Annotated in this window: 55 protein-coding genes and 1 pseudogene (2 of these 56 cut by a window edge); 28 read left to right on the top strand and 28 right to left on the bottom strand. The window is 72.8% G+C overall.

Going from position 1 to position 54481, the window contains the following annotated elements:
- Nucleotides 1-63, bottom strand: partial view of a response regulator transcription factor gene (locus AB0N90_RS03225; RefSeq protein WP_365192576.1) — the beginning only. The gene continues 702 nt to the left of window position 1, outside the view; 63 of the gene's 765 nt are visible here — the first part of the coding sequence; it begins with the start codon at nt 61-63; the stop codon falls past the left edge of the window.
- A 113-nt stretch (nt 64-176) separates the two neighbouring features.
- On the opposite strand from AB0N90_RS03225, the gene AB0N90_RS03220 reads away from it, so the two are divergent.
- Genes AB0N90_RS03220 through AB0N90_RS03210 form a run of 3 tightly spaced genes read left to right on the top strand, consistent with a single transcriptional unit; the run spans nt 177 to nt 2232 of the window.
- Nucleotides 177-869 (top strand): glycosyltransferase family 2 protein, encoded by a 693-nt coding sequence (locus AB0N90_RS03220; protein WP_365192574.1) that lies wholly within the window; start codon nt 177-179, stop codon nt 867-869.
- Entirely contained in the window at nt 866-1483 is a 618-nt protein-coding gene (locus tag AB0N90_RS03215; RefSeq protein WP_365192573.1) for a DUF2064 domain-containing protein, read from the top strand. The genes AB0N90_RS03220 and AB0N90_RS03215 overlap by 4 nt, the downstream gene beginning before the upstream one ends.
- Nucleotides 1480-2232: a class I SAM-dependent methyltransferase gene (locus AB0N90_RS03210; RefSeq protein WP_365192572.1), complete on the top strand. Its 753-nt coding sequence runs from the start codon at nt 1480-1482 to the stop codon at nt 2230-2232. The genes AB0N90_RS03215 and AB0N90_RS03210 overlap by 4 nt, the downstream gene beginning before the upstream one ends.
- A 322-nt stretch (nt 2233-2554) precedes the next feature.
- On the opposite strand, the gene AB0N90_RS03205 is transcribed toward AB0N90_RS03210, so the two are convergent.
- Nucleotides 2555-3814: a molybdopterin-dependent oxidoreductase gene (locus tag AB0N90_RS03205; RefSeq protein WP_365192570.1), complete on the bottom strand. Its 1260-nt coding sequence runs from the start codon at nt 3812-3814 to the stop codon at nt 2555-2557.
- Nucleotides 3815-3987: 173 nt separating this feature from the next.
- On the opposite strand from AB0N90_RS03205, the gene AB0N90_RS03200 reads away from it, so the two are divergent.
- On the top strand, nt 3988-5310 hold the full coding sequence (locus AB0N90_RS03200) for a hypothetical protein (RefSeq protein WP_365192808.1): 1323 nt from the start codon (nt 3988-3990) through the stop codon (nt 5308-5310).
- A gap of 130 nt (nt 5311-5440) precedes the next feature.
- Nucleotides 5441-6130 carry an alpha/beta fold hydrolase gene (locus tag AB0N90_RS03195; protein ID WP_361679717.1) on the top strand — a complete coding sequence of 230 codons (690 nt, stop codon included), beginning with the start codon at nt 5441-5443 and terminating at the stop codon, nt 6128-6130.
- 30 nt (nt 6131-6160) lie between these two features.
- Here AB0N90_RS03195 and AB0N90_RS03190 read toward each other — a convergent pair whose 3' ends face one another.
- Together AB0N90_RS03190 and AB0N90_RS03185 are read right to left on the bottom strand one after the other, a co-directional pair.
- Complete coding sequence (locus tag AB0N90_RS03190; protein WP_361679720.1) at nt 6161-6547, bottom strand: DUF2267 domain-containing protein; 387 nt, start codon at nt 6545-6547, stop codon at nt 6161-6163.
- 31 nt (nt 6548-6578) lie between these two features.
- Complete coding sequence (locus AB0N90_RS03185; RefSeq protein ID WP_365192568.1) at nt 6579-7448, bottom strand: MBL fold metallo-hydrolase; 870 nt, start codon at nt 7446-7448, stop codon at nt 6579-6581.
- Nucleotides 7449-7645: 197 nt separating this feature from the next.
- On the opposite strand from AB0N90_RS03185, the gene AB0N90_RS03180 reads away from it, so the two are divergent.
- The 3 genes from AB0N90_RS03180 to AB0N90_RS03170 all read left to right on the top strand — a co-directional run bounded on the left by AB0N90_RS03180 (nt 7646) and on the right by AB0N90_RS03170 (nt 11050).
- A complete protein-coding gene (locus AB0N90_RS03180) occupies nt 7646-8845 on the top strand; it encodes a hypothetical protein (RefSeq protein WP_365192566.1) in 1200 nt (399 codons plus the stop codon).
- Nucleotides 8846-9014: 169 nt separating this feature from the next.
- Entirely contained in the window at nt 9015-10703 is a 1689-nt protein-coding gene (gene ctaD / locus AB0N90_RS03175) for a cytochrome c oxidase subunit I (RefSeq protein ID WP_361679729.1), read from the top strand.
- Entirely contained in the window at nt 10700-11050 is a 351-nt protein-coding gene (locus tag AB0N90_RS03170; RefSeq protein ID WP_361679732.1) for a cytochrome C oxidase subunit I, read from the top strand. Before ctaD ends, AB0N90_RS03170 begins: the two co-directional genes overlap by 4 nt.
- A 72-nt stretch (nt 11051-11122) precedes the next feature.
- On the opposite strand, the gene AB0N90_RS03165 is transcribed toward AB0N90_RS03170, so the two are convergent.
- The 6 genes from AB0N90_RS03165 to AB0N90_RS03140 all read right to left on the bottom strand — a co-directional run bounded on the left by AB0N90_RS03165 (nt 11123) and on the right by AB0N90_RS03140 (nt 16178).
- Nucleotides 11123-11299 (bottom strand): hypothetical protein, encoded by a 177-nt coding sequence (locus tag AB0N90_RS03165; protein ID WP_365192824.1) that lies wholly within the window; start codon nt 11297-11299, stop codon nt 11123-11125.
- 58 nt (nt 11300-11357) lie between these two features.
- Nucleotides 11358-11846, bottom strand: a complete 489-nt coding sequence (locus tag AB0N90_RS03160) for an LmeA family phospholipid-binding protein (RefSeq protein WP_365192806.1) — start codon at nt 11844-11846, stop codon at nt 11358-11360.
- Nucleotides 11847-11881: 35 nt separating this feature from the next.
- Nucleotides 11882-12070 carry a hypothetical protein gene (locus AB0N90_RS03155; protein ID WP_365192823.1) on the bottom strand — a complete coding sequence of 63 codons (189 nt, stop codon included), beginning with the start codon at nt 12068-12070 and terminating at the stop codon, nt 11882-11884.
- Nucleotides 12071-12214: 144 nt separating this feature from the next.
- Nucleotides 12215-14371, bottom strand: coding sequence for an MMPL family transporter (locus tag AB0N90_RS03150; protein WP_361679738.1), 2157 nt, complete (start codon nt 14369-14371; stop codon nt 12215-12217).
- Nucleotides 14372-14554: 183 nt separating this feature from the next.
- Nucleotides 14555-15394: a class I SAM-dependent methyltransferase gene (locus AB0N90_RS03145; protein WP_365192563.1), complete on the bottom strand. Its 840-nt coding sequence runs from the start codon at nt 15392-15394 to the stop codon at nt 14555-14557.
- A gap of 118 nt (nt 15395-15512) precedes the next feature.
- Nucleotides 15513-16178: a ScbR family autoregulator-binding transcription factor gene (locus tag AB0N90_RS03140; RefSeq protein WP_361679745.1), complete on the bottom strand. Its 666-nt coding sequence runs from the start codon at nt 16176-16178 to the stop codon at nt 15513-15515.
- A gap of 226 nt (nt 16179-16404) precedes the next feature.
- On the opposite strand from AB0N90_RS03140, the gene AB0N90_RS03135 reads away from it, so the two are divergent.
- Complete coding sequence (locus AB0N90_RS03135) at nt 16405-17298, top strand: TIGR01777 family oxidoreductase (RefSeq protein WP_365192560.1); 894 nt, start codon at nt 16405-16407, stop codon at nt 17296-17298.
- Between the two features lie 79 nt (nt 17299-17377).
- Here AB0N90_RS03135 and AB0N90_RS03130 read toward each other — a convergent pair whose 3' ends face one another.
- Entirely contained in the window at nt 17378-17881 is a 504-nt protein-coding gene (locus tag AB0N90_RS03130) for a lamin tail domain-containing protein (RefSeq protein ID WP_365192558.1), read from the bottom strand.
- 235 nt (nt 17882-18116) lie between these two features.
- On the opposite strand from AB0N90_RS03130, the gene AB0N90_RS03125 reads away from it, so the two are divergent.
- Nucleotides 18117-18986, top strand: a complete 870-nt coding sequence (locus tag AB0N90_RS03125) for a class II glutamine amidotransferase (protein ID WP_365192556.1) — start codon at nt 18117-18119, stop codon at nt 18984-18986.
- 49 nt (nt 18987-19035) lie between these two features.
- Here AB0N90_RS03125 and AB0N90_RS03120 read toward each other — a convergent pair whose 3' ends face one another.
- From AB0N90_RS03120 to AB0N90_RS03105, 4 genes are all read right to left on the bottom strand, one after another.
- Nucleotides 19036-20769, bottom strand: a complete 1734-nt coding sequence (locus AB0N90_RS03120) for an LCP family protein (protein WP_361679757.1) — start codon at nt 20767-20769, stop codon at nt 19036-19038.
- 301 nt (nt 20770-21070) lie between these two features.
- Nucleotides 21071-21433 (bottom strand): metalloregulator ArsR/SmtB family transcription factor, encoded by a 363-nt coding sequence (locus AB0N90_RS03115; RefSeq protein WP_361679760.1) that lies wholly within the window; start codon nt 21431-21433, stop codon nt 21071-21073.
- Nucleotides 21434-21621: 188 nt separating this feature from the next.
- Entirely contained in the window at nt 21622-22842 is a 1221-nt protein-coding gene (locus tag AB0N90_RS03110; protein WP_365192554.1) for a TerD family protein, read from the bottom strand.
- 101 nt (nt 22843-22943) lie between these two features.
- Nucleotides 22944-23528, bottom strand: coding sequence for a TerD family protein (locus AB0N90_RS03105; RefSeq protein WP_365192552.1), 585 nt, complete (start codon nt 23526-23528; stop codon nt 22944-22946).
- Nucleotides 23529-23686: 158 nt separating this feature from the next.
- Between AB0N90_RS03105 and AB0N90_RS03100 the strand changes: the two genes are divergently transcribed.
- From AB0N90_RS03100 to AB0N90_RS03085, 4 genes are read left to right on the top strand one after another with little or no spacing between them, the layout of a single operon-like run.
- Entirely contained in the window at nt 23687-24064 is a 378-nt protein-coding gene (locus AB0N90_RS03100) for a BlaI/MecI/CopY family transcriptional regulator (protein WP_365192550.1), read from the top strand.
- Nucleotides 24065-24070: 6 nt separating this feature from the next.
- Complete coding sequence (locus tag AB0N90_RS03095; protein WP_365192548.1) at nt 24071-25006, top strand: M56 family metallopeptidase; 936 nt, start codon at nt 24071-24073, stop codon at nt 25004-25006.
- A 22-nt stretch (nt 25007-25028) separates the two neighbouring features.
- Nucleotides 25029-25967, top strand: a complete 939-nt coding sequence (locus AB0N90_RS03090; protein ID WP_365192547.1) for an ADP-ribosylglycohydrolase family protein — start codon at nt 25029-25031, stop codon at nt 25965-25967.
- Between the two features lie 58 nt (nt 25968-26025).
- Nucleotides 26026-26388 (top strand): STAS domain-containing protein, encoded by a 363-nt coding sequence (locus tag AB0N90_RS03085; RefSeq protein WP_365192545.1) that lies wholly within the window; start codon nt 26026-26028, stop codon nt 26386-26388.
- Nucleotides 26389-26421: 33 nt separating this feature from the next.
- Here the strand turns inward: AB0N90_RS03085 and AB0N90_RS03080 are convergent, their stop codons facing one another.
- On the bottom strand, nt 26422-26715 hold the full coding sequence (locus AB0N90_RS03080) for a hypothetical protein (protein ID WP_365192543.1): 294 nt from the start codon (nt 26713-26715) through the stop codon (nt 26422-26424).
- A gap of 401 nt (nt 26716-27116) precedes the next feature.
- Here AB0N90_RS03080 and AB0N90_RS03075 point away from each other — a divergent pair, with 401 nt between their 5' ends.
- On the top strand, nt 27117-27575 hold the full coding sequence (locus AB0N90_RS03075) for a cyclic nucleotide-binding domain-containing protein (RefSeq protein ID WP_361679780.1): 459 nt from the start codon (nt 27117-27119) through the stop codon (nt 27573-27575).
- Between the two features lie 59 nt (nt 27576-27634).
- Nucleotides 27635-28246, top strand: a complete 612-nt coding sequence (locus AB0N90_RS03070; protein ID WP_365192804.1) for a CBS domain-containing protein — start codon at nt 27635-27637, stop codon at nt 28244-28246.
- Between the two features lie 53 nt (nt 28247-28299).
- Here AB0N90_RS03070 and AB0N90_RS03065 read toward each other — a convergent pair whose 3' ends face one another.
- The 3 genes from AB0N90_RS03065 to AB0N90_RS03055 form a co-directional block, all read right to left on the bottom strand.
- Nucleotides 28300-28902 (bottom strand): hypothetical protein, encoded by a 603-nt coding sequence (locus AB0N90_RS03065; RefSeq protein ID WP_361679783.1) that lies wholly within the window; start codon nt 28900-28902, stop codon nt 28300-28302.
- A gap of 31 nt (nt 28903-28933) precedes the next feature.
- A complete protein-coding gene (locus AB0N90_RS03060) occupies nt 28934-29635 on the bottom strand; it encodes a CBS domain-containing protein (protein WP_365192541.1) in 702 nt (233 codons plus the stop codon).
- 127 nt (nt 29636-29762) lie between these two features.
- Nucleotides 29763-31481, bottom strand: a complete 1719-nt coding sequence (locus AB0N90_RS03055) for a GAF domain-containing sensor histidine kinase (protein ID WP_365192539.1) — start codon at nt 31479-31481, stop codon at nt 29763-29765.
- A 355-nt stretch (nt 31482-31836) separates the two neighbouring features.
- Between AB0N90_RS03055 and AB0N90_RS03050 the strand changes: the two genes are divergently transcribed.
- Nucleotides 31837-32277 carry a pyridoxamine 5'-phosphate oxidase family protein gene (locus AB0N90_RS03050; protein ID WP_361679792.1) on the top strand — a complete coding sequence of 147 codons (441 nt, stop codon included), beginning with the start codon at nt 31837-31839 and terminating at the stop codon, nt 32275-32277.
- A gap of 52 nt (nt 32278-32329) precedes the next feature.
- Here the strand turns inward: AB0N90_RS03050 and AB0N90_RS03045 are convergent, their stop codons facing one another.
- The 4 genes from AB0N90_RS03045 to AB0N90_RS03030 form a co-directional block, all read right to left on the bottom strand.
- Nucleotides 32330-33397, bottom strand: coding sequence for a zinc-dependent alcohol dehydrogenase family protein (locus AB0N90_RS03045; protein ID WP_365192537.1), 1068 nt, complete (start codon nt 33395-33397; stop codon nt 32330-32332).
- A 113-nt stretch (nt 33398-33510) separates the two neighbouring features.
- Nucleotides 33511-35889: a phosphoketolase family protein gene (locus tag AB0N90_RS03040; protein ID WP_365192535.1), complete on the bottom strand. Its 2379-nt coding sequence runs from the start codon at nt 35887-35889 to the stop codon at nt 33511-33513.
- A gap of 69 nt (nt 35890-35958) precedes the next feature.
- Nucleotides 35959-36822, bottom strand: a complete 864-nt coding sequence (locus AB0N90_RS03035) for a universal stress protein (RefSeq protein ID WP_365192533.1) — start codon at nt 36820-36822, stop codon at nt 35959-35961.
- A gap of 176 nt (nt 36823-36998) precedes the next feature.
- Entirely contained in the window at nt 36999-37895 is an 897-nt protein-coding gene (locus AB0N90_RS03030) for a universal stress protein (RefSeq protein ID WP_365192532.1), read from the bottom strand.
- Nucleotides 37896-38126: 231 nt separating this feature from the next.
- Between AB0N90_RS03030 and AB0N90_RS03025 the strand changes: the two genes are divergently transcribed.
- Nucleotides 38127-38789: a CBS domain-containing protein gene (locus AB0N90_RS03025; protein WP_085563356.1), complete on the top strand. Its 663-nt coding sequence runs from the start codon at nt 38127-38129 to the stop codon at nt 38787-38789.
- 128 nt (nt 38790-38917) lie between these two features.
- Nucleotides 38918-39619 carry a response regulator transcription factor gene (locus AB0N90_RS03020; protein WP_361679808.1) on the top strand — a complete coding sequence of 234 codons (702 nt, stop codon included), beginning with the start codon at nt 38918-38920 and terminating at the stop codon, nt 39617-39619.
- A 30-nt stretch (nt 39620-39649) separates the two neighbouring features.
- On the opposite strand, the gene AB0N90_RS03015 is transcribed toward AB0N90_RS03020, so the two are convergent.
- Complete coding sequence (locus tag AB0N90_RS03015; protein WP_365192803.1) at nt 39650-40507, bottom strand: universal stress protein; 858 nt, start codon at nt 40505-40507, stop codon at nt 39650-39652.
- Between the two features lie 230 nt (nt 40508-40737).
- Here AB0N90_RS03015 and AB0N90_RS03010 point away from each other — a divergent pair, with 230 nt between their 5' ends.
- Nucleotides 40738-41226, top strand: a complete 489-nt coding sequence (locus tag AB0N90_RS03010; protein WP_361679811.1) for a CBS domain-containing protein — start codon at nt 40738-40740, stop codon at nt 41224-41226.
- Between the two features lie 9 nt (nt 41227-41235).
- On the opposite strand, the gene AB0N90_RS03005 is transcribed toward AB0N90_RS03010, so the two are convergent.
- Nucleotides 41236-41676 carry a universal stress protein gene (locus AB0N90_RS03005; protein ID WP_361679814.1) on the bottom strand — a complete coding sequence of 147 codons (441 nt, stop codon included), beginning with the start codon at nt 41674-41676 and terminating at the stop codon, nt 41236-41238.
- A 157-nt stretch (nt 41677-41833) separates the two neighbouring features.
- Between AB0N90_RS03005 and AB0N90_RS03000 the strand changes: the two genes are divergently transcribed.
- Nucleotides 41834-42064, top strand: a complete 231-nt coding sequence (locus AB0N90_RS03000; RefSeq protein ID WP_365192529.1) for a hypothetical protein — start codon at nt 41834-41836, stop codon at nt 42062-42064.
- 254 nt (nt 42065-42318) lie between these two features.
- On the opposite strand, the gene AB0N90_RS02995 is transcribed toward AB0N90_RS03000, so the two are convergent.
- Both AB0N90_RS02995 and AB0N90_RS02990 read right to left on the bottom strand, forming a co-directional pair.
- Nucleotides 42319-43134, bottom strand: coding sequence for a TIGR03943 family protein (locus AB0N90_RS02995; protein ID WP_365192527.1), 816 nt, complete (start codon nt 43132-43134; stop codon nt 42319-42321).
- The gene (locus AB0N90_RS02990; protein WP_365192525.1) at nt 43131-44174 is read right to left on the bottom strand and encodes a permease; all 1044 of its coding nucleotides are present in this window, start codon (nt 44172-44174) and stop codon (nt 43131-43133) included. The genes AB0N90_RS02995 and AB0N90_RS02990 overlap by 4 nt, the downstream gene beginning before the upstream one ends.
- Before the next feature lie 205 nt (nt 44175-44379).
- On the opposite strand from AB0N90_RS02990, the gene AB0N90_RS02985 reads away from it, so the two are divergent.
- The 3 genes and pseudogenes from AB0N90_RS02985 (at nt 44380) to AB0N90_RS02975 (ending at nt 46958) form a co-directional block, all read left to right on the top strand.
- Nucleotides 44380-45207: a serine hydrolase gene (locus AB0N90_RS02985; RefSeq protein ID WP_365192524.1), complete on the top strand. Its 828-nt coding sequence runs from the start codon at nt 44380-44382 to the stop codon at nt 45205-45207.
- 82 nt (nt 45208-45289) lie between these two features.
- Nucleotides 45290-45469 (top strand): annotated as a pseudogene (locus tag AB0N90_RS02980) (SRPBCC family protein); the annotation flags it as partial.
- Between the two features lie 178 nt (nt 45470-45647).
- A complete protein-coding gene (locus tag AB0N90_RS02975; protein ID WP_365192522.1) occupies nt 45648-46958 on the top strand; it encodes a hypothetical protein in 1311 nt (436 codons plus the stop codon).
- Between the two features lie 33 nt (nt 46959-46991).
- Here AB0N90_RS02975 and AB0N90_RS02970 read toward each other — a convergent pair whose 3' ends face one another.
- Entirely contained in the window at nt 46992-49040 is a 2049-nt protein-coding gene (locus AB0N90_RS02970; protein ID WP_365192520.1) for a hypothetical protein, read from the bottom strand.
- A gap of 306 nt (nt 49041-49346) precedes the next feature.
- Here AB0N90_RS02970 and AB0N90_RS02965 point away from each other — a divergent pair, with 306 nt between their 5' ends.
- The 4 genes from AB0N90_RS02965 to AB0N90_RS02950 form a co-directional block, all read left to right on the top strand.
- Nucleotides 49347-51158, top strand: coding sequence for a hypothetical protein (locus tag AB0N90_RS02965; RefSeq protein WP_365192519.1), 1812 nt, complete (start codon nt 49347-49349; stop codon nt 51156-51158).
- On the top strand, nt 51155-52228 hold the full coding sequence (locus tag AB0N90_RS02960) for a hydrogenase expression protein HypE (protein WP_365192517.1): 1074 nt from the start codon (nt 51155-51157) through the stop codon (nt 52226-52228). The genes AB0N90_RS02965 and AB0N90_RS02960 overlap by 4 nt, the downstream gene beginning before the upstream one ends.
- An 88-nt stretch (nt 52229-52316) precedes the next feature.
- The gene (locus AB0N90_RS02955; RefSeq protein ID WP_365192515.1) at nt 52317-54110 is read left to right on the top strand and encodes a nickel-dependent hydrogenase large subunit; all 1794 of its coding nucleotides are present in this window, start codon (nt 52317-52319) and stop codon (nt 54108-54110) included.
- Nucleotides 54103-54481 carry the 5' portion of a NifU family protein gene (locus AB0N90_RS02950; protein ID WP_365192513.1) on the top strand. 188 nt of this gene lie beyond the right edge of the window, so only the first 379 of its 567 coding nucleotides appear in the window; it begins with the start codon at nt 54103-54105; its stop codon lies off the right edge, out of view. The genes AB0N90_RS02955 and AB0N90_RS02950 overlap by 8 nt, the downstream gene beginning before the upstream one ends.

Below are 54481 nucleotides of genomic sequence, written 5' to 3'. Positions count from 1 at the left end.
GTCTCGGTCTCGTACCGGCTCGTCCGTGGTGGCGGCCCGGTGGGGCTCGTACTGCGATCGCATGCCTCAAGCGTCCCACCGCCCGTGGCCGGCAGGCGGGGCGGCGGGTTCGGTGTCCGCGTTTCGTAAGGACCGGAAGTCCGTTATGCCCGGTTCATGTTCGTAGGGTGAGAGCCATGACGATCTCTTCTTCGGACGTCGACGTGGTGCTGCCCTGTCTGGACGAGGCCGAGGCCCTGCCCTGGGTGCTCGGCCGTATCCCGGCGGGCTGGCGTGCTCTCGTCGTCGACAACGGCTCCCGCGACGGCTCGGCCCGGATCGCCCGGGCGCTGGGCGCGACCGTGGTGGACGAGCCCCGGCGCGGTTTCGGCGCCGCGTGCCATGCCGGGCTGACCACCGCCACGGCCGGCATCGTGTGCTTCTGCGACTGCGACGCCTCGCTGGACCCGGCGCTGCTCGTGCCCTTCGTCCAGCGGATCCAGGAGGGGACGGCCGATCTGGTGCTGGGCCGACGGCGCCCGGTGGCCCGGGGCACCTGGCCGGTGCACGCCCGGGCCGGGAACCTCGCGCTGGCCCGGATGCTGCGCCACCGCACCGGTCTGCGACTGCACGACCTGGGGCCGCTGCGTGCCGCCCGGCGCGAGGCGCTGCTCGGGCTGGGTCTCACCGACCGGCGCAGCGGGTACCCGCTGGAGATGGTGGTACGTGCCGCCGACGCCGGCTGGCGGGTCGCCGAACACGACGTGCCGTACCTCCCGCGCACCGGTACGTCCAAGGTGACGGGCACCTGGGCCGGTACCTGGCACGCGGTGCGGGACATGCGCCGGGTGCTGACCGCGGCCCCTGCCCGGGAGAGGGCGGCGCAGTGACCACCTTGCTCGTGATCGCCAAGGAACCCCGCCCCGGAAGGGTCAAGACCCGGCTGACACCCCCGTTCACTCCGCGGGAAGCGGCCGAGCTCGCCGAGGCGGCGCTCGCCGACACCCTGCACACGGTGGCGCGGACCCCCGCGTCCCGGCGGGTCCTGGTGCTGGACGGGACGCCGGGCGCCTGGCTGCCGCCGGGCTTCGAGGTCGTACCGCAGTGCGCGGGCGGCCTGGACGAACGGCTGGCGGACGCGTTCGCGCGCTGCGCCGGACCCGCGCTGCTGATCGGCATGGACACCCCGCAGGTCACACCGGAGTTGCTGACCGTGGACTTCGCCGACTGCGACGCGTGGCTGGGCCCGGCGCGGGACGGCGGGTTCTGGGCGCTGGGGCTGGCCGAGCCCGACCCTGCGCTGCTGCGCGGTGTGCCCATGTCGACGCCCGGCACCGGGGCCGCGCAGCGGGCGCGGCTGACCGGCGCCGGGCTGCGGGTGCGGGAGCTGCCCCGGCTGCGGGACGTCGATGTCGCCGCCGACGCCCGGGCGGTCGCCGCGCTGGTCCCGCACGGCCGGTTCGCCGCCCGGCTGGCCCGCTGCGCCGCGGGGCTGCCCCGATGAGCGGCTCCGTCGCCTGGGCCGCCGCCGACCCGTACGCCACCGCGCTGCGCACCGGCCGGGGCCCGCTGTTCCTGCGCCGTGCCGACGGCTGGCTGCTGCCGCTGGAGGTGGAGCGCTGGTGCGGCCGGGCCGATCCGGTGGATCTCGCGGTGCTGGACCGCTGCGAGGGCGCCGTACTGGACGTCGGCTGCGGGCCAGGGCGGCTGGTGGCGGAACTCGCCGGCCGGGGCCGTGCCGTGCTCGGCATCGATGTCAGCGACGCGGCGGTGGAGCACACCACCGGGCTCGGCGGTCCGGTGCTGCGCCGCTCGGTGTTCGAGGCGCTGCCCGGCGAGGGCCGCTGGGACACCGTGCTGCTCATGGACGGCAACATCGGCATCGGCGGGGACCCGGCCGCGCTGCTGCGGCGGGTGGCCGCGCTGCTGCGGCCGGGCGGCCTGCTGATCGCGGAGACGGTGCCCGCCGATGTCGATGAACGCGCCCAGGTCGAGGTGGTCGACGTGATCGCGGGACCGGGCGCCCGCGGCGGCACGTTCCCCTGGGCCAGGCTCGGTACCCCGGCCCTGCTGCGCCGGGCGCGCGGGGCCGGGTGGCGGCGCGTCGCTCAGTGGGGCGCCGGTGGCCGCTGCTTCGCCGCCCTGCGCACCCGCCGCACCAGCAGCGCGGCGGAACCGCCGAAGAGCACGGCGGTGATCAGCAGCCAGCGGGTGAGGAAGCCGTCCGGGGACAGGCCGGTCGCCAACCGGTAGCGCTCGGCGGTCCTCCCGCTGATCAGCGGGAACCACACGAGGAGCAGCAGGGCGGACAGCGCGGCCGGGACCCGGACGTAGGGGGTCAAGGCGCGCTGTCCGGTGGCCGCGAGACCGTGGATCACCGCCCGGTCGGCCGCCGCGTACAGGGGCACCAGCACGAGGTCGTGCAGCAGGGCGGCGCCCACGATCCACAGCGCCACCGCGAACCAGTCACCGGCCAGCAGCCGGATCCCGGCGTATGCGGCGAGCGCGAACGAGCAGGCGAGCAACGCGAGTTGGAAGGGACTGCCGAGCGCGACGCGCAGCCGTCGGGGCGTCATCACAGGGCTCCGAAGGTCAGCCGGCCGACCCATTTGGTGTTGAGCACACCGGGTGCGGCGGGCACGATGACACGCGCCGGGTGGCCGTGGTCGGGAGAGAGTTCCTCGCCGTTGACGTACAGGGCGAGCAGGGTGCGCGGATCGGCCACCTGGTTGGCGCGCAGGGCCGCGCGGCGGAAGGCGCCGTGCCGTTGCAGGGACTCCACGAGCACGTCCGGCGGATCGCCGTCATGGCCGACCAGCGCGGCGAGGTCGCGCAGCCGTACCCCGCGCCACCACTGGTCGGCGGTCGACCAGCCCTCCACACAGGCGATGGGCAACGAGGAGCTGTGCAAGGGGAGTTGGAGCAGCTGGGCGCGGCTGAGGCGGACGGTGCCGGTACGGCCGGTGACCACCAGCCGCCAGGCGTCCTCGTGGGTGTCGGCCGCGGTGATCCCGGCGTACGCGGCGGTCTTGTTGATCTGGAAGCCGTTGGGTCCGCCGTTCGGATCGGCCGTGCCGTGCGGTGCGAGCAGGGCGGTGCGGCGGAAGGGTCCGCCGAGGCTCTGTCCGACCGTGGTCAGGAACAGCAGCAGCGAGCCGCCGCCCACCAGCCCGAAGGCGCCGCGCCGGGAGACGGTGGGCCGATCGGGGCGCGGGGGGACCAGAGTGTCCGCCGCGGGCATGACACCCTCCTCGAGTTCGTCGCGCAGCCGCCGGCGCACGGTGCGCAGCGCGGTGGGCGTCTTCAGTACGGCATGGGCGACGAAGGCGGCGAAGAACACCCAGGCGCCGTAGAAGTGCAGCGGGTAGAAGGAGCCCGGGAAGACGTAGTCCAGCTGGATGTTGAGCACACCGGTGGTGAACTCGAACAGGCCGCCGCCGACCAGCAGCAACAGGGAGATCCGTTCCAGGGCGTGGGTGACGGAGCGGGCCGGGGGCAGGGCGAACAGCCTCGGCACCACCGACCACAGCTTGGCCAGCAGGACCGGGATCAGGGTGAGGCCCAGGGTGACATGGACGCCCTGGGTGAGGCGGTACAGCCACACCGGGTCGGTCGGCCATGCGAAGAGGTAGAAGCCCAGGAGTCCCTTGTCCGGCGTCGTGTCGTTCACCGGGGACAGGTTCGGGTTGTAGGCGGCGTACGACACCAGGCCGGTCACGAACAGCGCGGTGACGCCGACGAGGAGGACGAGGCCGAGCACCGAGGTGAACCACGGGCCGCGCAGAGGACTGCGCCAGAAACCCGGTGAGGTGGGGAGGCGGTCTTGGTCACGCATGTCCCGACCGTAAGCCGGGGGACGCCTGGGACAGGCGGTACGACTGGTGACGAAACCCTGACGTCCGGCCCGGACGGCGGCCCGGCGCCGCCCGCCCGGCCTAGCGTCTTGGTGTGACCCGTTCTCCCCACCGAGACCTCGCCCCCGACCGTGCCGCGGCTTCCTCCGGCGCCTTGCGCGCCGCCCGCCGCGATCTGTACGCCGCCGCAGCCGCCGCCCTGCTCGTGACGGCGGCGGTCCTGGTCGGCCGCCACATCCAGGAGACCCACCGCACGCTGTTCGTGCACTGGCCCCCGGTGTTCGCCGACTGGGACCCGCACCTCGGCCCCGGCACCCCCGCCGCACTGGCCGTGGCCGCGGCGACCGTGATCCACGGGCCCGTGCTCGCGGCCCGGCTGCCCTGGCGCGGGCTGCTCACGGCGGCCTGGGCGACCGCGCTGGCGTGGATCGGGTCGCTGGCGCTGGTGGACGGCTGGCAGCGGGGCATCGCGGGCCGGCTGACCACCCGTGAGGAGTACCTCCGGGTGATCGGCCGGTTCCATGACATCCCGGCCACGCTGCGCGACTTCACCCACCACATCGTCAGCGGCTCCGCGGACCCGTGGCCCGCCCATGTCGCGGGGCACCCCCCGGCGGCCACGCTGACCTTCGTCCTGCTCGACCGGATCGGGCTGCGGGGCGGCGGCTGGGCCGGGATGTTCTGTGTGGCCGTCGGCGCGAGCGGATGCGTGGCGGTGCTGATCGCGGTGCGCGCCCTGGCCGGGGAGGCGCTCGCGCGGCGGGCGGCGCCGTTCACGGTGCTGGCCCCGGCCGCGGTGTGGCAGGGCGTCTCCGCCGACGGCTACTTCGCGGCGGTCGCCGCCTGGTCCGTGGCCCTGCTCGCCCTCGCCCTGACCCGCCCCTCCCCATGGGCGGCGGCCGGCTCGGGCCTGCTGTTCGGACTGACCTGCTATCTCTCGTACGGCCTCACGCTCTTCGCCCTCGTCGGCGCCGCCGTGCTCTTCCTCGCCCGCCGCGAACTACGCGCCAGGCCATTCCTGTTGCTTCCCCTGTTTGCCGGACTCGCCGTCTTTCCCGTGGTGTTCACGCTCGCCGGTTTCAACTGGTGGCACGGATACCAGCTCCTGACGATCCGTTACTACCAGGGCGTGGGCGGGATCCGCCCCTACGGCTACTGGGTGTGGGCCGATCTCGCGTGCGCCGCGCTGATCACCGGCCCGGCCACGGCGGCGGGCCTGCGCCGCACCGGCGCCGTGCTCCTGCACCGCCGTACCGGCTCCCAGGCCGGGCTCGCCCTCCTCGTGTCGGCCGCGCTGCTCGCCCTGCTGGTGGCCGACCTGTCCGGGATGAGCAAGGCCGAGACCGAGCGGATCTGGCTGCCCTTCGCGCTGTGGCTGCTGCCCGCCTGCGCGCTGCTCCCCCGCCCCCGTCCCTGGCTCGCCGCCCAGGCGGTGCTCGCGCTGCTCCTCAATCATCTGCTGCTGACCGGCTGGTGACGGTGATCGGCGAAGACCCCGGCCCCCGGCCCTGCGGGTGCCGGGGGCCGGGTCCCGTGGGCATCATGGGAGGTGGGACATCCGGGCCGTATCGCTCGGCGGGAACGGCCCCCGGAAAGGGTTGAGGCCGATGATCTCCGAGATGGTTCTCGTCCGCATGGACGACGCCGCGCTCCACGGCGACCTCGTGGTCCAGGCATCCGCGCGTGCGGTGGTGCTCTTCGCGCACGGCAACGGCAGCTCCCGGCACAGCACCCGCAACCGGACCGTGGCCGCCGAGCTGCGCACGGCCGGGTACGGCACGCTGCTGCTCGATCTGCTCAACGAGCGGGAGGAGCGGCACGACGCGCTGAACGCCGACCACCGCTTCGACATCCCGCTCCTGGCGCACCGGCTGGTGGGTGCGATCGACTGGCTCGCGGAACAGCCCGACACCCGGGGGACGCCGGTGGTGCTGTTCGGCGCGAGCACCGGCACCGCCGCCGCGCTGACGGCCGCCGCCGAGCGGCCCGAGCGGGTCCTGGCCGTGGTCTCCCGGGACGGACGGCCCGATCTGGCGGGCGACGCGCTGGAGCAGGTCCGGGCGCCGGTGCTGCTGGTCGTCGGCGGGCAGGACCACGAGATCCTGCGGCTCAACCAGGACGCGGCCCGGCGGCTGCGGGCCCCGCACGCCCTGCACGTCGTACCCGATGCCACGCATCTCTTCGAGGACCCGCGCGCGCTGGCCCAGGTCTCCGCCGCGGCCCGGCGGTGGTGCGACGAGCGGCTGCGCGCCATGGCGGAGGAGCGGGAGCGGGAACTGGAGACGCACGGGCAGTGAGGCCGCCCCGGATCCGATGCGATACCCGGCTCAGCCCGGCTCGGGCCTCCCGAACAGCTCCGCGTAGGTGACCGGCAACCGGGCCAGCAGCTCGTCCAGTTCGCCGCCGGATACCGAGTCGGCGACGGTGGAGAGCACCGCGCCCGCGTCCCACTCCGCCGTGCGCGGCCGGGCGCCCGTCTGCTGGGCCACCCGCCGCAGGAACTCCTCCCGGCCGAAGGACTCGGCGCAGCCCCGGTCCCGGTGCAGGGCCTCGTCCAGCGGTGCGGGCAGCCGCGCCGCCAGCTCGTCGGCCTCCTCCGGGGTGATCCGGGTGGCCAGCGTCCACAGCACGGCCTCGCTGACGTGCTCGGCCTCCTCCTGGCTCCGGTACTCCCCGCGGTCCTGGACCCGGGTCAGAAACTCCGCCAGTCGCACGGTGACCACCCGCTCTCGAACGCGGCTCCTCTCACCACCGTACGGCCGTGAAGTCGACGGGACGCGGGCGCAGCGCCCGCGTGCGCTCGGTCAGGGCGCACAGGCGGCGGGACATCTCGGCGGCCGGCAGCCGCCTGCGGTCGCCGTGGCCCGGCAGCACCCACTCGAAGCGCAACCGGTCCGCCGTACGCGCCAGGGAGGCGGCCAGCTCCTCGATGGAGTACCAGGTCACGCTGTCCGCGACGGCGAGATCGCCGAGCGAGCGCGACCAGTAGAAGCTGTCGCCGGTGAAGCAGTACCGGTCGTCCGCCAGGTAGAGCACGCTGCCCCGGGTGTGGCCGGGCAGCGGGTGCACGGTGACGCCCGCGCCGATCTCCACCAGGTCGAGGCCCCGGATCACCTGGTCCGCGTCGGGCGCGGCGTCGAGGTCGCCCTCATGGATCCACAGCCGGGCCCCGAGGTGGTCGGCCCAGCGGCGGCCGTGGGCGGCGTGGTCGCGATGGGTGAGCAGGACGTCCGTGATCCGGCCGAGGGCCGTGTACCGGTCGGCCAGCGCACGGCTCCAGCGCGGGGTGTCGATCATCATCTGGGTGCCGTCGGGCCTGCGCAGCAGATAGGCGTTGGCCGCCGCGGTGCGCGGCGAGTTGTGGCCGCACAGCAGCACGCCGTCGTCCAGGGCCATGGGGAACGGGTCGAGCGCCTGGTCGGGCTGTCCGGTGGTGGGGCGGATCGAACGGGTGTGGCAGGCGAAGACGGCCGCGTGCAGGCGCCGGTTCTCCTCCTCGGTCCCGGGCTGCCGCACGATCCGGGACGTGCCGTTCTCCTCGTCGATCAGGTCCGGCGCCAGCTGCCGGGCCACATCGCAGTTGGTGCAGCGGTCGTCGACGTACCAGCCGTCCACAGGGGCTCCTTCCGCGGGGCACGGTCCCGGGCGGAACCGCCGTTCCAGGATGACCCCCGCGAACCGGGACCGACAGGTGCGCCCGGTCTTGTGTTTTCCCGGGTACAACGCTCTGACCAGCAGATAAAACAAGCCAGAAGTGGCGTGATCGGCGTGGTCCCGTTGCACGGACGTGCGGCTCCGATCAAGGTCAAGGGGTGAGTACGTTCTCCCCGCAGCACGGCGCTGCCTCCGCCCTCGAACGGCCCGGTGCGCCCCTGGGGGGCCAGGAGCGGCGGACGTGGCCACCCGGCGTCCAGCGGGCGCTCGTCCTCTTCGGCGGCGTCCGGCTGGCGGGGGCGCTCCTCGTCGTCGTGGTGAACCTGCTCACCGGCCGTTCGATACTCAAGGGCCTGGCCCACTCCTGGGACTCCGTCTGGTACCTGCACATCGCCACGCACGGCTACGGCACCCGGATGCACATCACGGACTCCGGCGCGGTGCAGACCGACTGGGCGTTCTTCCCCCTCTACCCGGGACTCGTCCGGGCCCTCGACTGGATCCCCCTGCTGACCCCGGGCGTGGCGGCGCTGCTGATCGCCTGGACCGCGACCGCGCTGGCCGCCGTCGGCGTCTACGCGATCGGGCACCGGCTGTACGGCCGCGCGGTCGCCACCGCGATGGTCGCCCTGTGGGCCGTGCTGCCGCACTCCGTCGTCCTCACCCTCGCCTACACCGAGCCCCTGTTCATCGCGCTCGCCGTCTGGTGTCTGTACGCGCTGCTGGACGAGCGCTGGCTCGCGGCCGGCGCGCTCGCCGCGCTCGCGGGCCTGACCCGGCCGAACGGCTACGCCGCCGCCGCGGCCGTCCTCGGCGTGGCCGCCCTGGAGGTCGTACGGCGCCGGGGGCGTGTGCCGCTCGGGCTGTGGGCCGGCGCCCTCGCCGCCCCGCTCGGCTGGACGGCGTACCTGCTGCTGGTGGGGCATCGCACGGGCGCCCTGCTGCACGGCTACTTCCAGGTGCAGAGCGCCTGGGAGTCACGTTTCGACGGGGGCCTCGGCACCCTCCGCTTCCTCGCGACGGTGCCGCTCACCGACGGCGTCATCTACCCGGTGGCGCTGGTGGTCGTGGCGGTCGGCGTGTATCTGTTCGTCCGGCTGTGCCGGGAGCGCGTCCCGCCGGCGCTGCTGCTGTACACCGCCGCGCTGCTGCTGCCGGTGGTGCTGGTCTCGGGCCCCTTCGAGTCCAAGCCGCGCTTCCTGCTGCCGGCGTTCCCGCTGCTCATCCCCGCGGCACAGGCCCTGGTCCACCGGTGGCGCACCGACCCCGACACCGCGCGCAGGCTGTGCGGGTACCTCGCCGCCTTCTCGCTGCTCTACGGCACGTATCTGGCGACCTTCGCCAACCACTCCCCCTGAGCGCCGCCCCGTTGCTCCGATCGGGGTGTCCGGATGCTCCGTTCGGGTGCGAGCGTCAGCCGTTCGGCCGTGTCCCGGCCGCCGAGGGGTCCGGCGGCCGACCCGGTGCCGCGAGGATGTCGGATGACTGACGTCGGCGAACCTGCGAGCGCCGGGAGGCGTACCAGCTGTGAGCATTCTGAACGAGCCCAAGGGGCCGGCCGACACCTACGACACCGAGGTGCCGGTGCGGCGCAAGCAGCCCGGCAATGTCGTGGTGAAGTGGCTGACGACCACCGATCACAAGACGATCGGCACGCTGTACCTGGCGACGTCGTTCGCGTTCTTCATGATCGGCGGCCTCATGGCCCTCATCATGCGCGCCGAGCTGGCCCGCCCGGGGCTCCAGATCGTCTCCAAGGAGCAGTTCAACCAGCTGTTCACGATGCACGGCACCGTGATGCTGCTGATGTTCGCGACACCGCTGTTCGCCGGATTCACCAACTGGATCATGCCGCTGCAGATCGGCGCCCCCGATGTCGCCTTCCCGCGGCTGAACATGTTCGCCTACTGGCTGTACCTGCTCGGCTCGCTCATCGCGGTGGGCGGCTTCCTCACTCCGGACGGCGCGGCCGACTTCGGCTGGTTCTCCTATGCGCCCCTGCACAGCGAGGTGTTCTCGCCCAATGTCGGCTCCGACCTGTGGCTCATGGGTCTGGCCTTCTCCGGTTTCGGGACGATCCTCGGCTCGGTCAACTTCATCGCCACGATCATCTGCATGCGCGCTCCGGGCATGACGATGTTCCGTATGCCGATCTTCGTGTGGAACGTGCTGCTGACCGCCGTGCTGGTCCTGCTGGCCTTCCCCGTCCTGGCCGCCGCGCTGTTCGCCGTCGAGGCCGACCGCAAGTTCGGGGCCCATGTCTTCGACCCGGCCAATGGCGGCGCCCTGCTGTGGCAGCACCTCTTCTGGTTCTTCGGCCATCCCGAGGTGTACATCATCGCGCTGCCGTTCTTCGGCATCGTCTCCGAGATCATCCCGGTCTTCGCCCGCAAGCCCATGTTCGGTTACATGGGCCTGATCGCCGCGACGATCTCCATCGCGGGCCTGTCCATCACCGTGTGGGCGCACCACATGTACGTCACCGGCGGTGTGCTGCTCCCCTTCTTCTCCTTCATGACCTTCCTGATCGCGGTGCCGACGGGCGTGAAGTTCTTCAACTGGATCGGCACCATGTGGAAGGGCTCGCTGTCCTTCGAGACACCGATGCTCTGGTCGGCGGGCTTCCTCGTCACGTTCCTCTTCGGCGGTCTGACCGGTGTCATCCTGGCCTCGCCGCCGATGGACTTCCATGTGTCCGACTCGTACTTCGTGGTGGCCCACTTCCACTACGTGGTCTTCGGTACGGTCGTGTTCGCCATGTTCGCCGGATTCCACTTCTGGTGGCCCAAGTTCACCGGCAAGATGCTGGACGAACGCCTCGGCAAGATCACCTTCTGGACGCTGTTCGTCGGCTTCCACACCACGTTCCTGGTGCAGCACTGGCTGGGCGCCGAGGGCATGCCCCGCCGTTACGCCGACTATCTGGCCGCCGACGGGTTCACCGCCCTGAACACGGTCTCCTCGATCGGCTCGTTCCTGCTGGGCCTGTCGATGCTGCCGTTCCTCTACAACGTCTGGAAGACGGCGCGGTTCGGGGTGCCGGTCGGTGTGGACGACCCCTGGGGCTACGGCCGCTCGCTGGAGTGGGCGACCTCCTGCCCGCCGCCGCGCCACAACTTCCTGACCCTGCCCCGGGTCCGCAGTGAGGCCCCGGCGTTCGACCTGCACCACCCGGACATCGCGCTGTCCGAGGCCGAGGCGCACGGCGCGGTATGAGCGACCCGAGTCTGCGGCAGGGGGCCACCGAGGGGGAACTGAGCAACGAGGTGGAGGGGTACCTGCTCTGGCAGGCCCGTATCGCGGAGGCCGAGCAGCGCGCCCAGGAGTTCGTCCGTCCCATGGACTGGCTGACGACCGCCCAGCGCACCGAGATCGAGCAGAGTTACGTCGAGGACGCCCTGCGCCGTGCCAGGAAGGACCTGGAGCGCATCGCCGCCCGCTGCACCTCGCTGCGCGCCGAGTACGAGAACAGGTACCGGGAGCTGCGGCGGCGGTGCGTGGGCTGGACGCTGGGCGTGTGCGCGGGGCTGGTGGCGGCGGTGACGCTGCTGCTGCTTCTCTGAGGTTCTTCGGTTCTTCGCGTTTCGTTCGAGGCAGCCGCTCCTCGAGGGGGCGGCTGCCTCGCACATCGGCGGTCAGTTGTGCCGGTGGGCCACGCTGATCAGCCCGTAGGTGACCAGGCCGTAGGCCAGGTGCGGGAGGGCGTCCGAGGTCCAGTCGGCCGGGGACCAGGTACGGGGGTCGCTGATGCCGAGCCCGGCGATCGGGGCGTCGGTCAGGACCATGGCCAGGGCGCCGGTGCCGACGTCCAACGACGGATTCCCGGGACAATCGGCTGTCCGGCCTCGGCGCGGTCACGCGTATCGCCGGTCAGCGGGAGAAGCGTGAGGTGCCCAGGTTCACCAGATGGCCGATCATGTCGATCCGGACGCCGTCCGGGGTGGCGCGGGCGGCGCTGAAGCCGACGTTCTCCGGGAGTTCGACGCGCCAGGTGGCGGCGGGCTGTTCGGCACCGGGCGTGCTGAGGGAGATCTCGTTGCCCTGGGCGAGCAGTGTGCCCGTTCCGTCGGCCTGCCGGCCGCCCACGGTGCCGCTGATCCTGACCCGTGCCGCCTGGCCGTCCGAGCCCGGCGCCTGCGCCACCTTGACCGGACCACCGCTACCGGCCAACCGGCTGAGTACACCGGACAGTTGGTCGTACGACAGGGTCAGCGTGCCGGTGACGAGGTTCGCCTCGGCGCTGCGCGCGGTCAGCGAGGTCACCGTCACGCCGTGCAGGTCGAGTCGGAGCCGCTCGACATCGAGATAGCCGCCCTGCGTGTTGCTCGTGGTGTCGACGGTGAAGTTCTTCGCCGTCAGGGCGACATGGTCGAAGTCCTGGGCGAACGCCTGGGTCAGGAAGGGGAAGCCCTGACCGACACATCGATGCTGCTGTCGGTGGAGTTGCCGTAGCCGTACTTCTGCTCGGCGAGCCGGGCGGCCTCCTTGTCCGCGTAGTGCACGGCGACCCGGTCGGCGACGGTGAACAGGACGGCCAGCACCACGACCGTGATCGCCAGCACCTTCACCCATCTTCGTCTCATCCCAATTCCCCCTGTGCTGCGTGGAGTTGATGCGCACGCTCCCCGCGTGCGCCCCTGATCATGCACCACGCGCGGACCACCGGACGCAGCGGGGGCGCACCGGGGCCGATGCCCTGGTGCGCCCCCGTGGAGCGGTGCCCGGTGTCAGCGGCCGTGGCCCGCCGGGTCACGGTCGTCCGCGGGCCGCGCGGGGACGACACCGGGCGTTTCCGCCGCCCGGTCGCCGTGGCCCGGCCACCAGGCCGCGTGGCCGATGAGCGCGGTGAGGCTCGGCGTGAAGAACATCGCCATGACGAACGCGGCGATCGCGATGCCGAAGGAGACCGCGAAGCCCATCTCGGTGAGCAGCGCGTTGCCGGCCAGCATCATCGTGGCGAAGGTCGCCGCCAGGATGAAGCCGGCCGCGGCCACGGTCGGTCCGGCGTGCCGCAGGGCCTGGCCCGCCGCCTCGCGCGGATCGCGGCCCTCGCGGGCCTCCTCCCGCAGCCGGGCGATCATGAGGATGTTGTAGTCCGTGCCGATGGCGACCACGAAGAGGTACATGATCACCGGGAGCATGAACATCAGGCCGGAGTGCCCCTCCCCCTTCTGGAAGATCCACACGGTGGCGCCGAGGGTGGCGCCGAAGCCGAGGCCGACCGAGGCCATCAGGTACCAGGGCGCCACGACACTGCGCAGCAGCAGGCCGAGGATCACCATGATGAGGAGGGCGGCGACCGGGAACACCGTGCGGTAGTCGTGGTTGACCGCCGTGTCGATGTCCTTGTAGATCGAGGACATGCCGCCGACCAGTGCCTTCGTGCCGGCGGGGGCGTCCGCGTGGGCGGTGTCGCGCACCCGCTGCACGGCGTCGATCGCCTGGTCCGTGGACGCCTCGTACTTGAGGGTGACGGTGAAGTCCGCGGTGGTGCCGTCCTTGTTGAGCTGGCTCATCCGGGCGCTCGCGACACCCTCGACCGTGCCGAGCTTGTGCGCGTACCCGGTGAATCCGCTCTTGTCGAGCGGCTTGCCGTCGGTGCTGGAGAGGTAGACGTCGGTGGGCGCGGCGGCGCCCGCGGAGTACGCCTTCTGCATCCGGTCCTGGACGACCATGGACTCCTGGGTCTTGGGCATCGAGCCCGAGGCCAGGTCGAAGGTGGCCTTGTAGCCGAGCGTGCCGGCCGACAGCGCGAGCAGGACCAGGCCGGAGGCGACGGCGGCCAGCGCGGGGCGGCGGCGCACCGCACGGCCGAGCGCGGCGAACCGGGCGTTCTCCGGCTCCTTCTGCCAGGACTTGGAGGGCCAGAAGACCTTGGGGCCGATCAGGGAGACCACGGCCGGGATCAGGGTGAGGCCCGCGACCAGGGTGGCGGCGACCGCGATGGCGAGTGCGGGGCCCATCTGCTTGAGGAAGCCGAGGGTGGACAGGACCAGCGCGAGGAAGGCGATGATGACCGCGCCGGCCGCCGAGGCGATGGCCTCGCCGACCCGGCCCACCGCGTTGATCATGGCCTCCTTGGACTCGTCACCGGCCCTGAGGCGCTCGCGGTAGCGGAACATCAGGAACAGGAAGTAGTCCGTGCCCACGCCGAAGAGCACCACGATCAGGATGGACGAGATCGAGCTGTTGGCCTGGAGGCCGAACAGCTTGGTGGCGTAGGCGATCAGCCCGTTGGCGACGGCCGAGACCAGGCCGATGAGGACCAGCGGCAGGACGGCCAGGATCGGCGCCCGGAAGATGATCAGCAGCGTCACCAGGATGATGACGAAGGTGCCGATGCCGATCAGCGCCTGACCGCGTTTGGAGGAGTCCTGCTGGTCGAGGGCCTGTGCGGCGGAGCCGCCCAGCCGGACGTCGAGGTGGGTGCCCCTGGCCAGTTGCTTGATGTCGGCGCGCAACGCCTTGGCGGCGTCGGCCTGTTTGGGCTGGCCGGCGTTCTTGCTGTCCATCTGGACCAGGGTCAGGGAGTACCTGCCGTCCTTCGACGGCGGGCCGGGGACCACCTTCTGTACCTGATCGATCTTCTTCTCGCCCAGTTCGGTGGTGATCCGGGCGATGTCCTTCTGGTCGGCGGCGGTCAGCCGGCCGCCGTCGGTGCGCTGGTAGAGCGCGATCGCGGACGGGGTGAAGGCGCTGGGGAACGCCTTCTGCTGGAGATTCGCGGCTTGGATCGACTCGTAACTCTTGGGCAGAAAACTGCTCTCGTCACTGTTGGAGGGCAGGCCTGGGGCGGTGGCGACGATCGCCACCGCGGCGATCAGCCATGCCACGATCGTCCAGACCGGATGCCGGACGACGGCAGCGCCAATACGTCGGAACATGCGGGAGGGTCCTCCTGTACAGGAAGATCACCGCAGCCCGGGGAGCGGTCCCTGGCATCGGCGACCCCGACCGGCTCAGTCCGACGAGCCGGTCGAATGGTTGTCTGAGGGATCACATCGTAGTGACCGACGATATGTTTTTCGCACCGGATATCTCGTGGCCTGTACCGCGCCTCAAGCGGATCAAACCGGTCCGGAATTCCGCCAGATGAACACCTCGGTACTGGGGGCCCGCTCGGCGAAACGCCCCGCCGGGGAGGCCTCCGCGAGCAGCCCGCGCAGCTCCGTCTCGAAGGAGTCCAGGCGGGCACCGAAGAGGTGCGGGGCCGCGAAGGAGTGCGAGAAGGTCCAGGCGACCACGTCGTCGGTGCCGCGCTCCAACACCTCACCGCCGGGCACGACATGGCGCTCGGGGCCGCCGAATCCCGCCTCCGCCAGGATCCGGGCCTCGTCCCCTGGAGTGCCCTGGGGCAGCACCCCGCGGCCCGCGCGACGGACGGGCCCGAGGTACTCCTTGACCAGCGCGCCGATGCTCTCGTGGGGCACGGCGGGGTACGGCGATCCCCCGGCCGTCCGGCGCTCGCCCTTGAGGTCGGCGAGGTGTACCAGCGCGCCGCCGGGCCGAAGCATCGCACGGACGGTGCGGGCCACCCGGGCGCGGTCGGTCCAGTGGAAGGACTGCGCGAAGAGGACAGCGTCGAACAGGCCGAGCCCGGCCGGGAGTTCCTCGGCGCGCAGCCGTGCCCAGCGGATCCGCCGGGCCACTCCCGCGGCGGTGGCCCGGTGTTCGGCCGCGCGGATCATCCCCGGGTCGGGATCGATGCCGACGGCCTCCCGGAACAGGGCGGCCAGCGGGACGGTGACGGTGCCCGGACCGCAGCCCACGTCGAGCAGCCGGCCCCGGCCGTCGGCGGACAGCTCCCCGGCGAGCAGGGGCACCAGGCCCGGGGCGTACGGCAGCCTGCCGCGCTCGTAGTGCTCGGCCGCTCCGGCGAACAGGGTCTCGTCCCACTCCCAGGTCATGTGACGGCCTTTCCTGCGGGGGCGGTCGGGGTGAAGGCGGTCAGGTGAAGCGGCTCGGGCCGCAGGCGTCGCAGGGGGGGTACCGGTCGACGGGCGGGCGACCCGGAGCCGTGACGTTTCAGCTGGAGGCGCCGGCGAGCGCGGCCCGTGACCGGCGCCGGGCCTCCGCGATCACCCGCGCGCCGCGGTCCGGGGCGGTGTCGAGGCGGACGAGGACGGAGGGGGCGGCGATGGCGGGGAGCAGATGGCCGAAGAGCGCCGACATCCGCTGGTCCAGATCGGCCCAGTCGGCGACGGCCTGCGAGACGAACTGCACCCCTATCCAGGCCCCGAGGAAGACCTGCGCGGTCTCCTCGGGCACCACATGCGGCAGCACCTCGTCCCTGGCCCTGGCCTCCGCCAGCAGTGACGCGGTGAGTTCGGCCCAGGCCGGCCAGGCGCTGCCGAAGACGTCCCGCCCCTGGAGGTCGGCCGAGAGCCGGACCGCGGCGAGCAGCAGGGGCTCCCGCGGCAGCCGGTCGGCCAGGGTCATCCCCGCGTCCACCCACTCCTGGAGCTTCAGCTCCCGGGGGACGTGGTACTCGGCCGAGATCCGCTCCTCCAGCACACCCCGGGCGAGGGCCGCCTTGGAGTCGAAATGGAAATAGAGCGCACCCTTGGTGACACCGGCCCGGTTCAGTATCTCGGCGATGGTCGCCGCGGCATAGCCGCGCTCGGCGAACACCCCGGCGGCGGCCTCCAGTACAGCCCGTCGGGTCCGCACAGCTCGCTCCTGCTGAGCCATGAACCCTCCTCAAGCTGAACGTTAAACCAATCCGTACCCTACCCCACAGCCTCTCTACCACCGGGTCTGTGCGGGCCGTTGGGGAAACCGGGACACCGGGGGCGCGACGGGGACACGGGGTTCAAAAAGGCGCGCGGGAAAACCCATGGCGTGCGCCGCGAACCGGGTCGGTCCGGGTTTGAATCCGGTGAGACACCGCACCATCTCGCCGTCCCAGGAGGACGTCATGCGCGTCGCGATCACCGGGTCCCATGGGCTCATCGGTTCCGCCCTCGTCCGTTCCCTCATGAGGGACGGGCATCAGGTCGTCAGGCTCGTCCGGGAGGGGGCGGACCGCGATCCGGGGGACGGCAGCGAGGCGGCGAGCTGGGATCCGGCCGGGGACGGACCGCGGCTCGCGGGCGTGGACGCGGTGGTGCATCTGGCCGGGGCCGGGGTCGGGGACCGGCGGTGGAGCGCGTCGTACAAGCGGGAGATCCGGGAGAGCAGGGTGCGCGGGACCCGGGCGATCGCGCGGGCGTGCGCCGGTGCCGACGCGCCGCCGCGGGTGCTCGTGTCGGCGTCGGCGACCGGCTACTACGGGGACACGGGCGGGCGGATCGTGGACGAGAGCGCGCCGCCCGGGGACGACTTCCTGGCGTCCGTCTGCGCCGACTGGGAGGCCGCGGCCGATCCGGCCCGGGAGGCGGGGATCCGGGTGGTGCATCCGCGGACCGGGCTGGTGGTCGCGGGCGAGGGCGGGGCGTTCGGGAGGATGATGCCGCTGTTCCGGCTGGGGCTGGGCGGGCGGATCGGATCCGGGGAGCAGTACTGGCCGTTCGTCTCGCTGACCGACCACATCGCGGCGCTGCGGTTCGCCCTCGACGACCACGCGTTGTCGGGGCCGGTCAACTTCACGGCCCCCGAGCCCCTGCCGGAACGTGAGGTCACCCAGGTGATGGCCCGTCTGCTGCACCGCCCGGCCGTCGTCCCCGCCCCCGCCTTCGCGCTCCGCGCCGCGCTCGGGGAGTTCGCGACGACCCTCACCTGCAGCACCCGCGCGGTCCCGGCGGCGCTGACGAAGGCGGGCTTCGCCTTCCGCCACCCCACCTTCGAACAGGCCCTGGGGTCCGTGCTCTGAACCGCCGTCACACCGACGGGCGGTGCGCCGCTCAGGGAGCCGCGCACCGCCCGCACCGTTCACCTCAGCCGGTCATGGTTCAGTGGCGGCCGCCGCCCTGGCGCGGGTGGCCCGTGGCGCGGTGCTGGTTCCAGGAGATCTGGTCGACGAGGCGCCCGCGGTCGTTGCGCAGCTTGGCGGTGTCCGACTTGTCCCAGACCTGGGAGCGGCGGTCCTGGTACAGGTCGGACCTGGTGTCACGGCCGACGCCGGTGTGGACGCGGACCGTGGCGCGGGCGCCGAGGGAGTAGTGGTGGAAGGTGAAGGTGTGCCCGGCGGCGTCCGACAGGGACCAGCCGTTGAGGTTCACCGCCTTGCGCGAGTCGTTGGTGACGGCCACCCACTGCTGGTTCAGCGCGACGTTGGTACGGGCCCCCCGGCCCGTGCTGTCGTACCGCACATTGCTGATGTACACCACGCCGTGCGAGCGGCCCGAGTGGTGGCCGGCGGCCGCGGCGGGCAGCGCGGCGGCGCCGACGACGGCCGCCGCCACGGCGGTGGCGGCGGTCAGCCGACGGACGGTCGTGAGAACAGAAACGGACACAGAGGTCCCCCTTTGTACATGGTGCTGTGCATGGTGCGTAGTGCTGGTGACGGCCGGGTGACCGCACCCCCACACTGTGCAGCGCTTCGAGGGGATTCCGTGTGGAAAACGAGATGCATTGCGGTTCCTTCAGGTTCCCATGACTCTTGCTCCCTCTTAGCGGTATCTTCCGTTTGCCTGGGGTATGAACGGATTGACCTTTTGTTCGGAAGACGCCGTCTCCTCGGAGGATCCCGTGTGCCGTCTGTTCGGGCTGACCAGCGCTCCCCGGCGCACCCGTGCCACCTTCTGGCTGCTGGAGGCGCCCGACAGCCTCAGCGCGCAGAGCCACCGCGAGCCGGACGGCACCGGCCTCGGGTACTACGCGGCCGACGGCTCACCCGAGGTGCACAAGGCGCCGATCGCCGCCTATGCGGACCGGGCCTTCGCCGAGGAGGCCCGGGAGGTGGAGTCGGCCACCTTCCTCGCGCACATCCGGTACGCCTCGACGGGCGGCCTGGACGTGCGCAACACGCACCCCTTCGAGCAGCGCGGGCGGCTGTTCGCGCACAACGGGGTGATCGAGGGGCTCGATCTGCTCGACCGTCATCTGGGCGAGGACCGCGCCCTGGTGCACGGGGACACCGACTCCGAGCGGTTCTTCGCCCTCGTCACCCGGGAGACCGAGGCGAACGGCGGTGATCTGTCCGCGGGACTCGTGACGGCGGCCCGCTGGGTCGCCGGGAATCTGCCGCTGTTCGCGCTGAACGTCATCCTCGTCACGGCCGACGAACTGTGGGCGCTGCGCTACCCGGACACCCATGAGCTGTACGTCCTGGAGCGGCCCGCGGGCGGCCATCACGGCTCACGTCATCTGGACCACACCGGGCGGCACGGGCGGCTGCGGGTGCACTCGGCGGGACTGGCCGAGCTGTCGTCGGTCGTCGTGGCCAGCGAGCCCATGGACGAGAGCGCGCACTGGCGGCTGCTGGCGCCCGGCGAACTGCTGCGCGTGAGCCGCGACCTCGGTGTCACGTCCCGCATCGCGCTGCCCGATCCGCCGGCGCATCCGCTCACCCTCGCCGATCTGCGCCCCGACGCGGCGGCCTCGCAGCGGCCCTCCTGACGGCGGGCCAGGAGCCGGGGGCCAGGAGTCAGGGGTAAGGAGTCCGGGGTCAGGAGTCCGAGTCCGGCTTGTTCCTGGCCTCCGCGTACGCCTCGGACGGCGTCATGGAGATCCCGTTGAGGGTGACGGTCTTGTACGGGCTGACCTTGGCGCACGCCTTGGCCTGGTCGGCCGTGGAGGCATGGGCGTTGGAGACCGCCGTCTTGGTGTCGGCGGCCCCGGCGGAACCGCCGGGGAAGGTGGTGCCGGAGGCCCAGTCGCCGCCGATGACCAGGGTCAGGCCGGTGCCGGTGCCCTGCTTGAGGTGCGAGCCGGACAGTCCGAGCGCCTTGGCGACCGTCTGGGCCTCGCCCTTCTGCCCGTCGCCGTAGGTGAGCGTGGTCGTCGCCGACGGGCTCGGCGCGTTGGCCGTGGTGGTACCGGAGCTGAAGCCCTGGTCGGTGAGCGCGGTGGCGATGGCGGAGGCACGGCCGGTGACCGCGGTGCCGTTCTCCACCGTCACGGCGATCTGCGCGGCGGGCACGCTCGGGGTGGTGGCCTTCTTGGTGGCGGAGGCCGCCGCGCTCTTGCCGCCGGACCCGGTGGTCAGGGACTGGTCGCCCGCGATGGTGGCGAAGAGCGTCTTGGCGCCGGGGCCCACCACCACGCGGTTGTCGTTGGCCGGGTCGGCCGCCGTCTGCATGGTCGTGAAGGTCATCCGCTTGGTGGGGACCTTGTTCACGTCCGAGGCGAGCCCGATCAGCTTCTTCACCGTGTCGAGGCCGTCGTCCACGGTGAGCGCCTTGGTGGCGGCGTCCGCGAGGTCGTAGACCGCGCCGGGGTCGGTGAGGGTGCCCGCGCTCTTGAACTTGCGGATCATCGAGCTGAGGAAGATGTGCTGGGAGACCGTACGGCCCAGGTCGCTGCCGTCGCCGAAACCGTGCCGGGAGCGCACGAACTCCAGGGCCGCGACGCCCTTGAGGGTGTGGGTGCCCTTGGACAGCTTCAGGTGCGAGTAGGTGTCGTACACGTTGTCGCTGACGCACACCGGGACGCCGCCGACCGCGTCGGACATCTTGACCACGCCGGAGAAGTCGAGCTTGACGAAGTGGTCGATGGTGATGCCGGTGAGCTGGTGGACTGTCTCCACCTGGCAGGCGGGGCCGTACTGGAGGGCGCTGTTGATCTGGCCGAAGTAGCCCGGGGTGGACTGGCCGTTCTCGGGGTTCTTGCAGCCCGGTACCTGCGTCATGGTGTCGCGCGGGATGCTCATCACGGTGGCGTTGGAGCGGTCGGCGGATATGTGCACGACCATTTCCACGTCCGCGTTGCTGCCGGTCTGCACCCCGGTCTTGGAGCAGCCGCCGCCGAGCTTGCAGTCCGCCGCGTTGGTCCGCCCGTCCGAACCCATCACCAGGATGTTGATCGGGGTCCGGCCGAAGGCGTCGGGCTTCTCGGTGCCGCCCTTGCCGTCCAGGGAGAGGCTGTGGATGTTGCCGTTGAGATGGTCGTAGAACCACCAGCCGGCGCCGGCGGTGACCACGATGAGCGTCGAGAGCGATATCGCGGCGATCTTCAGCACGCGCTTGGCGCGGGGCACCGGGCGGGCCCTGCCCCTGCGGGCGCGCTTTCCGCCGCGGGAGCGGGCGGCCTCGCGGGCCGCGGCCCGGCCGCCCTGGGGGCGGGCCTCGGAAGGAGCCGCCTCGGCATGTGCCGCCCCCGGCTCGGGGGCCCGCTGGCCGGGCACCCGCCGGTCACGGCGGCGCGTGGTCTGGCCGGCCGGCCCGTCCCACGGGTCGCTCATCTCCCACTCCCCTGAACGGTCGGGCCGGGCCGTCGACGCTACGGCCTGGCATGCGCGGTGGTGTACGAGGCGGTGACATGCCGCCCCACCTCGATTGCGTAGTTGCGCAATCTAACAAACAAATGACCCGGAACAGCAGGGATGCACACGAGATTCACAGGTGAGGCACCTCATCGCACCGGCGGTCCCTGGGCGGGGTGGTACGGCAGCCGGAGTCTACGCGCCCCGTCTGTGAGCGGAGCGTACAGGCGAGCGCTCTTACCTGGGCCGGGTGCCCGGTGGCCGGGAGGGCCGGTGACGCTCAGCCGCCGATCCCGTGCAGCCGGCGAACGGGGGCGGCGGTCTGCCGGGTGCGGGCGGTCAGCTGGCCGACCATCACACGCACGAGGGTCACCACGTCCGGATCGTCGATGTAGTAGACCTGCCGCCTTCCCTCGCGGCGGGAGCGGACGAGTCCGGCGAGCTTCAGCTTGGCGAGGTGCTGGCTGACCGCGGGCAGGGCGCCGCCCACCCGGTCGGCGAGGTGCGTGACATCGCTCTCACCCTGGGACAGGGCCCACATCAGATGGAGCCGGGCGGAGGAGGCGAGCAGTCCGAACGCGGCGGCGGCCTCGGTCAGCACCTCGGCGGGCGGATCGTCGTAGCCCCCGGCGTTGTCCGTCACGATCCTCTCCCGTCCCCGCCCTCAGCACAGCCGACGCATATGCGCCGACCCAGTGTAGGCGTCCGGTCCCGGCGGCGGTCCGAGGCCGGGGCCGGACCGCCGCGGGGACGAAGGCGCGCCGTGCGCGGGCGGCGCACGGCGCTCGGGGCGGACGCCGGTCCCTGTAGGAGTCCCCGTAGGACTCGGCGTCAGTCCTCGTAGAAGTTGTTGACGACGTCCGGTTCGTCGTCGTCGAACGCCTCGTTCAGCAGCGCGCCGCCGATGAGTCCGGCCGCGCCGGCGCCGATCAGCGCGCCGGTGCCGAACCGGCGGCCGCCGCCCCGCTCTTCGTGGTCGTGGTGGTGGTACTCGTGCGAGCGGTCGTCGTACGGCTGCCCGTAGCCCTGCTGCGGATAGCCCTGTTGGGGATAGCCCTGGGGGTAGCCCTGCTGCGGGTAGCCCGGTGCCACCGGCTGGGGGTAGCCCTGCTGGGGCGGGGTGTAGAAGGGCGGCACCGTGGTCTGCACCCGCTGGGCGCAGCCGCCGCAGGTCTGGACGGGCCGGGGCACGCCCCACTGCGGGGACCAGGTCACGGTCGTCACACCGGGGCCGTGGTTGGGGTCGAAGAAACAGGTCATGGGGGAACTCCCGGTGGGATGCGGGGACACGGCGGACGCGGGGGTGTGCGGCACCGGCATCGGCACGGATGCCGGTGGCGGCGCGGGCGGCAGCGGGGCGACGGGCGGGGCCGGAGCCGGAGCCGATGCCTGGTGGGGCATCGGTTCGGGCGCCGCCGAAGGCTTGTGCGGAGCCGGTTCGGGCGGCGCCGGGGCCTTGTGCGGGGCCGGTTCGGGCGCCGCCGCCTCCCCCAGCACCGTCACCCCGTAGTCGCCCGCGATGCCCGCGAGCCCGGAGGCGTAACCCTGGCCCACCGCGCGGAACTTCCACTGCGCGCCGTGCCGGTACAGCTCGCCGAGGACCAGCGCCGTCTCGTGCGCGAGGGCGCCACCGGTCACCTCATAACGGGCCAGTTCGGTGTCGCCGTCCTGGTCGAGGACGCGGATATGGGCACGCCGCACCTGTCCGAAGGTGTGACCGCGGCCCGCCGCGTCGTACAGGGAGACCGGGAAGACGACCTTCTCCACGGCGTCCGGGAGCCGGGTGAGGTCGATCCTGATCCGCTGGTCGTCCTCGCCGACGGGGCGGCCCTGGCCGTCATGGCGGACCGAACCGTCGGGGCTGCTCGGGTTGTTGAAGAAGACGAAGTGCTCATCGGAGAGCACCCGGCCCGAGGCGTCGCACAACAGCGCGCTGCCGTCCGGCTCATAGCCGTCCTCGGCCTGCCAACCCAGCCCGACCGTCACGGCAGTCAGGCCGGGGGCCTGTCTGCTCAGCGACACATTGCCGCCCTTGGTCAGGGTCGTGCTCATGCCTGTCCTCCAGAGACACCGCGGGAATCCGCGTCCATGATGATCAACGTGTTCCGCCCGTCACCGGTTCCCCGCGCGCGCAATGATTTGATCAAGAAGGGTCACAGGTGCGCGGTGATCGCGGGCAGCAGGTCCTGGAAGGTGCGGCCCGAGGCCGGTGCGCCGAGGGCCTGCAACTGCCAGCCGGTGCCGGTGCGATGGAGCTTGGCCATGATCTGCGCCGTGTACGCGCCGCCGCCGCTGAGGGTGTAGCGGGCGAGTTCCGCGCCGGTGCGCTCGTCGACCAGCCGGCAGAAGGCGTCCTGCACCTCGCCGAAGGTCTGCCCGGTGAACGAGTTGACGGTGAACACGATCTGGTCGACATGGCCCGGCACCCGCGCCAGGTCCACCAGGATGACCTCGTCGTCGCTCCCGGCGCCCGCGCCGCCGACGAGGTTGTCGCCGAGGTGCCGTACCGAGCCGTCGTCGCTGGCCAGATGGCGGAAGAAGACCACGTCCGCGAGCTGCCCGCCGGCGAACAGCAGCGCGGAGGCGTCCAGGTCGATCTCCCGGGTGCCGGCCAGCTTGGCCAGGAACCCCTTGCGTGGCGCGGCCCGCCAGCCCAGGCCCATCCGTACGGCGTCCAGCGCGCCGCCGTCCGCCTTGTCCAGACTGATCCGCTGACCCTTGCTCAGGTTGACCGACACGGGTCCGCCCCCTTGCTCTCGTCGCCCTCACCGGTTCGCCGGTGCGAATCTACAACACTGTAGAAGAAAGCCGCCGCAGGTCCGCTCTGTACGATGTGACGCTCCTTCGGCACGAGGGGTTGAGGCACACAGTCGGCAGGCAGGAAGGGAGAACGCGGGTGGCGGAGCCGGACGCGCACCGTCGGCGCAGGGCGCAGGGGGCGTTGGAGACACGGGTGCTCGGGGCGCTGCACGAGGCCGGTGGTCCGGTGACCGCGGGCTGGGTGCGCGACCATCTGGCCGCCGGGCTCGCCTATACGACGGTGATGACGGTCCTGGGCCGGCTGCTGGCGAAGAAGGCCGTCACCCGCAGGCGTGAGGGGCGCTCCTTCGTCTGGCTGCCGGCCGCGGACGAGGCGGGCCTGGCCGCGCTGAAGATGCGCCGGGTCCTAGACGGCGAGCAGGACCGGCACGCGGTGCTGGCCAGCTTCATCACCGCGCTGCCCGAGGGCGACGAGCGGCTGCTGCGCGAGCTGCTGGAATCCGGCGACGGCTGAGCGCACATGGGAATCTTCGTCTTCCTGCCCCTGGTCCTGCCGCTGACCGCCTGGCCGATCGCCCGGCTGGCCGAGCAGCGGCTGCATCCGCGCACCGCGACCGTGCTGCTGACGTCGGTCTCCACCGTGCTGGCGCTGTGCAGCACGGTGTGCCTGGCCCTGCTGATGGTGGTCGGCACCGCCCAACTGCCCGGCAATCCGCTGCCGGACGGCTGGTCCGACCCGGAGGTGCGCGAGAGCGTGCCCCGGCACGAGATCGCGGGCAAGGCCGCGATCCCCGCGCTGCTGGCGGTCCTCGCCGCGGGCTGCCGCACCCTGGCGCGTCATGTACGGGTACGGCGGCGGGCCCACCGGGCGCTCGCCGGGTTACCGGGCACCGAGGTGGCCGTGCTGCCGGACGCGGCGCCGTACGCCTACGCGCTGCCGGGCGGGCGGCGGGACCGGATCGTGGTGTCCAGGGGGATGCTCGGGTCGCTGGCCGCGCGGGAGCGCCGCGCGCTGTTCGCGCACGAACGGGCCCATCTCGCCGCCCGGCACCACCGCCATCTGCTGCTGGTCCAACTCGCCGCCTGCGCCAACCCGTTCCTGCTGCCGCTGCGCACCGCGGTGGCGTACACGGCGGAGCGCTGGGCGGACGAGGAGGCCGCGCGGGCCGTGGGCAGCCGCCGGGTGGTGGCCCGCGCGATCGGCCGGGCGGCGCTGGCCGCCACCGCGCCCGCCCCCTCGCCGACGCTGCCCGCGCTCGCCGCGCCGGGGCCGCTCCCCCGCCGGGTCGCGGCCCTCCTCGGCCCCGAACCCGCCGCCCGCGCCTGGCCGTCCCTGTTCACGGCGGCCGGTCTCGCGGTGTGGACCGCGGCCACCGGGGCCGCCCTGTCCGCGATGTTCTCGGCCAACTCCGCGCTCACCCTGGCGTTTCTGCTGCACGCCGCCACACCGCTGTGAGTCGCCGGGCAGAATCGGGGACATGACCGTCACCGCGACCACGGACCGTGCCGCCGCCCGCCGCAGCCTGGAGGGCCTGGCGCTCGGCGACGCCTTCGGCGAACGCTGGTTCCCGCTCTTTCGCGAACCCCGCCGGGCCCTGCGGGAGATACACGCCCGGCAGGCCCCCGAGGAGACGCCCTGGCACTGGACCGACGACACCGCGATGGCCCTCGCCGTGCTCCGGGTTTTGGACGAGCACGGCGAGATCCGCCCGCGCGAACTGGCCCTGTCCTTCGCGCTCGGCTACGACGCCGATCCCGCCCGGGGATACGGCCACGGCATGCACCAGTTGCTGCCGCGCCTGCTCGAACTTCCGGACCGCTGGCAGGAGTTCGCACGCGAGCTGTTCGGCGGCGAGGGCAGCCTCGGCAACGGCGCGGCGATGCGGGTGGCGCCGCTCGGCGCGTTCTTCCACGGCAGCCTCCCCCGGGTCGTCGCACAGGCGAGGCGCTCGGCGGAGGTCACCCACGCCCATCCCGAGGGCATCGCCGGAGCCGTCGCCGTGGCGGTCGCGGCCGCGCTGTCCGCACGCGGCACGCTGACCGTCGCCGAGGTGGCGGCCCTGACCCCGGACGGCACGGTCCGGGAGGGGCTGGCCCGCGCCGCCGAGGTGCCCTTCGCCACCGAGCCCTGGCGCGCCTCGGACCTGCTCGGCAACGGGCAGCGGATCCGTGCCGACGACACCGTGCCGTTCGCCGTGTGGTGCGCCGCCCGCCATCCCGGCGACCTGGTGTCCGCCCTGTGGACCACGGCCGAGGGGTTCGGCGACGTGGACACGACCTGTGCCATCGCCGGGGGCATCGTGGCGGCGCGCACCGGTGTGACGGCCGTACCGCGCGCCTGGCTGGAGCGCCGGGAGCCCCTGCCGGGCGGCGCCGGTGCGGCATCGTCCGGGGAAATCGGGGCAGGTGGCCGGTGAGCGGCCGGGCAGGGAGCCGGCGGAACCTTCGAACAGGGCCGAGGTGCGGGTGACGGACATGGCGAGCATCGACGAACCACTGGAGCCGGGCGGGCTGGCGGTCGGCCGGGCGCCGCTGGACGGGGCCGTCGTCGTCACGGTGACCGGCGAGGTCGACCACCGGACGGCCGGTGTGCTGCGGCGCGCCCTGATGCCCGCGGCCACCACGGACACCCCGCGCACGGTCGCCGACCTCGCCGGAGTGGGGTTCATGGACTCCAGCGGCATCAACGTCCTCATCGCCGCCCACCAGGCCCACGCACCGGCCGGCTGGCTGCGCCTGGCCGGGGTGCGCAGACCCGTGCTGCGCACCCTGGAGATCGTCGGGCTCACCGGCCTGATCCACTGCTACCCGAGCGTGGCCGCGGCACTGGAGCCCTGACCCGGCCGACCGTGCCGGTGTACGGGTACGACGCTACGAGCTGGCGGTCTGATGGAACTGGGGCACGGTGGCCTCGGCGCCCGCCCTGATCGACTCGACGACCTCCTGGTGCAGGTCCCGGCTGGCGCGCTCGGAGCGGCAGGGCACCGGGCTGCCGCTGAGCGTGAACCACGCCGATGTGCCGCTGTACTGCACCGCCACATCGGCCTTGCGGCCGTCCCAGGTGGTGTGGACGGTCAGGTCGCCGGTGAGGACGCCCGCCTCCACGGTGCGGGCGCCGCCCCGGCCGGTGAAGACCCCGGGGGTGGTCCAAGATGCGAAGACCATGCTCTCAGCCTCTCTTCTCCGCTCCACGCCCCCATGACGGGTTTGCGTGTTTATATCCCCATACGCTTGTCCTCTATGGTGCGCCATCGGGGCGGGATACGGCTGGGGCCGTACGGCCCTCGTGTCGAAGCGCCCCGGGGCGGGGCGGCACTGGTGAACCGGCGGTTCTCGTGGTGTGCTGGTAGTGGCGGGAAGAGCCGTTGAGACGCGGAGAAGCGGCCGGGAGCCGTGCACCGCGCAATCCGGATCCGCGAGAAGCGGGTGGCCCTTCCCGCCCTTCACGTCCCGGCTCGCCCCCGCCCGTAGGCCGAAAGGCCCTCGCCCGGGTCCGGGCGACCTGTGGCGGCGCCGGGCGTACGCACCCACGCTGGGATCACCACCTCAGGAAGGGAGCCGGTGCGATGACCTCCGCCACCACCATGACCACGGCGCTCGACCCCGTGCGGCGCGATCGGCTGATGAGCCTCGCCCGCGAGGTCTCCTTCGAGGCCGGCACCCGGCTGTTCGAGGAGGGGCGGCGCGCCGACCGCTTCTGGATCGTGCGCACCGGCACGATCGCCCTCGACCTGCGTGTACCCGGCCGCCGGCCCGCCGTCATCGAGACCCTCGGGCACGGCGAACTGGTCGGCTGGTCCTGGCACTTCCCGCCGCACATCTGGCAGCTGGGCGCCGAGGCGATGAGCCCGGTGCGGGCCTGGGAGTTCGACGCCGCCCCCGTGCTCGCGCTGTGCGAGGAGGACCCGGAGTTCGGGCGGGCGATCGCGCTCTGGGTCGGCCGCGTGGTCGCCCAGCGGCTGCACGCCTCCCGGATCCGGCTGCTCGACCTCTACGCGCCCTACGGCAGCGGGAGCGCCGAGTGACCGCCCGGCAGCCCGCCGAACAGGCCAATGCCGGGGGCCCGAGCCGGGTCGGCGATGTGATGACGCGCGCCGCGGTGGCGGTGGGGCGTACGGCCCTGTTCAAGGACATCGTGGCGCGGATGGAGCAGTGGAACGTCAGCGCCCTGCCGGTCCTGGAGGGTGACGGCCGGGTGGTCGGCGTGGTCTCCGAGGCGGATCTGCTGCCCAAGGAGGAGTTCCGGGACAGCGACCCGGACCGGCTGACCCAGCGGCGCCGGCTGGGCGACCTGGCCAAGGCGGGCGGGCTGACCGCGGAGGACCTGATGAGCACGCCGGCCGTCACCGTGCACGCCGACGCCACGCTCGCCGAGGCGGCGCGCATCATGGCCCTCAAGCGCGTCAAGCGGCTGCCGGTGGTGACCGCGGAGGGGGTGCTGGAGGGCGTGGTCAGCCGGGGCGACCTGCTCAAGGTGTTCCTGCGCGACGACCGTGAACTGGCCGACGAGATCCGGCGCGAGGTGCTGGACGTGCTGTTCCCGGCGCCGGTCGAGCCCTTGCATGTCGTGGTGGTCGACGGGGTCGTGACGCTGACCGGGAAGGTCACGGACGGCACGCGGATCCCGCTCGCGGTGCGCATGGTGCGGGGTGTGGAGGGCGTCGTGGGCGTGGACTGTTATCTGGCGGAGGGCTGAGCACGCCGTCTTGAGCATGCCTTCCGGAGAGGCTCGCCAAGAGGCCGAGCAGTTCAGCCGCGGCCGCCGCTGAAGTTCCCCCAGCGCGGCCCTATCTGCTTCCACTCCTCGTCCCACTCGGCCATCCTGCGCCGGATCAGCCGGCCCCGGACCAGCCAGCCCGCGCACCACAGGGCCGCACCGGCCGACGGGCCGACGAGGACACCGGTGAGGGCCGCCTGGAGGTCGGCGGAGGCGCCGGTGACCGGCGGCGCGACCACATGGTCGGCGTGGTTCGTCCAGACCGTGACGCTGCTCCCGGCGGGGGCGCCGGACGCGACCTTCGCACGGTCGGTGTGCACCGAGCCGTCCGCGTCGGTCCAGCGCACCGGCGCCCACACCCGCCCGTCGTCGTAGCCGGTGCCGGCGGCCGGGGTCGCGGCGGCCGGGTCGGTGAGCACTGCCGTGACGGGGTGCACCTGGGCGAGCCGGGCGGCGTAGGACGCGGCGGACGCCTGGGCCGCGAGAAGACCGGCGACGACGCCGCAGACGAGGACGAGCACCCAGGTGGCGAGGACGATCCAGGCCTCGACGACATCGCTGTGCCGCCGCAGCGGATTGCGCCGCCACCGCCACAGCCGTACCGGCCTGACCGTCGTGGCAGGTGTCCGTGTCATCGTCACCGCCTCCTCTCGCGCCGACGGCCCCTCAGCGGGTGCGGGCCGACTCGGCGTCCGGCAGGTCCGGGTCCAGATCCGGGTGGCGCGGCGGCCCGGCCAGCGCGCACCGCACGTCCACCACGCCGGGCACGGCCCGCGCGAGGCGCCCGGCGAGCGGTACGAGCGCGGTCTCCCGGACCCGGCCGCTGAGCGTCACGACACCATCGTGCACCTCCACCCGGATCCCGGCCGCTTCAGCGCCGAAGAGCCGGGCGACGACGTCGCTGTTGACCTCGTCGGCGATCTCCGCGTCGCCGCGCAGGAACACCTTCAGCAGGTCGGAACGGCTCACGATGCCCAGCAAGGTGCCCTCGGGATCCACCACCGGGAGCTGCTTGACGCGGGCACGGGCCATGACGCGCGCGGCGTGGCCGAGAGTGGCGTCCGGGGCCACGGTGACCGCCGGGGTGGACATCAGCGCCTCCGCGCTCGCCGCCCCGGCCTTGGCCAGCTCGGCGAGGTGGCGCATCCTGCCGTACCGGTCGAGGTCGCTGTCGCGGTACTCCTCCTTGGGCAGCAGATCCGCCTCGGAGACGACGCCGACCACGTGTCCCGCGTCGTCCAGCACGGGCACCGCGCCGACCCGCCACTCGCGCATGGCCGCCACGATGTCCTTGAAGCCCGCGCCGGTGCGCAGGGCGAGCACCCTGCGGGTCATCACGTCGTCCACGGTGTTCGGAGTGCCGTCCATGGCTTCCTCCAGGGGCTCTGGATACCGGGCCGCACCTTCAGCCTGTGGCCGCCGCCCGGCCGCTGTCATGGGCCGACCGGGCCCGACCGGGTGCCCACCGGACCCGCGCCCCGGGGGATCCCCGGGGTTACGAGGCGGGCAGCGGGACCCGCCACTCCAGTGTGGCCCCGCCCCCTTCGGTTTTCCCCACGTCGAGCCGGCCGCCGAGCCGCTCGGCGCGTTCCGCCATGTTGCGCAGCCCGCTGCGGCGGCCGCCGGAGGGGATGCCGACGCCGTTGTCACGGACCCGCAGGCGCACCTCGTGGCCGTCGGCGGCGAGCAGCACCTCGGCGCGGTCGGCGTGGGCGTGCCGGGCGATGTTGGTGAGGGCCTCGGAGAGCACGGCGACCACATGGTCGGCGATCTCGCCCGGTACATCGGTGTCGACCAGGCCCTCCATGCGCACGCTGGGCGCGAAGCCCAGCACCGGGGCGGCCTCGCCTGCCACCCGGACCACGCGGGCGCGCAGCCCGCTCGCCGCGGCGCCCTCACGGGCGCGCAGCCCGAAGATGGTCGAGCGGATGATCTTTATGGTCTCGTCCAGGTCGTCCACGGCGCGCAGGACCCGCTCGGACGCCTCCGGATGCTCGATGAAGCGGCCCGCGCTCTGGAGGGTCATGCCGGTGGCGAACAGCCGCTGGATGGCCAGGTCGTGGAGGTCCCGGGCGATACGGTCGCGGTCCTCCAGGAGCGCGATCTGCTGGGCGGCCTGCCGGCGCTCGGCGAGTTCCATGGCGATCGCCGCCTGCGCGGCGAAGCTCCGCAGCATCTCGGTCTCCTTGTCGGAGAACGCCGACCGGTCGCCCTCGCGGGCCAGCAGCAGTACACCGCGGGCGCCGCCCTCGCCGGTGCCGATCGGGACGGCGACGGCGGGGCCGAGGCCGTCGAAGCGCGGCGGGTCCTGGCTGACGCGGTCGTCATGGGCGACGTCGTCGCTGGTGACCGGCGCGGCGGCGGTGAAGGCCAGGCCCATCAGGCTGCGGTCCAGGGGCAGTACGAGGCCGCGGTGGGCGTCGGACTGGGCGCCGACGGCGATCTCCACGCCGAGCGCCTCCGTGTCCGGCATCGGCATCGCGACGGCGGCGAGCGCCGAGCCGGTGATCTCGCGGGCGCGTTCGGCGATCAGGTCCAGGGCCTCGGCGCGTTCGCTGCCGGACATCAGGCTGTGGCTGATCTCGGCGTTGGCGAGCAGCCAGCGTTCGCGCAGCCGGGAGTCCTCGTAGAGGCGGGCGTTGTCGATGGCGACGCCCGCGGCGACGGCGAGGGTGGCGAGGACCGACTCGTCCTCCTCGTCGAAGTCGACACCGCCGCGCTTCTCGGTGAGGTACAGATTGCCGAAGACCTGGTCGCGGACGCGGATCGGGACGCCGAGGAAGGTGTTCATCGGCGGGTGCCCGGGCGGGAAGCCGTATGAGGAAGGGTGGGCGGAGAGCTTCGGCAGGCGCAGCGGCTCCGGGTGGCGGATCAGCTCGCCCAGGATGCCGTGGCCCTCCGGGTAGGGGCCGATCTCGGTGATCCGCTCCTCGGACAGGCCGACGGTGTGGAAGGCGGCGAGGGTCGTGCCGTCCGGGCCGATGACGCCCAGCGCCGCGTACTCCGCGTCCACCAGCGCCGCCGCGGCCTCCACGATGGAGTGCAGGGCCTGTTCCAGCTCCAGCTCGCGGCCGACGGAGAGGACCGCCTCCAGCAGGCTGTGCACCCGGTCCCGGGTTCCGCGGGCCGCGTCGATCCTGGCCTGCAGTTCCTCCAGCAGCTCGTCCAGCTTCAGCTGCGGCAGCCGCACGCCGGGCTCCTCCGTTCCGGTCACCACGCCCTCCACTTCCCATCAGCCCATGCCTCGAACCGACGGGTTCCGAAGGACACGGTAGCCGCTCGGAGCAGGAGAGGGATACGCGGCCGTCGCTTCGGCGTCCTGTGACCCTCGGCATGCCGGGGGCATGTGCCCCGGCATGCGGGCGGGGCCGTACGGCCCCCGGCGCGGGTCCGAACGGCACTGTTGAGCGTCGTACGACCTGGGCGAGAGTGTCATCAGGAGCGGCACCGATCCCCCGCGGTGCCGCTCCCTTCCGTGCAAGAGCAACCCCGGTCCGTGCGGGAAGCACCCCATGGACTCCTGCCCGCCCTCTGCCCGCCGTCGGCCGCGCACCGCGAAGAAGCCAGCCATGATCCCTCGTCACGACACGGCCCAGCGCCGCATCGACCTCGATCGCACGGAGGCGCTGCGGCTGCTGGGCAGTGTGTCCCTGGGCCGGGTCGTGTTCACCCGGCAGGCGCTGCCGACCGTCCGCCCGGTCAACCATGTGCTGGACGGCGGCGACATCGTGATCCGCACCCATGAGGCCGCCGCGCTGACCTCGCACGCCCGGCAGGGCGAGGACGGCGGGGTCGTCGTCGCGTACGAGGCCGACGCCATCGATCCCGAGACCCATCTCGGCTGGAGCGTCGTGGTGACGGGGTATGCCCGGCTGGTCACGGACCCGGCCGAACTGGCCCGGCTGCGGGAGCTGTTGCACCCCTGGGCGCCGCCGGAGGACATGGACCAGGCGGTGCGCATCCGCCCGGACCTGGTCACCGGGGTGCGGCTGGCGGGCGAGGACGGCTGAGCGGCGACGGGCGGTGCGCGGAAAGTCGTCCGCGTACCGCCCGTCGCGCGCATCAGGCCGTGGGGACGGCCAGTTCGTGCTGCTCGCCGCCGAGGACGACCTTGAGGGCGCCGGTCTCGGCGGCGCGGGAGAACACGTCGTACGCCCGCTCCATCTGCTCCAACGGGAAGGTGTGGGTGACCAGTCGGCCGGTCGGGAGGCGGCCGGCCGCGGCCATCTTCAGCAGGGTCGGGGTGGAGTAGGTGTCCACCAGGCCGGTGGTGATGGTGACGTCCCGGATCCAGAGGTCCTCCAGGTGCAGCGTGGCGGGCTTGCCGTGCACGCCGACGTTGGCCACGTGTCCGCCGGGGCGCACCACCCGGGTGCACAGTTCGAAGGTGTCCGGCACGCCGACGGCCTCGATGGCCACGTCGGCGCCGAGTCCGTCGGTGAGGTCCGCGACCAGTTGGTGCGGGGCCTCACGCACATCGGCGACCGCGTCGGCCCCGAACCGCCGGGCGGCCTCCAGCCGGGCCGGCGCCAGGTCGACGGCGATGATCCGTTCCGGCGAGAACAGGCGTGCCGTGGCGATCGCCGCGAGCCCGATCGGCCCGGCGCCGACGATCACCACGGTGTCGCCGGGGCGCACCCGCCCGTTGAGGACGCCCACCTCGTAGGAGGTGGGGAAGATGTCCGCGAGCAGTACGGCGTCCTCGCTCGCCAGGGTGCCGGGCAGCGGGTGCACGGACAGGTCGGCGTACGGGACGCGGACGTACTCGGCCTGGGTGCCGTCGATCGTGTGGCCGAGGATCCAGCCGCCGCCGCCCAGGCACTGGCCGTAGACGCCCTCCCGGCAGTAGCGGCAGCGGCCGCAGGAGGTGACGCAGGAGAGCAGCACCCGGTCGCCGGGGCGTACGGTGCGCACATCACTGCCGGTCTCGACGATCTCCCCGACGGCCTCGTGGCCCAGCACCGTGCCGGGCCGCACCTCGGGTACATCGCCCTTGAGGATGTGCAGGTCGGTGCCGCAGATCGTGACCGCCCCGACCTTCACGATGGCGTCGGTCGGCTCCTTGATCCCAGGATCCGGAACGTCCTCCCAGGAGGCCTCTCCGGGCCCGTGAAAGACATAACCCTTCATGCCGCTCCTCACCCTCTTCCCTCGGTGTTCCGCAGGACCGGGCTGATGGACATGTCCGACAGATCCAGAGTGACCCATGCACGGGGCTCACGCTTGGGCCGGACGGCCCCCGTTCAGCCTCCCCAGGTCCACTCCGCGACCTCGGGCAGATCGGTGCCGTGCTCGCGGATCCAGTCGTGGTGGCGGCTGCGGGCGTCGGCCATGGTCTGGCGGACGGCGGCGGCGCGGACCGCGAGGCCCGGGACGCGGTCGATGACGTCCATGACGAGGCGGTAGCGGTCGAGGTCGTTGCGGACGACCATGTCGAACGGGGTGGTCGTGGTGCCCGACTCCTTGTAGCCGCGCACATGGAGGTTCGCGTGGCCGGTGCGGCGGTAGGCGAGCCGGTGGATCAGCCAGGGGTAGCCGTGGTAGGCGAAGATGACGGGCTTGTCGGTGGTGAACAGGCCGTCGTACTCGAAGTCGGGCATGCCGTGCGGGTGTTCGTCGTGCGGCAGCAGCCGGGTCATGTCGACCACGTTGACGACCCGCACCGCCAGGTCGGGCAGATGGGTGCGCAGCAACTGGGCGGCGGCCAGCACCTCTTGGGTGGGGACGTCACCGGCGCAGGCGAGGACGACATCGGGTTCGGCGCCGTCCTCCGTGCCGGCCCACTCCCAGATCCCGGCGCCGCGCGCGCAGTGGGCGCGGGCCTGGTCCATGGTCAGCCAGTCGAAGCAGGGCTGCTTGCCGGCGACGACGACGTTGACGTAGTCGCGGCTGCGCAGCACATGATCGGCCACCGACAGCAGGGTGTTGGCGTCCGGCGGCAGATAGACGCGGACGACCTCGGGGCTCTTGTTGAGGACGTGGTCCACGAAGCCGGGGTCCTGGTGCGAGAAGCCGTTGTGGTCCTGACGCCAGACGTGCGAGGTGAGCAGGTAGTTGAGGGAGGCGATGGGGGCGCGCCAGGTCAACTGCCGTGACGTCTTGAGCCACTTGATGTGCTGGTTGACCATCGAGTCGACGATGTGCACGAACGCCTCGTAGCAGGAGAACAGTCCGTGCCGGCCGGTGAGCAGATATCCCTCCAGCCAGCCCTGGCAGAGGTGTTCGGAGAGGATCTCCATGACCCGACCGTGCCGGGACAGATGCTCGTCCACCGGGAGCACCTCGGCCTGCCATGCCTTGCCGCTGGCGTCGAAGACGGCCTGGAGCCGGTTGGAGGCGGTCTCGTCCGGGCCGACGAGGCGGAAGTCCCGGCGCTCGCGGGTGTCCTCCATGACCTGTTCGAGGAGGTCGCCGAGGATCCGGGTGGGTTCGTGCAGGGCGGCGCCCGGCTTGTCGACGGCCACGGCGAAGGTGTCCAGGGGCGGCAGCGGCAGGTCGCGCAGCAGGACGCCACCGTTGGCGTGCGGGTTGGCCCCGAGGCGGCGGTGGCCCTCGGGGACGCAGGCGAGGACGTCCGCGCTGGGCCGGCCGTCCGGGCCGAACAGTTCCTCGGGCCGGTACGAGCGCAGCCACTGCTCCAGCTGCCGCAGATGCGCGGGGTTCTCGCGCACGCCCGGCAGCGGGACCTGGTGGGCGCGCCAGGTGCCCTCGACGGGGAGGCCGTCCACCTCGGCGGGGCCGGTCCAGCCCTTGGGGGTGCGCAGCACGATCATCGGCCAGTGCACCCGCTCGGTGAGCCCGTCCTCGCGGGCACTGCGCTGCATCTGCGCGATCCGGTCCAGCGCGTCGTCCAGGGCGGCGGCGAGGGCGCGGTGCACCTCGGCGGGGTCCTCGCCGGTGACGTACAGCGGTTCGTGGCCGTAGCCGCGCAGCAGGGCGTCGAGTTCGCTCTCGGGGAGCCGGGAGAGCACGGTCGGGTTGGCGATCTTGTAGCCGTTGAGGTGCAGGACGGGCAGGACGGCGCCGTCGTGCACCGGGTCGAGGAACTTGTCGGAGTGCCAGGACGCGGCGAGCGGCCCGGTCTCCGCCTCGCCGTCGCCGATCACGCAGGTCACGAGCAGACCGGGGTTGTCGAAGGCGGCGCCGTAGGCGTGTGCGAGGGAGTAGCCGAGTTCGCCGCCCTCGTGGATGGAGCCGGGGGTCTCGGGGGCCACATGGCTGGGCACACCGCCGGGGAAGGAGAACTGCCGGAACAGCAGCTCCATACCGGCACCGTCCCGGCTGATGTCCGGGTACGTCTCGCTGTAACTGCCCTCCAGCCAGGAGCCCGCGAGGACCGCGGGACCGCCGTGCCCCGGACCCCATACGCACAGCGCGTCCAGGTCGCGGGCCTTGATGACGCGGTTGAGGTGGGTGTAGACGAGGTTGAGTCCGGGCGAGGTGCCCCAGTGGCCGAGCAGCCGCGGCTTGATGTGCTCGGGGCGCAGCGGTTCGGTCAGCAGCGGGTTGGCCATGAGGTAGATCTGGCCGGCGGCCAGATAGTTGGCGGCGCGCCAGTGCGCGTCCAGGGTGCGCAGCTCCTCCTCGCTGAGCGCGGCTTCCTGGGGGGCGGCCTCGGTCATGGGGACTCCGATCATCATCGTCAGGTTCGTGCGCGGCCGGTGGCCCGAGAGCGCTTCGGGGCGCGGGGCTCAGTCGGTTTCCGGTACGACGGCCACCGGGCAGGCCGCGTGGTGCAGTACTCCGTGGGCGACCCGGCCGAGCTGGAGGCCGAACCGGCCGGTGCGGCGCCGGGCGCCGACGACGAGCAGTCCGGCGTCCCGGGAGGCATCGACGAGGACGTCGCGGGCGTGTCCCTCGGCGGTGCGCCGATGCTGCTCCAGCCCCTCGGGGACGTCCCGCAGGGCCTCCTCCAGCGCCTCGGCGGCCTCCTGCTCCTGCGCCTGGGCGGGCCCACCGGCGAGCAGCGGGTGCCCGGTGGCGCTGTGCGCGGGCCGCCGCCACGCCCGTACGGCCTCCAGGGGCACCCCGCGCAGCGCCGCCTCCTCGGCGGCGAACCGTGCGGCGGCCGGGCCCGCGTCCTTGTCGGCGACCCCGAGCACCACGCGGCCGGGGGTCGTCCGCCGCTCGGGTCCGCCGCGCAGCACGATCACCGGGCAGTGGGCGCGGGCGGCGACCGAGAGGCTCACGGAGCCGAGCAGCAGCTCGGTGACGGCGTTGCGGCCCCGGCAGCCGACGACCACGAGACGGGCGGTGCTGCTCTCGTTCACCAGTCCGAACGACGGTTCGTCGGCCAGCACGGAGGTGGTGAGCCGCAGCTGCGGGTGGTGCCGGTGGGCCCGGCGTTCGGCGGCGTCCATGATGTCCTGGCCCATCACCTCCTCGGCCGGTTTCCCGACCTCCTGGGCGATGAGGGAACCCTCGTAGCGCTCCCAGAGCGAGGCGTAGACGAGGCGCAGCGGTGCCCCGCGCAGGGCGGCCTCCTCGGCGGCCCGGTCCACGGCGCGCAGGCTCTCCTCGGAACCGTCGACGCCGACGAGAACGGGCAGGTCCATCGTGTTCACTCTCCCTGGTAGAGCCCTGATAGAGGGCGACAACGAGGCGGGCCCGCACCCCATCGTCGACGGATTCACCGGCGTACGCGAGCCGTACCGCACCGTTTCGGCCGTTTCGGCCATGGGCCTCGTCGCGCGCGGCCGTCCGTTCGGGCCGTTCGGCCGCGCGCATCGGCTCAGGTGTGCGCGACGACGGCCACGGGCGCGGCGACATGGTGCAGCACGGCGTGGGTGACATGGCCGATATGGATGCCGTACGGGCTCTTGCGGACGCGCCGCCCGACGACCACCAGGGAGGCGTCCCGGGCGGCGTCGATCAGCACCGGCGCGGAATTGCCGGCCCGGCTCACCTCGCTCACCTCGACGTCCGGGAACTTCTGCCGCCAGGGCCGCAGCACCTCGGTGAGCAGGGTCGCGGCTCGGCGTCCGAAGGAGGGCATGACCGGCGGGTCGGCGGGGATGCCGTACGCGGCGTACGGCGGCGGTGTCCAGCCGTGCACGACCCGCAGCGCGGCACCGCGGCGCGCGGCGGCGTCGAAGGAGAACTCCAGCAGGGTTTGGCTTGGTCCCTCGGGGTCGTCGATGTCCAGACCGAGGACGACGGGCCGGAAGGGGGTCGCGGCGGACGGGACGCCCGAGGGGTCCGGCTGGTGTTCGTCGGCGGCCGTTTCACCCGCGCGGACCAGTACCACCGGATGCGTCGTGTGCGCGATGACGTACAGCCCGGCCGACCCGACCAGGAACCCGCCGAGCCGCCCGAGGCCCCGGGAGCCGAGCGCCAGCAGCTCGGCGCCGTCGGCCGCCTCGGCCAGGGCCGGTGCCGGTTCCGCGGTGACCTGGTCGGTGACCACCTCGATGCCGGGGTGGCGCAGCCGCAGGCCCGCCGCGGACTCGCGCACCGTGCGGGCCCATTCCTCGGCGGCCCCGCGGTCGATGTCGGTGCCGGCCTCGGGCTCCCGCACATGCAGGATCCGCAACGGCAGGTCGCGCAGCGCGGCTTCGCGCGCCGCCCATTCGACGGCGGCCCGGCTCTCGGGCGAGCCGTCGAGGCCCGCGGTGACGGTTCGGGTCATGGTTCCACCTCTCTGGGGCGTCGCCTCGGGGGGACAGGAGCGACGATTCCAGCCTGGGGCAGGACCGGCGAGCCGATCAGGGGCCGCTGGTCCCCCGCCGGGACCGACCGGCCCGGACCGCGGCGCCTCGCGGGGGCCGGGCGGCCCCTGTGCCGACCGGGCGCGTCCGGCGCACGCTGGGGACAGCGGAACTCCCGTCGAGAAGCTGCGTCGAGAAGCTACGGAGTCACCATGTACGGCACCCCGCACATCGTCAGCGACGTCATGACGACCACCGTCGCCGCCGTCGGCCGGCGTGCTCCCTTCAAGGAGCTGGTGGAGATGATGCAGGACTGGCAGGTCAGCGCCGTGCCCGTGATCGAGGGCGAGGGCCTGGTGGTCGGCGTGGTCTCGGAGGCCGACATGCTGCCCAAGGAGGAGCTGCGGGACGACCCGGCCGAGGAGTACCGGCAGCTGCGGCCGCCCGCCGACATGGCCAAGGGCGAGGCGATCACCGCCGGGGACCTGATGACCTCCCCCGCCGTCACCGTGCGCGCGAACGCCACCCTCGCCGAGGCCGCCAGGACCATGGCCCGCGCCCGGGTCAAGCGGCTGCCCGTGGTGGACGAGACCGGGATGCTGGAGGGCGTGGTCAGCCGCGCCGATCTGCTCAAGGTCTTCCTGCGCGACGACCAGGAGATCGAGGAGGAGGTGCGGCGGGAGATCGTGGCGCGGCTCTTCCCGCCGCCGGACTCGGCCGTGGAACTGCGGGTGGAGGACGGCGTGGTGACCGTCATCGGCCGGATCCGGGACACCTCGCTGGTCCCGGTGGCGGCCCGCCTCGTACGCGCGGTCGAGGGGGTCGTGGACGTGCGCTTCGACCTGGCGCCCGGTCAGCGGGCGGCGGGGGCGTGACATTCTTGGGATGAGGGCCGGTCTCGGCAAGTAGGGCCGGTCGGCCCTGGTGCGCACGGCGCCGTCCGGCGATGATCGGCCGGGTGACAGGCCGCAGTCTGTCTGCTTTCCGGGAACGAGAGGTCGAGATGACCGAGACACGCACCTTCACGGCACAGGACCCGATCCGGGTGTTCCTCCTGGACGACCATGAGGTCGTCCGGCGCGGTCTGGCGGATCTCCTGGACGCCGAACCGGACATCTCCGTCGTCGGCGACGCCGACACCGCCGCGCACGCGCTGGTCCGGGGCCCCGCCCTGCGCCCGCACGTCGCGGTGCTGGACGTACGGCTGCCCGACGGGGACGGCATCTCGGTCTGCCGGGAACTGCGCAACCGGATGCCGGAGCTGGCGTGTCTGATGCTCACCTCGTTCGACGACGAGGACGCCCTGCTGGACGCGATCATGGCCGGCGCGTCCGGCTATGTGCTCAAGCAGATCAAGGGCTCCGACCTGGTCTCGGCGGTGCGTACGGTCGCCTCCGGGCAGTCGATGCTGGACCCGGAGACGACGGCCCGGCTGATGCGCTCGCTGCGGGCCGACCCGCAGGAGACGCCGTCGCTGCCGCCGGAGCTGGCGGGCCTGTCGCCGCGCGAGCGGGACATCCTGGCGCTGATCGGGGACGGCCTGACCAACCGTGAGATCGGCAAGCGGCTGTATCTGTCGGAGAAGACGGTCAAGAACCACATCTCCCGGCTGCTGGCCAAGCTCGGTGTGCAGCGCCGGGTCCAGGCCGCCGTGCTCGCCTCCCATCTGGAGCCGCAGGGCACGAAGGAGCACTCCGGCCGCTGACCCCCTCGGCTCCCGCGCCGCGGGGGCTTGTCACGGCAGTTGGGGTACGACGGCCACCGGGCACTTGGCGTGGTGCAGCAACCGGTGTGCCACGCGGCCCAGTTGGAGCCCGGCGTGCCCGCGCTCCCGCCGTACCCCGACGACCAGCAGGTCGGCCGCGGCCGAGCGGTGCAGGAGCACCGTGCCGGGCGGGCCCTCCAGGACGGTGCGGGCCACCCGTACGTCCGGGTGCTCGCTCAGCGGGTCCCGGAGCAGCTTGTCGATCAGTTCGGCGGCCTCGTCCTCGTGGTCCGGCGCGGCCCCGTCCTCGGCCCGGTCGCCGGAGCGGCGCCAGGTGCGCACCGCGTCCAGGACGCACCGGCGGGCGGCGGCCTCACGCAGCGCGAAGCGGGCGGCCGTGTCGCTGGTGCCGGACTCGCCGACGCCCAGCAGCACCCGCTCATGGGTGCCCCCGAGCCCCGCGGCGTCCCCGCGGACCACGATCACCGGACCGGACGCCCGCCCGGCGACGGCCAGTCCCACCGAGCCGAGCAGCAGCCCCTTCAGCTCACCCCGGCCCCGGCTGCCGGTCACCACGGCGGTGGCGTTGTCGCCCTCGGCGAGCAGGGCCGCGACCGGGTCCTCGGCCAGTACGGCGGAGTCCGCCTTCAGATTCGGGGCGCGCCGCCGTACGCGCTCGGTCGCCGAGGCCACGATGTGCTCGGCCAGCACATGGGGAGCGGCGGGTTCGCTGCCGAGCGAGGGGAGCCGCCCCTCGTAGCGCTCCCACAGCGAGGCGTGCACCAGGCGCAGCGGCACACCGAGCCGGACCGCCTCGTCGGCCGCCCAGTCCACCGCCAGCAGGCTGCAATCGGAGCCGTCGACACCCACGACCAGGGGCAGGGGCATCGTCCTCACCGCCTTTCCTCGGGCCGCGCGTCGGTGCGGCGGCCCGTCCGGCTCTCCACGCTGGCACGGCCGAACGGGTGGGCCGATGGGTACATTGTCCCTTTCGGTGGGAATCGGACTACCCCAGCGAGGTCCGAGCGGCCCCTGCCCCCGGGCGGGTCGCCCGGCGCAGTCTGGAGGCGGCATCCCCCGGTGCCGGTGTCCCCCTCGGTGCCCCGAAAGAGGTCCTGATGACCCATCTCCCCCAGGCCGGTCCCCTGCCCGGCGCGCCCTCCGTGGCGGGTCAGGTCAGCGTCGGCCGGCTGATGACCGCGCCGCCCGTGACCGTCGCGCCGGACGTCACCCTGGCGGAGGCCACCCGGCTGATGGCCGAGACCGCCGTCGGCTCCCTGCTGGTCGTCGAGGACGGCACCTTGCGCGGCATCGTCACCGACCGCGATCTGGCGCTGCGCGGGCTGGGCGAGGGCCTGCCGATGGACAGCCGGATCGACGCGGTGATGTCGCCGCGAGTGGTCACCCTGGACGCGGGCGACGAGATCCATGAGGCGTACCGCACCTTCCGCCGCACCGGTGTGCGCCGGCTGCCCGTCCTTGACGACGGCCGTCCGGTGGGCGTGCTCACCCTGGACGATCTGCTGCTCGACGTGTTCCGGCGGCTCGCGGACCTGCTGGGTCCGGTGGCCTGGAGCGTGCTGCGGGAGCCGCCGGGGCCGCAGTGAGCCCGGGGCTCAGGTCTCCTCGGCGCGGACGATGACCACCGGGCAGGCGGCGTGCGCGGCGACGCGCTGGCTGACCGAGCCGAGCATGACGCGCGCGAAGCCGCCCCGGCCGCGGCTGCCGACGACCAGGACCTCGGCGCCCTCGGCGGCCCGCAGCAGGATCTCGGCGGGGTTGCCGTGGGCCACCCGGGTGCGCACCCCGGCGGCCGCGTCCGCGCCGAGCACCTCGGTCAGCTCCTGCGCCATCTGCTCGCGGGTCGCCTCCTCGTCGATGTACATGTCCACCGCGGGCGCGGACCAGCCGTACAGCGGCACCTCCCAGGCCGCGACGGCCTCCACCGCGCCGCCGACGAGCCCGGCGTAGCGCACGGCCCAGCGCACCGCCTCGAAGGAGGACGGCGAGCCGTCGACCCCCACCACGACCCGGGGCTTGGAGACGTCCTGGTCCATCTGTCCCACCTCTCTGGCTGTTGCCCCCTGTGCTCCACGCTGCGCGACGCGCCGCCGCCCCGCCAGAAAAGAGCGTCCGTTCGGCCCTGCCGCCGGGGGCCGGGGCGGTGCATCCTGCCGTAAGGGGAAACCGGGAGGAACGGGAGGTGAGGCACGGATGGGCAAACGGCGCAGGAAGAACGGCAAGGCGAAGGCCGCACGGCCGCGTACCGGCCGCGACTGCGGAGCCCCCCTGCCCGCACACCGGGACGCACGCCCCCGCTCCGACAACCCACTCCCCGGCACGGCCCGCCGGCGCGGCCACGGCCCCGGCAACCAATGGCTGCTGCTGCCCGGCGGCACCTGGCGCCGCGTGGAGACCATCCGAGTCCGCGGCCTGTTCGGCTGAGCGGGCCTCCCGGGGTCCCGTGCGGGTGCCGGATCAGCTCCGCAGCTGAATTCAGCGACTGGACCGCCGGGCGACCGGCGGCGGGGCGAGCACGCGGCCCGTGCCGGCGGAGCCATGGTCCTGAGTGCCGGCGAGATCGGTTTCGTGTGCGAGGCGGATCGATGTGAAACGTGAACCCCACCGTGTGATGGCCGGGGTCCACGGCCGCGGCAGCGATCCGCTCCTGGCTCCGCGCTTGATCCGCCGGGCAGTGCCTAGCCCGGGGTGATCGGCAGGTCGTCGGTGAAGGCGTTGATCGGCTGGGCGATCGGGGTGGTCAGGCGGGCGTCCAGCGCGGCCGGTGCGGAGGTGGTGCCGAGGGTGCCTGCGGGGTGCCAGGTGCCGGTGACCGCGAGCCAGGTGTCGGCGGCGGGGGGTTCGGCGGAACCGGAGCCGTAGACATGGATCTTGACGGTCTGGGAGTCGGCGGCGCAGCAGCTGAAGATGATCCGGGTCAGATACCAGCCGTCGCCGCTCGCATCGGGCGTGACGAAGCCGGTCAGGCGGACGGTACGGCCCTGGATGGCCCGGCTGCGGTCCTGCTGGACGCGCTTGGTGAAGTCCGTCAGGGTCAGCGGCAGCGGGGAGGTCGCGGGCAGCGGCCCGAAGCCCTTCTTCTGCACGGCGACCGGCTCGGCGCCGGAGCGGGCGGCGGTGTAGGCGCCGAGGGCCGGCGGGGCGAAGAGGAGAAGGCTCAGGGCGGGGAGGGCGAGGAGCCAGGCGATCTTGGGCGTACCGGAGTGGTCGTGGCCGTCGTGCCCCTCGTGACCACCGTCCTGCCCCTCATGACCATCGTGGACGTGTCCTTCGTCGTGGGCGTGTCCTTCGTGGTCGTCGTGGGCGTGTCCCCCCTTCCCCGGCCGGGAGAAGGCCGCCGCGACGCCGAGCAGGAGCAGGACGACGCCGGAGGCGATGAGCACGGGGCGCAGGCCGGGCTTGACGTAGCGCAGGTAGGTGTCGCTGAACAGCGTGATGCGCAGCAGGCCGAGACCGGTCAGTTTCAGCAGCAGGCTCTGGAGGAGGCGTCTCACAGCAGGGCCCCTCCGGTCAGGGCGCTGGCGGCGACGGCCACGACCGTGGTCGCCGTACAGAACCGCCAGGCGAAGGCGCGGCCGAACGTGCCCGCCTGGAGGGCGATCAGCTTCAGGTCGACCATGGGCCCGACCACCATGAACGCCAGCCGGGCGGTCGGCGAGAACCCGGTCAGCGAGGCGGCGACGAACGCGTCGGCCTCCGAGCAGACCGCCAGCAGCACCGCGAGGCCCGCCAGGAACAGCACCGAGAGCCAGGGCGTGCCGGAGAAGGCGTCGAGGACGGCGCGCGGCACGGCGACGTTGAAGGTGGCGGCGGCCATCGCGCCGAGCACGAGGAAGCCGCCGGCCTGCAGGAAGTCGTACTGGAAGCCGATCCGGAACTCCTGCCAGCGGCTGTGGCCGTGGGCGTGCCCGGGGTGCCGCCGGCGCAGCGCCGGACGCAGCCACTTCTCGTCGCCCCGCCAGAGCCACAGCCAGCCCATCACGGCCGCCGTGCCGAGGGAGGCGAGCAGCCGGGCCGCGATCATCGCGGGGTTGCCCGGGAAGGCGACGGCGGTGGCGGTGAGCACGACCGGGTTGATGGCGGGCGCGGACAGCAGGAAGGCGAAGGCGGCGGCCGGGGTCACGCCCCGGCGGATCAGGCTGTTGGCGACCGGTACGGAGGCGCACTCACAGCCCGGCAGGACCGCCCCGGCGACACCCGCGACCGGCACGGCGAGCGCGGCCCGCTTCGGCAGCACCCGGGTGAACAGGTCGGCGGGCACGAAGGCGTTGATGGCCCCGGAGAGCACGGTGCCGAGCACGAGGAACGGAATCGCCTGGACGATGATGGCCAGGCAGACCGTGCGCCAGGCCCCTACGGCGGGCTGGTCCAGCCACCCCGAGTCGCCGACGAGGAGGACGGCGCTCGCGCCCGCCGCGAGCAGGACGGCCGCGCCGAGCGGCCAGGGCCGGGGGCGGCGCACGGACGGAGGCGGAGGGACCGGGACGACCGCCACACCCTCCCCCGCGGCAACCAGTTCATCCGTTTTTTCCATGATCTCCCCGGATGTCGGTGTCCAGCCGACGATAAGCGAGGACCGGCGCCGGGCCGGGTATACACGCCGCCGCGACGACCGCCGTGCACCGCTTGGCCGCCCCCGCCGCTCCCCTCGGTGACTCTTCTTACAATTCGGGTGAAACGGCGGCCGGAGTGACGGCAGCCACTTCGCACGGGGCGGGTTTTGTCTACGTTCAGGTGCCATGTCCTCGCACCCGCGCCGCACGGCCGGCGTCCTTCTGGCCTCGGTGACCGCCCTGCTCACCGCCGGCATCCCGGCGGCGGCCGCCGCCACGCCCACCCCGAAGCCGAAGCCGGCCCCGGCGACCGAGGCGTCGAAGACCCCCGATCCAGGGCCCCCCGTCCCCGATCCGCACGCCACCGTCGCCGTCCTCGACCTCGACGCGGGCGCCACCACCCCCGTGGTCCAGGGGGAGGACCGCGCCTACGACACCGCCAGCATCGTCAAGGTCGACATCCTCGCCGCGCTGCTGCTCAAGGCGCAGGACGAGCGGCGCGCGCTGACCGACGAGGAGCGCGGCCACGCCGAGCCGATGATCAAGCGCAGCGACAACGACGCTGCGGACGCCCTGTGGAAGGAGATCGGCCAGGACCCCGGTCTCGCGGCGGCCAACCAGCGCCTGGGGCTGACCTCGACCACGCCCGGCACCAGCGGCAGGTGGGGGCTGACCCGGACCACCGCGAGCGACCAGATACGGCTGCTGCGCGCGGTCTTCGACGACAGCGCCCAGAGCCCCCTCACCCCCGATTCCCGCGCCTACATCCGCACCCTGATGGGCGAGGTCCTGCCCGAGCAGTCCTGGGGCGTCTCGGCGGTGAACGCGGCCGGCACCGAGCTGAAGAACGGCTGGCTCCAGCGCACCACCACGGGGCTGTGGGACGTGAACAGCATCGGCGAGGTCACCCTCGGCGGTCATCGCTGCCTCGTCGCCGTCCTCTCCGACGGCAGCGCCTCCATGAGCGACGGCGTCTCCCTGGTGGAGCAGGCCGCCCGCGCCGCGGTGGCCTGACGCCCTGGCGGCGGCGCTTTCGGCCGCCGCGGAAGGGGCACGCGGGCGGGGTACGACTCCCGACCCGAGGAGCGATGCCACCATGGCCGAGTACGAACGTTCCCGTACGATGCCCGCCCAGCCCGAGCACGTCTTCGACCGGGCGGCCACTCTCCACCAGCTGGACTCCTGGCTCCAGGTCGCGGGCATCGGCAGCGGCGTCAGCGAGGTGACCGTCCGTCTGTCCTTCTTCGACAAGCGCCACGACCCCGGCGAGCACGCGGCCGGCTGAGGCGGCCGCGGGGAGCACGGACGGGGCGCGGGCAGGGGCGAGCGACGCGACGGAGCCGGAACGATCTCCCGTACAACCGTTCCGGTGGCACAGACGTCTCACAGAGAGGGGAACTGCCGTTCCCCCACCGACTGTTCGTCCGCCACTGTCGCTCCAGTCAGAGGATTCCATGCCTTTCAGCTCTCCCGGCCCCCGTGCGGTGCGCCAGACCGCGGGCGCGTTCGGCGCCGTCGCCCTGATCGCGCTGTGCGCCGCGCCGGCCGTGGCCGCCGACGGCCCCGCGACCGGCCTGGCGCTGGGCACCATCGCGCCGTTCGACAAGGTGAAGCCGGGCAGCGAGCTCCCGCTGTCGCCCACCTTCACCAACACGGGCACCGCGGCACTGGACAAGGTCTGGCTGTCGTACTCCGTCACCCGCGGCCTGGGCCGGGCCGCGCTCCCCTCGAACTGCCTGAGCTACACGGTCGGTTCGGCCGACGAGGAGCCGGGCCACACGCAGGTGGTGTGCGAGTTCGACCAGCCGGTGCAGACGGGTGTCGTCTACGCCCCGGAGCGGCCGCTGACCCTCAAGGCCCTGGACCGCGCCCTGTACGAGCACATCCAGGTGACCGTCGACTCCACGGCCCCGGTCCCGGACGACGGTGCCGCCGCCCCGGTGCACGGCACGGCCGCCACCCTGAAGCTGGTCGAGCGGCCCGACGAGAAGACCCCGCCGGCGGGCGCCGCGTCCAGCGCGGACATCGCGGTGAACGCCGTCAACTCGGCCGACTTCCAGGTCGGCGGCGCCCAGTTGAAGGGCAAGGTCGGGGACACGGTCACGCTGCGGGTGAAGTTCGCGAACGCGGGGCCCGCCTGGGTGCTGCCGCAGCCGGGCCAGCGCGCGGTCCATGTCCTGGTCACGCTGCCCGAGGGCACCTCGGCGGTGCGGACCGACACCCTGTGCACGAACACCGGGGCCGAGTCCTACGCGTGCGGCACCGGCGCGCCCTGGGTGAACGAGCACGAGAGCAGGACGTACACCTTCAAGGTGAAGCTCGACAAGGCGGTGCCCGGCGCCCGCGGCTACGTGGAACTCGGCGCGGAGGCCCGGCCGTTCGACCACGTCAAGAAGAACGACACCGCGCACATCACGCTCGCCGTCTCCGGTGGCACCGACACCACGGGCGGCGGCTCCACCGGGGACGGCGGTTCGAAGGGCGGCGGCGACTCGACCGGCGGCACCGGCTCGACGACGTCCACGGGCGGCACCGGCACCGGCACGGACGGCGGTACGACCACGACGGGCGGCACCACCGGCACCACGTCCACCGCCGGTACCACCGGTGACCTCACCACCGGCGGCTCCGACAGCACCGGCGGCAATCTCGCGGCCACCGGCGCCGGTCCCGCGCTGCCCCTCGCGGGCGCCGCGGCCGTGGCCGTGGTCGTCGGCGCGGGCGTCGTGGTGGCCGCCCGCCGCCGGGGCGGCCGCGAGGACTGATCCCCCGCTCGGCCTGACCGGCGGCGCCGCCGGTCAGGTCCCCGAGCCGCCGAAGCCCTGGGTGGTGTACGCGCACTCGGTGTAGATGTACCCGGGGCGCAGCTTCGCGGTGTCGGAGCCCGCGGTCGTCACCTGGCCGCCGTTCGGCTTGTGCACGAAGTACGTGGTGCCGACCGGGAGTTGCAGGGTGCGCTGCGGATAGTCCTTGCCACCGGCGCAGGGCTTGAAGGTGGACATCAGCGTGTCGGCGAGCAGGTACGACCGGCAGCCGCCGCAGGCCTTCAGGGTGAAGCTGCCGGTGACCGGACCGGTGTAGAGGACCGTGACGTCGTCCGGGCTGTCGTTCTTCACCGTGACGGAGATGCTGCCGCCACTGGCGGTGGTCGGCAGCTTCTTGCCGGCCGCCGGGATGGTCTGGGCGACCTCGGCGGCGATGGCGATCTTCTGGGCGCGCGCCCGGTTCTTGTGGTGCGGATGCCCGGCGACGAACGTGTCCATGGTCTGCTTGGCGCTGCTGAAGTCGCCGCTCCGGTACTCCTGGACGCCGCAGTCGTACGCGCCGTCGTCACCGCTGCGCCCGGCCCGGGACGCGGCGGACGCGAGTTTGCCGTCGGGGTCGCCCGCGGCCGTCTTCAGGTCGCCGATCCTGGTGTCGAGCCGCTGCAACTCCTCGACGGCCGCGCAGGATCCGGAGCCACCCACGCCCTTCTGCGCCTTCTTCACGGCCGCGTCGACGGCGGGGATCACCTTCGTCGTCTGCGGGGCGTCCGGGAAGGTCTTCATCAGGTCGCCGAAGCGGGTGACCCAGTCCTGGTCGCCCGCGGACAGGCCCTGTGATCCGCACTCGTACAGCGAGGTCGCGAGGCGGTCGTCAGGCCAGTCGGCGAGGGTGCCGACGGTGGCCTTGGGCAGCTGGCCGGGCACCGTGCGCAGATACGTCAGCGGGGCCACGGCGGTGCAGTAGTCCTGGCTGTCGTAGGGCGCGGCGACCTTGGAGTAGTAGGCGCGCAGGCTGGTGGGGACCTCGCGGGCGGCGCGGGAGCCGGGGTGGTCGGCGACGAGGTCGCGATAGACCCCGAGGGCCTCGCGGTAGTCGCCTTCCGCGGTGCTGAAGGACTTGCCCGCGTCCGCCGCCACCAGCTGGTCGGCGCTCGTCAGACGCTTGAGGAGGGCCTGCTGTACGGCCTCGTCCCGGGCGTCCTGGTACCAGAGCGCGCCGCCGGCCGGTACGGCGAGCAGCACCAGGCCCAGCAGCAGCGCGAGGGGCGCGCGGCCGGGCCACACCAGGCGGGTGCGCAGTCCGAGGTACGCGCCGTGGGCGGCCGCCAGCAGCAGGAGCAGCGCGTATCCCGCAAGCAGGGCGCCGGGGACGCCGTCGGCATCCGCGGGCAGGGCGATGACCAGCAGGATCGCGGTCGCCACCCAGCAGGCGGCCATGAGCAGCCGGCGCCGCGTGAGCGCGTAGCCGAGGCCGAGTCCGCTGAGGTTGAGCAGGGCGACGGCGACGGCTCGGCCGGTGTCCGGGGGCGCGGGCGGCGGACCGGCGGGCATGGGCGGCACACCGAAGCCCTGGCCGGGCGGCGGACCATAGGTCCAGGGCCCTACGGGACCAGCGACTCCACCGGCTCCAAGGGCTCCACCGGCTCCAGGGGCTCCAGGGGCTCCAGGGGCTCCAGGGGCTCCAGGGGAGCTTCCGAATCCTCCGGGGGCTCCGGGCGAGCTTCCGAATCCTCCGGGGGCTCCGGGCGAGCTTCCGAATCCTGCGGGGGCTCCGGGCCCACCAGGCCCTCCGGGGCTGCCGGGGCCTCCAGGGACGCCCGCGCTTTCAGGGGCTCCTGCGGGGCCTGCTGATCCTCCCGGGGCTTCGGGCCCACCAGGCCCTGCGAATCCTCCGGGGCCTCCGGGTCCCCCAGGGCCGCCGACGCCACCAGGGGCCCCTTCGGGGCTTGCGAACCCGCCGGATCCCGGGGGCCCATCAGGTCCCGCAGGCCCGCCGGATTCCGCAGGCCCTCCCGGACCCCGGGATTCCCCGGGTCCTGCCACGTCTCTCGGGCCCTGTGGGCCCCCGAATCCTCCGGACATGACGACTCCCCCCGCCTCCGACAACCCCCGCTGTGCGTGGCCTTTGATTCTAGCGGTCGGCGCACCCGGCTGAGCCTCAACACCGGTACGACTACGGGCACTTGGGGCCACTCCCTGCCCGCCGGCCACCCGGGCCGCGCCCGGCGGCCCGGTCCGCCCGTCCGCAACCCGGAAACGGACACATCGCCTGACCGGCCCAATGCGGGTGCGTCGGAGGGGCGCGGACCCGTGCCGGGTGTGACCGTGGTGAAAGGAATCCCCGGGTGCGCGACTGACCGCCCGGTTGCCCAGCGACGAGGAGGCGGGATGCCGGACCAGGTCGGCGTGCGCGAAGCCCTGCTCACGGACGATGCCGACGCCGCGCCCGAGCGGGCCTTCGAGCAGCTGGGCGCCGTCGCGGACGCCGTGCTGTACGAGGGCTATCTGCTCTACCCGTACCGCCGCTCCTCCCCCAAGAACCGCGTCCGCTGGCAGTTCGGGGTGCTGCTGCCGCGCGACTGGGTGGAGCGCTTCGGCCCGGTGGCGCCCGGGATCTCCGGCTCCGCGGACTCCTGGTACCAGCAGACCGAGTGCCTGCTGCGCGCCCTGAAGGACGACGCGGTCGTACGACTGCGGGTGCGCTACCTCCAGATGCAGCACAAGCAGGTGGAGGACGCGGACGGGTCTCCGGTGGAGTCCCTGCGTACGGCCGACGGCGCCACGCATCTCTCCTTCGACGAGGCGATCCCGCGCGAGACCGAGCTGGCGGTGCCGCTCGCCGAGCTGCTGGACGGCGGTCGTACGGTCGACGTCGGCGCGCCCGGCGGGGACGAGTACGAGCCGCTGCCGGTGGACGCGGGCCGGATCGTACGGCGGCACCGGGAGCTGCGGGCCGCGACGACGGTGGCCGCCGAACCGCTCGCGCCGGGCCTCTTCCGGCTGGTGGTGCGCACCGAGAACACGGGCGTTGCGGCCGACCCGGGGGCCTGCCGGAACGAGGCGCTGCGCGACGCGCTGATCGCCACGCACACGGTCCTCGGCGGCGAGGGCGTGGAGTTCGTCTCGCTGATCGATCCGCCCACGGCGCTGGCCGAGCGGGCGCGCGGCTGCCACAACGCCTTCACGTTCCCCGTCCTCGGCGGCGCGCCCCCCGAGTCCGCCGAGGGCGAGGGCGAGGGCGACGGCGAGGGTGAGATCGGCCCGGCTATGCTCTCGGCGCCGATCATCCTCCCGGATCATCCGCAGGTGGCGCCGGAGAGTCCGGGCGATCTGCACGACGCGGCGGAGATCGACGAGATCCTGACGCTGCGCACGATGCTGCTGACCGACGAGGAGAAGACGGAGGCGCGGGCCACCGATCCCCGGGCCGCGCGGATCCTGGACCGGGTCGACAGCATGCCCCGCGAGGTCTTCGAACGCCTGCACGGAGCGATCCGCTCACTGACACCGGCGGCCTCGTCGGGCCCCCGGACCTCCGGCCGCTCGACCGGGACCCGCACGTCGGCCAGGACCCGCGCTTCGGCCGAGGGCCGCTCGGCCGTCCCGCAGGCCCACCGCGAACCCTCGGTACCCGAACCGCCCGCCGCGGCAAACTCCGCGGCCCCGGAGGTCCAGCGCCGGACCCCGGCGCCGGATTCGGCCACCACGGCCCCGGCGGCGGCCCTCGCGGCCCACTGCGAGACCCCGACGCCCGAACCGACCCCGGCGCCCCCCGCGTCAGCCCCGGTGGCCCCGGACGACCCCCCGGCGTCCGAACCGACCGCCGCCGCCCAGCGTCCCGCCTGGTGGCAGGAGGGCGGGGACGAGGGGCTCTCGCCGACGACCGACACCGTGCTCGTGGGCGAGGTGCCCCTCGGGGCCGGCAGTCCGGTGCTGCTGCGGCCGCGTGCGCGGGGGGCCGACGCCCAGGACATGTTCCTGGACGGGCGGTCCGCCACCGTCGCCGGGGTCTTCCACGACGTGGACGGCAGCGTCCGGCTCGCCGTGACCGTGGACGACGATCCGGCCGCCGAACTGCACGGCTGGTACGGCCGTTTCCACTACTTCCGGCCCGACGAGGTCGAACCCCTCGCAACCACGGGCACCCCGGCCACCCCCGGCCGGGCCCACGACCGACTGCGACGGAGGCCGCAGAGATGACCACACAGAGCGGTACCACCGAGACCCGCGCCGACGCCCCCGAGGGCTTCGACGAGATCACCATCCTGTGGATCTCCGAGGGCATGAGCTGCGACGGCGACACCGTGTCGCTGACCGCCGCCGGGCAGCCGTCCATCGAGGACGTGGTGCTCGGCCTCATCCCGGGCCTGCCGAAGGTCAACCTCGTCAACAAGGTCCTCTCCCCGAGCCTGGGCGGCGAGGACTTCCTCGCCCCGTACCGCAAGGCGGCCCGCGGTGAGCTGGAGCCGTTCATCCTGGTGATCGAGGGCTCGATCCCGAACCAGAACATCATCGAGGGCGACGGCTACTGGACGTCGTTCGGCAACGACCCCGCGACCGGCGAGCCGCAGACCCTGAACTGGTGGATCGACCAACTCGCGCCCAAGGCATGGGCGGTGGTCGCGGCCGGCACCTGCGCCACATTCGGCGGCATCCACGCCATGGCCGGCAACCCGACCGGCTGCATGGGCCTCGCGGACTACCTGGGCTGGGAGTTCAAGGCGCGCTCGGGCCTTCCGGTGGTCAATGTGCCCGGCTGTCCGATCCAGCCGGAGAACTTCATGGAGACCCTGGTGTGGGTGCTCCAGCACGCCGCCGGTACCGCTCCCCCACCGCCGCTGGACCACATGCTGCGGCCGCAGTGGCTGTTCGGCAAGACCGTGCACGAGGGCTGCGACCGGGCCGCGTACTACGAGCAGGCCGACTTCGCCAAGGACTACAACTCGCCCAAGTGCCAGGTGAAGGTGGGCTGCTGGGGCCCGGTCGTCAACTGCAACGTGCCCAAGCGGGGCTGGATGTCCGGCATCGGCGGCTGCCCGAACGTCGGCGGCATCTGCATCGGCTGCACCATGCCGAGCTTCCCCGATGCCTTCATGCCGTTCATGGACGAGCCCCCCGGCGGCACGCTCTCGTCGATGGTGATCAAGCCGTACGGGGCGGTCATCCGCCGACTGCGCGGAATCACCAACGACATGGTGAACCACGAGCCCCGCTGGCGGCACAACAAGCAGAAGCTGACCAGCGGTTACGACCCGCACTGGCGCGCGTGAAGCCGTACTCCCCCGACCCGCGCACCACCCCTCCGCCCGCTCCGCCATCCGCTCCGCCCGACCCGAACAGCGAGGGACAGTACCGCAGATGACCACCACCGACGCGCGGACCTCAGGACGCAAACCAGCCCAGCTCGTGGACATGAACTGGGACCCGATCACCCGGATCATCGGCAACCTGGGCATCTACACGAAGATCGACTTCGCCAACCGTGAGGTCGTGGAGTGCCACAGCACCTCGTCGCTGTTCCGCGGCTACTCGGTGTTCATGAAGGGCAAGGACCCGCGCGACGCCGGGTTCATCACCTCACGGATCTGCGGCATCTGCGGCGACAACCACACCACCTGCTCCAACTACGCCCAGCAGATGGCCTACGGCGTCAAGCCGCCGAAGCTGGCCGAGCACATCACCAACCTGGGCGAGGCGGCGGAGTACATCTTCGACCACACGATCTTCCAGGACAACCTGGTCTTCGTGGACTTCTGCGAGGCGATGGTCAAGGCCACCAACCCCGGGGTGCTGGCCCGCGCCGAGCGCACCGACGCGCCCCGCGGGGATGTGCACGGCTACCGCACCATCGCCGAGATCATGAAGGCCTTCAACCCCTTCGAGGGCGAGGTATACAAGGAGGCGCTGAAGGTCAGCCGGATCACCCGGGAGATGTTCTGCCTGATGGAGGGGCGCCATGTGCACCCCTCCACGCTCTACCCGGGCGGTGTCGGCACGATGCCGCAGCCGAGCGTCTTCACCGACTACCTCAGCCGCCTGATGCGCGTCATCGACTTCATCAAGAAGGCGGTGGCGATGAACGACGACGTCTTCGACTTCTTCTACGAGGCGCTGCCGGGCTACGAGGAGGTCGGCAAGCGCCGTATCCTGCTGGGCTGCTGGGGCGCCTTCCAGAACCCGGACGTGGTCGACTACCGCTACGCCACCATGAACGAGTGGGGCAAGGCGATGTACGTCACCCCGGGCATCGTGGTGGACGGCAAGCTGGTCACCAACAACCTGGTCGACATCAACCTCGGGCTGCGCATCATGCTGGGCAGCTCCTTCTACGAGGACTGGGTGAACGAGGACCCCTTCGTCACCCACGACCCACTGGGCAACCCCGTCGACATGCGCCACCCCTGGAACCAGACCACGGTGCCGGTGCCGCAGAAGCGGGACTTCGAGGGCAACTACAGCTGGGTGATGAGCCCGCGCTGGTACCACCCGGACACCGGTGAGCACCTCGCCCTGGACACCGGCGGCGGCCCGCTCGCCCGGCTCTGGTCGACCGCGCTGAGCGGCCTGGTGGACACGCCGTACGTGAAGGCGACCGGGGGCGGCATCCGCATCACCCTGCCCAAGGGCGAGAAGCTGCCGGAGACCACCCTGGAGTGGCGCATCCCGAAGTGGAGCAACACCCTCGAACGCGACCGCGCCCGGCCGTACTTCATCGCCTACGCCGCCGCCATGGCCCTGCAGTTCCTGGAGGAGGCCATGGGGATGCTGCAGAGCGGCGACACCAAGGTCTTCGAGAACTTCGAGGTGCCGGACGAGGCGATCGGCTGCGGCTTCCACGAGGCGGTGCGCGGGGTCCTCTCGCACCACCTGGTGATCCGGGACAAGAAGATCGCCAACTACCATCCGTACCCGCCGACCCCGTGGAACGCCAGCCCCCGCGACATCTACGGCACGCCCGGCCCCTACGAGGACGCGGTCATGGGCCAGCCGATCTTCGAGGAGAACGGGCCCGACGACTTCAAGGGCGTCGACATCATGCGCACGGTGCGCAGCTTCGACCCCTGTCTGCCGTGCGGCGTCCACATGTACATGGGCAAGGGCAAGACCCTGAGCACCGTGCACTCGCCGACGTACGGGGCCAACCATGGCTGATCCGGGCGGACGCCTGGCGGATCCGGCGGTGGAGGCCCGGCTCGCCCGGCTCGACGAGGTGCTGGCGGGCCTTGAGCACACGCCCGGCCCGGCCCTGGAGGCGGTACGGCTGCTGACCGAGGTCTACGGCGAGGCCCTCGCCCGGGTCCTGGACGGCGCCGACGAGCGGCTGGGCGCGCGGCTGGCCGGTGACGAGCTGGTCGGCCACCTCATGGTGCTGCACGGGGTGCACCCGCAGCCCCTGGCCGAGCGGGCCGAGCGCGCGGTGGAGCGGCTGCGGCCGGCGGTGCGCGAGCGCGGCGGCGACCTGACATGGGCCGGGGTCCAGGGCGAGGTCGCACGGGTGCGGCTCGACTCCGGCTCCAAGGGCG

The organism is Streptomyces sp. NPDC093018, assembly GCF_040684035.1.
Classification (GTDB): Bacteria; Actinomycetota; Actinomycetes; order Streptomycetales; family Streptomycetaceae; genus Streptomyces; species Streptomyces murinus.
This window is presented reverse-complemented; position numbering and strand designations above follow the sequence as displayed.

Bases quoted from the DNA above. Each gene is read 5' to 3' on its own strand.
- AB0N90_RS03040 (WP_365192535.1), bottom strand. From the start codon at position 35,889: ATGACCGAGGCCGCCCCCCAGGAAGCCGCGCTCAGCGAGGAGGAGCTG.
- AB0N90_RS03065 (WP_361679783.1), bottom strand. From the start codon at position 28,902: ATGACACGGACACCTGCCACGACGGTCAGGCCGGTACGGCTGTGGCGG.
- AB0N90_RS03205 (WP_365192570.1), bottom strand. From the start codon at position 3,814: ATGCGTGACCAAGACCGCCTCCCCACCTCACCGGGTTTCTGGCGCAGT.
- AB0N90_RS03120 (WP_361679757.1), bottom strand. From the start codon at position 20,769: ATGAGCGACCCGTGGGACGGGCCGGCCGGCCAGACCACGCGCCGCCGT.
- AB0N90_RS02970 (WP_365192520.1), bottom strand. From the start codon at position 49,040: ATGTCCGGAGGATTCGGGGGCCCACAGGGCCCGAGAGACGTGGCAGGA.
- AB0N90_RS02960 (WP_365192517.1), top strand. From the start codon at position 51,155: ATGACCACACAGAGCGGTACCACCGAGACCCGCGCCGACGCCCCCGAG.
- AB0N90_RS03020 (WP_361679808.1), top strand. From the start codon at position 38,918: ATGACCGAGACACGCACCTTCACGGCACAGGACCCGATCCGGGTGTTC.
- AB0N90_RS03010 (WP_361679811.1), top strand. From the start codon at position 40,738: ATGACCCATCTCCCCCAGGCCGGTCCCCTGCCCGGCGCGCCCTCCGTG.
- AB0N90_RS02955 (WP_365192515.1), top strand. From the start codon at position 52,317: ATGACCACCACCGACGCGCGGACCTCAGGACGCAAACCAGCCCAGCTC.
- AB0N90_RS03155 (WP_365192823.1), bottom strand. From the start codon at position 12,070: ATGAGACGAAGATGGGTGAAGGTGCTGGCGATCACGGTCGTGGTGCTG.
- AB0N90_RS03210 (WP_365192572.1), top strand. From the start codon at position 1,480: ATGAGCGGCTCCGTCGCCTGGGCCGCCGCCGACCCGTACGCCACCGCG.
- AB0N90_RS03170 (WP_361679732.1), top strand. From the start codon at position 10,700: ATGAGCGACCCGAGTCTGCGGCAGGGGGCCACCGAGGGGGAACTGAGC.
- AB0N90_RS03035 (WP_365192533.1), bottom strand. From the start codon at position 36,822: ATGGACCTGCCCGTTCTCGTCGGCGTCGACGGTTCCGAGGAGAGCCTG.
- AB0N90_RS03135 (WP_365192560.1), top strand. From the start codon at position 16,405: ATGCGCGTCGCGATCACCGGGTCCCATGGGCTCATCGGTTCCGCCCTC.
- AB0N90_RS03080 (WP_365192543.1), bottom strand. From the start codon at position 26,715: ATGGTCTTCGCATCTTGGACCACCCCCGGGGTCTTCACCGGCCGGGGC.
- AB0N90_RS02985 (WP_365192524.1), top strand. From the start codon at position 44,380: ATGTCCTCGCACCCGCGCCGCACGGCCGGCGTCCTTCTGGCCTCGGTG.
- AB0N90_RS03090 (WP_365192547.1), top strand. From the start codon at position 25,029: ATGACCGTCACCGCGACCACGGACCGTGCCGCCGCCCGCCGCAGCCTG.
- AB0N90_RS03220 (WP_365192574.1), top strand. From the start codon at position 177: ATGACGATCTCTTCTTCGGACGTCGACGTGGTGCTGCCCTGTCTGGAC.
- AB0N90_RS02965 (WP_365192519.1), top strand. From the start codon at position 49,347: ATGCCGGACCAGGTCGGCGTGCGCGAAGCCCTGCTCACGGACGATGCC.
- AB0N90_RS02990 (WP_365192525.1), bottom strand. From the start codon at position 44,174: ATGGAAAAAACGGATGAACTGGTTGCCGCGGGGGAGGGTGTGGCGGTC.
- AB0N90_RS03070 (WP_365192804.1), top strand. From the start codon at position 27,635: ATGACGCGCGCCGCGGTGGCGGTGGGGCGTACGGCCCTGTTCAAGGAC.
- AB0N90_RS03000 (WP_365192529.1), top strand. From the start codon at position 41,834: ATGGGCAAACGGCGCAGGAAGAACGGCAAGGCGAAGGCCGCACGGCCG.
- AB0N90_RS03030 (WP_365192532.1), bottom strand. From the start codon at position 37,895: ATGACCCGAACCGTCACCGCGGGCCTCGACGGCTCGCCCGAGAGCCGG.
- AB0N90_RS03060 (WP_365192541.1), bottom strand. From the start codon at position 29,635: ATGGACGGCACTCCGAACACCGTGGACGACGTGATGACCCGCAGGGTG.
- AB0N90_RS03045 (WP_365192537.1), bottom strand. From the start codon at position 33,397: ATGAAGGGTTATGTCTTTCACGGGCCCGGAGAGGCCTCCTGGGAGGAC.
- AB0N90_RS03005 (WP_361679814.1), bottom strand. From the start codon at position 41,676: ATGGACCAGGACGTCTCCAAGCCCCGGGTCGTGGTGGGGGTCGACGGC.
- AB0N90_RS03145 (WP_365192563.1), bottom strand. From the start codon at position 15,394: ATGACCTGGGAGTGGGACGAGACCCTGTTCGCCGGAGCGGCCGAGCAC.
- AB0N90_RS03085 (WP_365192545.1), top strand. From the start codon at position 26,026: ATGGCGAGCATCGACGAACCACTGGAGCCGGGCGGGCTGGCGGTCGGC.
- AB0N90_RS03195 (WP_361679717.1), top strand. From the start codon at position 5,441: ATGATCTCCGAGATGGTTCTCGTCCGCATGGACGACGCCGCGCTCCAC.
- AB0N90_RS03050 (WP_361679792.1), top strand. From the start codon at position 31,837: ATGATCCCTCGTCACGACACGGCCCAGCGCCGCATCGACCTCGATCGC.
- AB0N90_RS03140 (WP_361679745.1), bottom strand. From the start codon at position 16,178: ATGGCTCAGCAGGAGCGAGCTGTGCGGACCCGACGGGCTGTACTGGAG.
- AB0N90_RS03110 (WP_365192554.1), bottom strand. From the start codon at position 22,842: ATGAGCACGACCCTGACCAAGGGCGGCAATGTGTCGCTGAGCAGACAG.
- AB0N90_RS03150 (WP_361679738.1), bottom strand. From the start codon at position 14,371: ATGTTCCGACGTATTGGCGCTGCCGTCGTCCGGCATCCGGTCTGGACG.
- AB0N90_RS02975 (WP_365192522.1), top strand. From the start codon at position 45,648: ATGCCTTTCAGCTCTCCCGGCCCCCGTGCGGTGCGCCAGACCGCGGGC.
- AB0N90_RS03015 (WP_365192803.1), bottom strand. From the start codon at position 40,507: ATGCCCCTGCCCCTGGTCGTGGGTGTCGACGGCTCCGATTGCAGCCTG.
- AB0N90_RS03095 (WP_365192548.1), top strand. From the start codon at position 24,071: ATGGGAATCTTCGTCTTCCTGCCCCTGGTCCTGCCGCTGACCGCCTGG.
- AB0N90_RS03025 (WP_085563356.1), top strand. From the start codon at position 38,127: ATGTACGGCACCCCGCACATCGTCAGCGACGTCATGACGACCACCGTC.
- AB0N90_RS03075 (WP_361679780.1), top strand. From the start codon at position 27,117: ATGACCTCCGCCACCACCATGACCACGGCGCTCGACCCCGTGCGGCGC.